The organism is Microcoleus sp. PH2017_28_MFU_U_A, assembly GCF_020738035.1.
GTDB lineage: Bacteria > Cyanobacteriota > Cyanobacteriia > Cyanobacteriales > Microcoleaceae > Microcoleus.
This window is the reverse complement of the sequence record NZ_JAEQCX010000046.1, coordinates 1-56,776: the sequence shown is the minus strand read 5'-3', so window position 1 is coordinate 56,776 and position 56,776 is coordinate 1. Positions and strand designations below refer to the sequence as shown.

Here is a 56,776-nt window from a genome sequence, read left to right as displayed (position 1 = left end):
AACATCCTGCGTCGTTTGGCGAGTTACGGCTGTCGGGTAATTGTTGTACCCGCCGACACGTCAGCCGAGGCAATTCTCAAGTACAACCCGGATGGCATTTTTCTGTCCAACGGGCCTGGAGATCCTTCGGCGGTAACGGAAGGGATCGCGACGGCGAAAGCTTTGTTGAAGTCGGACAAACCTGTGTTCGGCATTTGCATGGGACACCAGATTCTGGGCATTTCCTTGGGTGCGGAAACTTTTAAACTGAAGTTCGGGCACCGGGGATTGAATCATCCAGCAGGTTTAACTCAGCAGGTAGAAATTACTAGCCAAAATCACGGTTTTGCGATCGACCCTGATTCCCTAGTCCCGGAAGTAGAAATTACTCACCTCAACTTGAACGATCGCACCGTAGCCGGATTGAAGCACAAAACCTTACCCCTGTTCTCAGTCCAGTACCACCCAGAAGCCAGTCCGGGCCCCCACGACGCTGACTATTTGTTCGATCGATTCGTCCAGTCAATGCGAGACAATCAGAAAGTACCAGCTTAGTCATTGGTCAATAGTCAATAGTCATTAGTCATTAGGAAACATGACCGATTACCAATGACTGATGACCTGTTTGGCCAATGACCTGTTTGGCCAATGACCTGTTTGGCCAATGCCCCATGCCCCATGCCCCATGCCCCATGCCCCATGCCCCATGCCCAATGACCCATAACTAAAAAACTGTAGACAAAATACCAAAAAACTCCTATAATGAAGCCTCGACTTTAAGCCATACCTAGCTAGGAGGGTGTCATTCCTGAGTCATTGACCCTGACCGTTAGCCTCAGAGGCACTCGCGAAGTCAAGAATAACCATCAGTTATTTCGCTTGACTGGCCTGCTGGACGCTTTTTCTGAGGCCACTTTTCGGAAGGTACTAAGCAAATGTATTGACGAGGGCCCAAAACACGTAATTTTGGACTTGTCTCAGATAGATTTTGTGGATAGTTCAGGCTTGGGCGCACTTGTGCAACTTGTCAAGAAAGCCCAAACCATGGAAGGGACATTGCAAATTGTCTCAAATCCCCGCGTAACTCAGACTGTTAAACTGGTTCGCTTAGAGAAATTTTTGTCTTTGCAGCCTTCGGTTGATGAGGCGGTAAAAAACGTCAAGGATGCTTGACGCTACAGTGGGTTTAATTCGCTATCCGGCGATCGATGCTGGATAGCAAATTCTTATGGTTGTGCCGCGAGTTTTCAGCTCGCTTGTCTGTAGAAGATCTCAGTTTCTCACAGAGCACACTCCTGTGAAAGCTATAATTATCTGAAGTGACAAAAGACGAAATAAGTAAGTGTAGAAAAGCCAAGCTGTGCCGAAGTTTTATTTAAAAAAGTATGTCGCCGATCGCCGATGACAACCCAAAGCTGAGTCTGACAGATCTCGGTTTAGATCGAATCCATCCTCCGAGGGCGACACCCGCAGAAATAGAAAGAATTTCGCCCGCAGCATGGGCATATTTGGGGGATGCAGTTTACGAACTCTACATTCGGAGTTCGTATTTAATGCCACCGAGAAGATTGCAAGCTTATCACGAATTGGTGGTGGGGCAAGTACGAGCAGAAACTCAAGCGCGTCACTTGCGATCGATCTCTCCTTACTTGAACAGTACAGAATTAGCAATTGTCAAGCGCGGCCGCAATGCCGTATCGGGCCGTTCTAAGCGAGCAGATCCAGAAATATACCAACAAGCCACCAGCTTAGAAACGTTGGTTGGATATTTGTACCTGACAGACCCCGAAAGATTGACCGAAATTTTGGGATTTTTAGAACTTGATACTGAAAGTATTTAGCCGAAATTTGGGAAGAGTGAGGAATTAATTGATAATTCTGGCACGGTTAGCCTAAAACAGCAAAAAGCTCGCGAAGACAAACAAGATTGATATGTCGATCCTTAGCAAGTTAAGCAGCAGTAAAATCCTTGCTCCCTCAATCTAACATCTAAAATCTCAAAGCCCTAAGATTGCTCCCTCAATCCTAAATCCCAAATCTAAAATCTAAAATCGTGTTGACCACAACAAACAAATGAGAAAATTTACTAGACCAAACTCCTCGCGATCGAATTCCGACAGCAAGCCCTGGAGCAGCGAAGGCCGCCGTCAGGACTCACAACCGTCCTCTGCCAGATTTGAACGCAAGCCCCGTCCCGACACTCGCCCAACAGACGCCCCTCAAAAGCGATCGACCTTTTCGCCCCAATCCCGAGAAATGCCCGTGCGAGCAATTTTCAAACGGAGAGTCGATTCCGACAGCCAACCCACCGGCAGAAATAATTTCCCCGACAGAGACAGAGACGGAGACGGATACAGCAGCCCGCGGCCAGCCCGCAACAATTTCCGAGACAGAGACAGCAGCCCGCAGCCAGCCCGCAACAATTTCCGAGACAGAGACGGCAGCCCACAGCCAGCCCGCAACAATTTCCGAGACAGAGACGGCAGCCCGCAGCCAGCCCGCAACAATTTCCGAGACAGAGACGGCAGCCCACAGCCAGCCCGCAACAATTTCCGAGACAGAAACAGAGACAGCAGCCCGCAGGAATCCCGGGGCAATTATTACAAAGACAGAGACAAAAACAGAGACAGAGATAGTAGCCCGCCGGAATTCCGCGGCAACCATTTCCGAGACAGAGACAAAGACAGAGACACTCGCCCGGTAGACACGAACTCAAATACAGTCGTGCAGCCAGACGCAGACACAGATGACATGATTTACGGCCGCCATGCAGTGCAAGCAGCCTTAGAAAGCAACCAAGTCCTGAACCGAATTTGGGTTGTCCCGCACCTGCGCTACGATCCCCGCTTTCACAGCTTGCTAACCGAAGCCAAGGCCAACGGCAGCATTATCGACGAAGTTGACGATTTGCGCCTCGACTACATCACGCGCAAGGCAAACCACCAAGGCGTAGCCGCCCAAGTATCAGCTTACGAATACCTGGATTTGAGTGAACTGATCGCACAGGCTAAGGCTGCTTGTGCAGATCCCGTAATTGTGGTAGCCGAAGGACTCAACGACCCCCACAATCTAGGGGCGATTATTCGCACCGCAGAAGCATTGGGAGCTCAGGGGATGGTGATTCCGCAGCGACGGGCAGTTGGGATTACCTCGGCAGTGAGAAAAGTGTCAGCCGGCGCATTGGAAAGCCTGCCAGTGGCAAGGGTTGTGAATCTTAACCGGGCCTTGGAAGAATTGAAAGAGGCTGGATTCTGGATTTACGGCACAGCAGCAGGCGTGGGTGACTCATTAGAGACAATCAACTTCTCCGGGCCGACTGTTTTAGTTGTGGGCGGTGAAGCCGACGGTTTGAGCCTTTTGATACAGCGCGGATGTGATGGATTAGTTTCAATTCCTTTAAGGGGAAAGACTCCTAGCCTGAATGTCTCGGTAGCAACGGGAATGGCTTTATACGAAATTTACCGCCAGCGCGGGCCGAAAAAATTTCACGTCCACGGATAGTCAAATTGGTTGAAAAAAACAGCACAACAGAGTAATTTATGTAAGTAGCTAAAGCCTGGTTATCGGTGTCTCTAGCTACTGAGACCTCACTACCAAAATATCGAGTAGAATGTCACCTGAGAAAACACCTAATATGTACTCAAATTAGAGCCCAACTGCATAACAAACAGATAACTCTGAGGATAAAGCACTTTGGTTATTCCCAATAGGTAAGCAACTACGGTGATGCAAAAATATGCGAATGCCGCCAAAACATTGAGCGGTAGTACCCTCCGAACAAGTAATAATACATCGGCCGCCGTTACGGACAGGCGAAAGTAGAAGGGGCCTTCTCCCTACTTTCCAACAGGAAATCGACACCAATCTATTTAGATATTGACTTTAAATAGGTTTGGATTGTTTCTTTGTAGCATTAAAGCCGCGTAAATAACAAAAGCGCAGGCGTTGCCCGCAGCACCCTGAAAACACCGTTAAATACATTAGAAGAAAAGCAGATGAAAGAACTCTTGATTAGCTTGCTCAACTTTTTCGGATTGGCTTGGTGGGTTGAAGTGAAAACTTCAGCGCCGCGGTGTATTTACTATTTTGGCCCCTTCTTGACGGCTCAAGAGGCGGAATCTGCAAAAGCAGGATATATAGAAGACATAGAAAATGAAGGTGCAGAAGGTCTGAGTGTTTCCATTCAGCGCTGCAAACCTATTGCTTTGACGGTTGCAGATGATTTGGGAAAGTTTGGTGAGGGAGGGTTGTTGCCTGTTTTGAGCAGCCAGTAGCAGCAGGAATTTTGAGTTTTGAGTTTTGAGTTGTCAATTTAAATCCGGCAATATCGGAATTATACCCTGCAAGGGAACCCCGATCGCCATTTGGGACGATCGCACTGTTTAACTCGGATGCCAACGCCAACGATATAGCTTCAAAACTCTAGACGGTTGGATGATTGATTGCTTCTAAAAATTCAAAACTCAAGACTCGGAATTGCCAACTGCTTGGGGGTGACTCTCAATCCACCGATCGATATCTGTGACTACCCGATCGGGAATTTCCCAAGGAAATAAGTGGGCTGTATTGGGATAGCACTGCCACTGACTGTCCTGAAGGTGGCGGGCTGTTTCTAAACTGGATGCTGAGGTGATATGTCGATCGCCCTCTCCGGCCAACACCAAGCACGGACATTGAATCTCGCCGAGTTGTGGTAAGCGATCGTATCCGGCTCTGAGAGCGGTATTTAACGCCTTTGTAGCCTTGTGGGAAGTCTGGAGGTAGGCGGGAGTACCTGCTGCGGCTAAGTAGCGGTAAGGGGTGGCTGTATGCTGCTGGATCAAGTAGCGAAAGAGCGATCGCCTGCCAAAAGTATCAATATTCCACTGCCAACCGGGTACCACCCAGTTGATAATTCCGGCTAAACCGGTGTAAAGATTATCTTGCCAAGAAATGGGCGGGTGACTTCCGCGCGGTTTGGCGGCGGATGCGAGGAGAATCAAACCGGTGACTCGCTGGGGATATTTCATGGCTAATTCCAGGGCTAAAATGCCTCCCAAAGACCAGCCGATGACTAAAGTGCGATCGACCCCTAATCGGTCTAGAAGTGCTTCTAAATCAAGCAAGTGGTCGGTCATTTCAAAGGAATTTGAGGTGCGACTGTTGCCATATCCGCGCAAGTCTGGGGCGATCGTCCGAAACCGCTGTGATAGGTGTTCTGTGAAGACAGACATACAATCGCCGGAACCTGGATGGCCGTGCAAGCAAAGGATCGGAAATCCTTCGCCTTTGACGGAAACGTTGAGTTTTGTGTGGGACATTTTCTGATTTGGCGATTATATAAATCTACGTTATTAAGGTACGTAGTTGCGCTTGGGCGCTCTTGTCTATATGAAAGAGCGCCCAAGCGCAACAACATACCTAATGATATTAATCGCACTTTAAACCTGCCGCAGCCGCTGTCGGATACTTGACGGGAACAAAAGCAAGGCCTAACTGCTTTCCGACAAAGAGTTCTTCATTGAGCGGAGTTCCTTCGATGTATTCTTGAATTAAGTAAAAATTTCCATTTTCTGGAAAGCGATGAACCTAGGAGTGCACTCGCACTTATAGAGTTCCTCCAGGGCTTTAGCTTCTTTTTCAAATAGTGCTTTTGCTCCTTGCAAAACTTGCGAATCTTTAGATTGAGGAGGCAAAATTTCCTTGACTACACAAGGAGAATTTTCTAGTTGCTTTAAATCCTTAGCTGTATAGGTAATCGCAAACCCTCCCCGCCCCAATTTTTCGATAATTTCGTAGCGATCGCACAGAATATCTCCTGGATTCAGGCACATAAATTTTTAACAACTTTTCACATTTTTAAAAGCTGGGATTATTACTAATATAATCGGCAATTTTAGCAATAGACTGGCGGATTTGTAGATCGCCACTGGTGCGGCTGTCTATCACAGTCATCACGTAGGCTTCGCCATCAATGTTCATCGCTAAAGTTGTGCCTAGCACCAGGGAATTCTCCCCGGTTTTTTCGCCCAACCACTGAGCTTTAGTTCCTTTCAAGGCGGCAAATCCCAAAGCGCGATCGTACTGCTGGTTGAGAGTTTCCACTAACAGTTTAGCGCCCGGTGTTTCGCCGTTGTAAATTTGCACCATCATTTCGGTGAGTTCGTTAGCAGTTACGCGGTTGGGCCCGGAACCGGGGTTGGCGGGCATAGTTTTTTCCCCCATTAATTTGAAGTTCACGCGGGTGACTTGGTAGCCGCGATTTTCTAAGAATTGATTGATGTAATCGGAACCCAAATAATCGATCAGTTGATTGGTGGCGATGTTGCTGCTGCGATCGATCATTTCTTCTAACAGTAGTTGTACCGGGTAATTGCGATCGGACAAAATCTTTGTCGATGAGTCTTCGGTGAAATTGCCCGGATCGACGAATACTTCATGGTTCAGACTGATTTTTTCTTTGTCGAGTTTTTGCATCAGGGCGACAGCTATCGGCACTTTAATTAAGCTGGCCGGGCTGATAGGAGGCACATCGCCCCGGAGGTTGACGCACTCTCTAGAAAGGTGGCAAATCCCGATCGACGCTTCATTCGACAAACCGCTTGAACGGGCAACCTCTGCCAAAAAATCGGATTTTGCTTGCTGGACTTGAGAGGTTGCTACGGTTAAATTTTCCCGGTATTCTTGAGCTTTGGAGGCTGTGAGGGGAGCTAAAAATGAATTTTGGGGAACTTCTTGTAAGTTGTTTAGGGCCTGGTGCCACAAAAATTGAGTTTGCTGCGAAGATTCGATCGACTGATTTGACTTCCCTCCCGTTTCTACGGCTCGGTTGGCTAAACGGACTGCTTGCTGTAAGTTGTCGTTAGATCTCTGTTCTACTAATATTTGAACTTCCACCTCTTGCAACTGCTGTACCAATTTTTCTTGAGAATTGCCGGCGAAGGGAACTAAGCCAGAGAGCAGGGTTGGTTCTGGGGAGGGTGAGGCGGGTTGTTCTAGTTGGGTGACGAGCCGATCGCGAATTTTGTAGAGTTCGTCTAGGGAACGCGGATTAGATGATTGAGCAAGTGAACTGGCGATGGTTAACACCTGAACCAGTCCGATGCTGGCTGCTACTGCCGCCATCTTGTTTGCGATCGACAAAAAACGGCTGAACCCTGGCATACTCGACATCCTCAACACAACCAAATTCAATCTAATCAGCTATTATTGCACGATTCAAACGATTTTAGATTTTAGATTTTAGCCGTAGCCGTAGGGTGCGGATACATCGACAATCCTCCACAAAGAGCGACAATCGATCGAGCGACGCACTTTTTCTTTTCAGGAACTCCAGGCAACAACCCTCCGTTTCACTCCGCCCAACATTTTTGTGGTAGCAAGCTTGTTGATAAATACTATCAGGTGCGTCGCCACAAAATTGTGGATTTAATTTAGGGATTTTTCATGGATCCACACCCTACGAATACTGACAACTGACAACTGACAACTGCCAACTGCCAACTGACAACTAACAACTGCCAAAATAAAGGGAGCGATCGCACCCAATGGCGATCGACCCCTTTAAAATATTGCGAACTATCTACTTTCTGCGGCGGCGCCGCCAATCAACACCCAACCGCTTGAGATAATCCCAGCCGCGTTGGGGCCAAACATGAGCGCTACCAGTCTTTTCAGCAATCCAGCGAGCTACTTTGGGGCCTGTCCAGTCTCCGCCGTCGGGGGCGGGGCCTTGGAGGGCTTGTCGCAGTTCTTCTTGCTGTTCGGGGCTCAGCAAGGATTTGGCAGGAGGGGGCTGGCGGTCTCCGCTGCGGTTTCTCACAGAGTTAGGCCCTTCTCGGTTGTAGCGCTGGACAATTTCTTTGGCGTAGTCGTAGTTAATCCCTACGACTTGGGCTGCTTGTTTGATAGTCCAATTTCGGGAAACTAAGAGTAGCAAGTGCCAGCGGCGCGACTCTGTGGTGTTTTGTGCCTGCCGGTAGCGAATTTTGAGTTCCTCTGCCGTCAGGTGAGATTCTAAGTGAGCTTTAGGTGGCATTCCTCCAACGGGGCATCGGGAACTTCTTACCATATATCTTTGGTTTTGGGGAGAATTCCGGATGAAATTGTCTTCTTGGGGATCGTCGCGGCAAATACGTAGCTTTTTTTACCGCAGATGCAAGCATAGAGACGCAGTTGAAGAAGGGCTGTAAGTGCGTGCAATTGCCAGCTATATTGGCTAAGTGGCTGAAAGTAGAAATGATAAAGGTACGAGCATGGCATCCATCCGCGAGTTGCACCGACAACTGGTCAATAAAGAACGCTCTGCTGTGGAAATTACTCAAGAAGCATTAGACCGAATTACCCAGCTAGAGCCGAAATTGAAAAGCTTTCTGTGCGTGACAGCAGACAGCGCATTGGCGCAGGCCCACAAAGTGGATGCCCAAATCGCAGCAGGCGAGGAAATTGGGCTGTTGGCCGGAATTCCGATCGCCGTTAAAGACAATATGTGCACCGAGGGCATTCCCACAACCTGCGCCTCTCGGATTTTGGAAAATTTTGTCCCTCCCTACGATGCAACCGTTGTCTCCAAACTCAAAGCAGCCGGTGCCGTCATTCTGGGCAAGGCGAATATGGACGAGTTTGCCATGGGGAGCTCGACGGAAACTTCGGCCTATCAAGTTACCGCGAATCCTTGGGACTTGGAGCGCGTGCCCGGAGGTTCTTCTGGCGGTTCTGCCGCAGCGGTAGCCGGCGGAGAATGCGTCGTTAGCTTGGGTTCGGATACTGGAGGTTCGATCCGCCAACCTGCTGCTTTTTGCGGTTTGGTGGGGCTGAAACCGACCTATGGGTTGGTTTCTCGTTACGGTTTGGTGGCCTACGCTTCTTCTCTCGATCAAATCGGGCCCTTTGGCCGGACTGTTGAGGATACGGCGATTTTGTTGGGGGCTGTCGCTGGTTATGACAGTAAAGATTCGACGAGTCTCAATGTCCCAATTCCTGACTACGCCCAAGCTTTGAGACCCAGTTTGCGACCGAAGGGTCAGATTAGAATTGGTGTAATTAAAGAAACTTTTGGCGTCGGGTTGGACTCTGGTGTTAAAGACGCCGTGACAAAGGCGATCGAGCAATTTCAACAATTGGGCGCAGAAATTCAAGTCGTTTCTTGTCCCCGGTTCCGCTACGGTTTGCCCACTTACTACATTATTGCTCCCTCGGAAGCTTCGGCGAATTTGGCGAGATATGATGGAGTAAAGTATGGTTTCCGATCGCCCGATCCCGAAAATCTTTTGGATATGTATGCCAAAACTCGCGCTCAAGGGTTCGGTGCAGAAGTTAAACGCCGGATTGCGATCGGCACTTACGTGTTGTCCGCTGGATATTACGACGCCTATTATCTCAAAGCTCAAAAAGTTCGGACTTTGATTAAAGAAGACTTTGAAAAAGCTTTTTCTCAAGTTGATGTTTTGGTCTGTCCCACTGCTCCGACTACGGCTTTTAAGGCAGGCGAAAAATTCAACGACCCCCTGAGTATGTATTTGTCAGATTTGATGACTATTCCGGTGAATCTTGCTGGTTTGCCAGCTTTGAGTTTGCCCTGCGGATTTGATGATAAAGGACTGCCGGTGGGTATACAACTGATTGGTAATGTTTTGCAAGAATCTCGGCTGTTTCAAGTGGCTCATGCTTACGAACAATCCACTAATTGGCACTTGCGTCACCCGGAATTGAATTAATTTTTGAAATTCGGCGGAACGCTGCTGCGGAAGTTAGTAATCGATCTAAAGCTAATCATATGAATTAATCATTTGTCATTAGTTTTTGACCGATTTCTAATCTCCCGCGTGTCTTATTTTCTATGAACAAGTTACTGGTATTTGTTTTGTCTAAATCCCTCATAACTTTTGGGATAGTTTTGGCGATCGCTTATTCTGCTGCTTGTGTATTGCTATTTGTAGCGCAAGGTAAGTTTATATTTTTTCCGGCGCGGGCGATCGAAACTACGCCAGATGATTTTAAGTTGAAATATCAAGATGTTTGGCTGCAAATTCCAGCTAAAACAGCGGCGCTGGAAATGGAAAGCGTACATGGGTGGTGGATTCCTGCCTCGGAAAACCCCCGCAAATTTCGGGGGGAAGTAAGAGAGGTGGTTCCACTTCAACCATCCCAAACCCCCCCCAGCCCCCCCTTGTTAAGGGGGGGAGCAAGAGAGGCTGTTCCTGTCCCCCCCCTTAACAAGGGGGGGTTAGGGGGGGTTCCGGTTCCCCCACTTCACAAGGGGAACTTAGGGCGGGTAGTTTTGTACCTGCACGGTAATGGTTCAAATGTGGGAGCAAATGTCGAACACGCTAATCGATTTCATGGCTTAGGTTTGTCAGTATTTCTGATCGATTATCGCGGTTATGGAAAAAGTCAGGGCGATTTTCCGAGCGAATCTCGGGTTTATGAGGATGTTGAACAGGCCTGGGATTATTTGGTGAAACAGCGGGGGATTAACCCAAATCAAATTTATATTTACGGTCATTCTTTGGGAGGGGCAATTGCGATCGATCTAGCAGTGCGGCACCCGGAGGCTGCGGGGTTAATTGTGGAGGGTTCTTTTACTTCGGTAAGGGCAATGGTAGACTTCCAAAAACCGCTATTTAGGGCGTTTCCGATAGATTTGTTGCTGGCGCAGCGGTTTGATTCTCTGTCAAAAGTCGATCGCCTGCAAATGCCGGTACTATTTATTCACGGGACTGCTGACACTGTAGTTCCAGCCGAAATGAGCAAAAAAATGTTTGATGCAGCACCCGAACCCAAACAGCTTTACATGGTTCCCAATGGAGGACACAATAATGCGGCACAAATCGGCGGTGCAGAATATCTGCGGGTAGTGAGCAAATTTTTATTGTAGGGTGCGTCAGCTCATAGTGCGATCGTAAAAAAAGATAAAAAAGGGTACGTAGTTGCGCTTCAGCGCTCTTATCTTATATATATGAAAGAGCGCTGAAGCGCAACTACGTACCTAAAGATCGACACCTATAAACGGCTTACCAATTAATTCAACCTTAAAATATCTAACCACCAGTCATTGACGGCACGGCAGTAATTGCAGTAATTGTTCGAGCTAATCGGTTGTTGTTTTTTAACATCACAACCTCGCCGAGATATTTTGCGGTTCGGCATCCGGGCGCCGCATAAATTAGCATCTGTAAAATTAGCTTTGTTCAATCTCGCATCGCTCAAATCTGCCCCTCTGAGGTCAGCACCGCTGAGATTTGCACCGCTTAAATCAGCTTCTTTGAGGTCAGCACCGCTGAGGTTTGCCCCAGAAAAATCGGCATTTCTCAGGTCACTTCGACTTAGTTTAGCTGCGCTCAAATTACTGCATTTTAAGTTGGCCAACTGAAGAGATGCGTCGAGCAGAGAACTTTCGCTGAGATTGGCATTTTCTAAGTTGGCTCCCCTGATGTCCGCCCTGCTCATGTCGGCTTTGCTGAGGTCGGCATCGATTAAAAAGGCATTTCTCATGTTGGCGTTATTTAAATTAGCTTCCATTAAATCCGCCGCAGTCAAATCCGCATCTACTAAGTCGGCCCTGCTGAGAGTGGCGCGACTCAAGGAAGCGCCAAACAAATCTGCACGGCTCAAGGAAGCGCCAAATAAGTCGCATCCGGGACATCCTCTTGTTGCTAGCAGCCGCTTGATTAGAGGCAGATTTTGAGCTTGTAAGGGAACTGCTGCGCCAAATGGGAGTAGCAGAATCACTGCTGCCAGAATTGTCAGTTTAATTTTTGTCATCAGGTGTTGCGCGTTTAAATTGTATATGTCAATTACCTATTACCTAGTTGTCAAATCATCTCCTCATCAGACTTTCTCCCTCGATCTCTCCCCTCTGCCGGAATCTCCTCGAACATAACAGACTATGTAGATGCAAGCAAAGCTTAGTCCGGGTAATTCATCTAACTGCGTTTTATCGCCTAGTTTTCTCCTGGAATAACGCGCGCGGGGCTAAAAACAGGGTTTATCAAGCGAATTTCGACCTGTGGTACCCGCCACGTGATTTATCCGTGGAATCAATCCCAAATCGAAAATCGAAAATCCTCTCTTCCCCCGAATTTATCCGTAGGGTCGCCTCTAAAATCTAAAATCTAAAATCTAAAATCTAAAATCGATTGACGTGGCACGCCGGTGTGAGGTTGGCGGACGATCGCCTTTGCGGATATTACTTACTCCTTTAGGATGAGAGCGATTACCTCAAATCGGCTTTGCAGGCTACCGGCGAGCCACCGTTGGCAGTGGCTCAATGCCTTGTATTTTGTAGCTGGCGACGGCTGGGGTAAATGAGCTCCGGCAGTGATTCGGTAATTTCTGGTGGATGCAGGCGGATTGTGCTACGGGGGCGATCCCTCTCCGTACAGGCGATCGGTAAATAAGCCAATTGGCTTAGACTCTTAAGACATATTGCTGATGCGATGCCTTCTACAAAAAAGATAGCATTTTGGTATGAACGCCGAAATTATACTGAATAAGCAAGTATAAAAAACGACAAGGTGTGTCGGGGGGTGTGAAAAATGGGTACAACTAATACTTTCAGACGAGGAAAATCAATGTCGAACAGCATAGATCAACTGGCAGAAGGCGGCAGAGGCATCAAACTCATGTGGCAGATTGCAGACGAGCTGAGTTACACCCGGACTCTTGACGGTCGAAATTGTTTGTCGCTGAGCAAAAGTTACGAAGTAGAAAGTCGCTCGCGATCGCAAAATATAAAAAAGGCTAGCGTTTTAGATGGGTTAATGAATTTGTTAAAGAAGTGGGATTGGCAAGATGACATTGAGCAGGAAGCAGAACTGAATGAAAGTTCTTTGAAAAACATCAGCCTGCAAGTCAACACAGATATGAATGCTTTAACTAAAGTTTTGGACTGGTTGGAGCAGTTGCAAGATGTATCGATCCCCAATGAGGTTTGGTTCCAATTACAGCTAGCTTTAGCTGAAGGTTTTACTAATGCAGTTCGTCACGCTCACAAAAATCTGCCCGCAGAAACTCCTATTCAACTGCAAATTACGGTATGTAGCGGACACTGGCAATTCAAACTTTGGGATTGTGGGCCGCGTTTTGATTTTGATGCTAAGCTCGAAGAAATTATCGCAACAGATAGAAAACGCTTTGCTGATTTAGAGGTTTTGAGCGATACTTGCTTGATACCTAGCAGACCGACAACTTTGGAAATGTCTCAGTTTCGGATTGCTGGGTAAAGTAACAATTAACAGACTGGCACGGTTGAAAATGTGTTATACTAATAACGGTGTTAGGGGAAGAGTTACGGGTTGTGTCTCCGCGCGGGTCAGGGGTTTTTAATACTAGCGACCTGCTGCGGAGAAGGTTAAAAGCTATGGGCTTGGGTGAGTCTCTAGCAGTTCGACAAAAATGGGTTCCTTTGTTAAATTAGACATGAAAAATTCACCACAAAAAGTTAAAATTTATTCACATTAATTTTTAATTTTTTAATCTATGATGGTATCTGGTCGCTCACCAAATACTAATGATTTCCAAAGAAAGTTTATTTGTGCTGTCTCTATTTCCCTACTTGGGTTTTCTCTGGTTTTTGACGAAATCTGGAAAAACTCCTCGTTTAGCTCTGATGGGATTTTACGGCACTCTCGTGTTTGTGGCTGTGACTATTCCCGCAGCAATTTATGCAAAAGTTGCCTACAATGAGTCGCTAGCAAATGTCGATTGGCTCCACGGTTCTGCGGAACTATTCTTGACACTTGCCAATATTTTAGTAGTTTTAGGCTTTCGGGAAGCGGTGATTAAAGCCAAAGCATCCTCACAGAATGGTGGCGAAAAGCAAGAATCTCTTGCAGACGGGGGAATTGATTAAGACTTTGAGCGGCCATTCTGACGCGGTGATTTCGGTGGCTATCAGTCCCGATCGCGAAACTATGGCTAGCGGCAGTCGAGATGGTACTGTTAAAGTCTGGAACTTGCAAACAGGCGAATGTTTGTGCAGCCTAGTTGGGTGCAATCCGGTGGCTTTTAGTCCTGACGGTCAAACTTTAGTCACCGGTGGGGATGGGGCCCAAATGTTAGTTTGGCAGGCGTTTGTTTAGTTGGGCGAGATAGCTGAGATACTGGGAAATGCGATCGACATCTGCGTCAAGCAAGCGATTGGCCCAAGAATATATCTTAAGTTGCGATCGCATTTCCCGAAATATTGCAGCATCCCCGCGACTGTCGAGAGGGAAAACCGAAGCATCAAATCCCGCCGACTTGAGACGGCTAACAGCGCCATCGCCATCTTGTACCCACAATTGACGCTTGATGCGAAGAGGTTGACAGCAATATTCACCGACAACGATTCCCCCCACCGAAACGCTAGCATCCTCTCCACGATTGGAAAGTTCTTGCAAAATAGCTTTCAGAGAATTGAGGTTTTTGACATCTTGCACCTGCGGCGGTGTAAACTTGACAATCACCATTTCTGTAACTTCCACTGGTTTAGTCGATCGTCCAAAGTTGACCGGTTGATTCGCCCAAGAATTTTGTATTTCCGATGGCGCCACCCAAGAATTTTGCGTTTCCGATGGCGCCACCCAAGAATTTTGTATTTCCGATGGCGCCGCCCAAGAATTTTGTGTTTCCGATGGCGCCGCCCAAGAATTTTGTGTTTCCGGTAGTGGGATCTCGATTTCCTCTGTAACCTCTGGTGTTTCTACAGGCTTTGCAGTATCTACAATTATCTGAATTTCCTCACCATCCTTCTCAATTTTCCCGCTAATCAGTAATACAGCATTCTCTATAATATGCGGTTTTAATTGTTCGTAAGCCTTCGGAAACACAACAGCTTTGATTTGATGTGTCAAATCTTCTAATTGCAAAATTGCCATCGCATCGCCTTTTTTCGTCACTACCAGTTTGATAGCGTTGAGCATGACAATAACCGATACTTTACCCTTTTTCTCGGCTAACTGTGCGAGAGTCACAACATCTGGATCTTGATTAGATTGAAGCAGAAACTTGAGGGGATGATCTGATACATAAAAACCCAGCAATTCTTTTTCTAAACGCAATTTTTCCTGTGTGTCAAAATCTTTCACAGTTTTTGATTTTGGCGCAGATTCATACTTATTCGCCGACTTCCCAAAGCTAGTATCTCCTAACAAGTCAAAGAGATTACCTTGACCAGTTTCTCGGTCTTTTTTGCGGTCTTGCGCCCATTTCATAACCCCTTCCAAGTCGTTTACTAATTGCTGGCGGTTGGGTGCGATTTTGTCAAAAGCACCACAGTGAATCAAGGCTTCTAGGGCGCGGCGGTTGACAGAATGTAGATTTACGCGATCGCACAAATCTGGTAAAGAATTAAAATCACCCCCTGACCTGCGCGCCTCCAAAATATTTTCAATAGCCCCCTCACCAACATTTTTAACCGCCGAAATTCCAAACAAAATTTTATGTTTTTCCGCCTTTGTCATCTCCATCGGCAATGGCGTAAAAGTAAGTTCAGAACCATTAATATCAGGTGGTTCAACATCAATCTTCAGCTTGATACAATTAGCAATATATCTCTGTACCTTCTCCTGGTCGCCTCTGTTAGCAGTCAGCAGTGCAGCCATGTATTCAACAGGAAAATTTGCTTTTAAATAAGCAGTTTGATAAGTGATATAGGCATAGGCCATTGAATGGGATTTATTAAAGCAATTAGATGCCACCAGACTATTTTCTAGTGTAAAATTATGATCTCTTTCAACGCCAATGTCATATACTTCTTGAGTTCCTAGTGATTTTCTACTAATGATTTTAACCATGTTTGTAACTCCTGAGAATATCTTCAATTTTAGTCTTTTTTCGTTGTAAACCTAATCTGGGATACTGATACACAAAATCATAGAATGCTTGTATATTTTTCCGACTAAATATTCTCCAATAATAAACTTTTTTAAATTGATGCTCTTGTACAGAACCCATGCCTAAGTGCCTTGTTAGTTCGCAGGGAAATTTAAAGGAACTAACAATGCAGACTAAACCGCCACTCCTACCTTTGTTTGCATAAGCACAACCGTCACCATCAAAGTACCCTAACACATAAGACGCTAAATATTTGGAGTTAGGAAAATAGGTAACTTCTGAAAAAGTCCTTCCTGTTATGATGCCGTAGCCCTGTAAAGAGCTTGCCAGTTTTTCAGAAGAAAAATTTATTCGGTAGTGAGGAGCATAATTTTGAGGCTGAACAATTCTAATTTCACCAGAGTATTGTAGCTCTATGCTGAGCATTTCTGTGAGTTCTTTGTCAATTTATTCAAAAGCTACATAATTAGTTTGAGTAACGCAGCCATCAGCAGCTAGCAATCCTAACAAATAGGCTTTAGCTTGAGAGTCAATTATATCAAAATAGCTTTCATTTAAAGTATAGCGGTTTCGTCGCTTAGTATTAATGTCAGCTTCTTTTAAAACTCTTGAAACTGCTCTCTCGCTTACCCCAAGGTAGTTAGGGATTTCTCGACACTCCATGCCTTGGTTAAAAGCTAAAATGATTTGTTCCTTGTGTTCTGATTTTAGTTTCCTATAGTCTATATACATTTTATAGATGTGAGCTAGAGTTGATTTGTTTTAAGTCTAATCCTTTTTCAAAGATTTCGTCAATAGGTAGCATTTGACCGTCAAAAGTCATAAACTTGTGATCTTTTGTCGCGCGAATTATCGAGCCATCTTCCAGACAATACTCAAAGACCTCCTGCTGACCTCGGCGATGCCACTGTGCAATTGGTTGTGTATAAATATGGCCATTATTATCAACACTGTAAACGGTACATTCAATTTCTTCCTCGACAATTTTACCAATAGCCATCGGCCCATATTCCATAGTCAATATCTTCGTGTCATAGCTCAAACAATATTCCGCGAATTGAAGCATCTGTCCGAACAACTCTTCGGCAACTCTTTGAGCGACACCATTCTTAGTTGCGCCATCAATAAATGTTTCCTTTTGCTTCTGCATTTCATCAGCCTTCTTCTTGCCCATTGCGCGGCGCAGCAAGTCAGCTTGACCTAAAGAATAGCCCGCCAAATCTTGAGCCATCCGCATAATTTGCTCTTGGAAACAAAGCGTTCCATAAGTCTCTTTTAAAATCGGTTCTAACAGCGGATGGTCGTATTTAACGACTTCTCTACCATGTTTGCGATCGATAAATTGTGGAATCAAACCAGCATCCAGCGGGCCGGGACGATAAAGCGCCAGAATAGAAGAAATATCATCCAGACAAGAAGGTTTAATTTTTTTTACTACATCCAGCATCCCAGAAGATTCTAGCTGAAAAATACCTTCTAAATCTCCTTTTTCTAATAGTTGATAAGTCTTTGCTACATCACCGGGTAACTTGTTGTTCCTAGTAAATGTCTCTTGAGCTCTGCGTTCTATGTCAGAAGGTAAGCCTTCAGCATTGATAGTTATATCTTGAGTTTGCTTAACATAATCAACAGTTTTTTGGAGAGTCGTTAAATTTTTGAGTCCCAGAAAGTCCATTTTGAGTAACCCCAAAAATTCCAAGTCTTCCATAAAATATTGGGTGATTACAGCACCATTTTCATTTTTTTGCAGGGGCACAATTTCATCAAGGGGGATGGAAGAAATCACCACACCGGCGGCATGAACACCATAGGTTTTGTTAGTTCCTTCAATGCGAATTGCCATGTCAATCCACTGACGCACTGGGACTTCGGTGCCAGTTTCGGCATTAGTACAAATAGTATTTTCGTAGTTGGTTTTAAATTCCTGTGCCGGTGTTGCATCGGAAATCATTACTTTGAGTTTTTCCGGTTTCCCCCGCGATACTGGAATCATTTTCGCCATCTCATCGGCTTTTTTGTAGGGAATACCTAAAACTCTGGCAACATCTTTCAAAACAGCTTTTGATGTCATCCTGTTGAAGGTAATAATTTGCGCTACGCGGTCTGTACCATATTTGTCTGTAACATATTTAATCATATCGTCCCGTCTTTCGATGCAGAAATCGCTATCAATATCTGGCATCGATTTGCGTTCGGGATTGAGAAATCTCTCGAATAGCAATCCGTGGTGTACCGGGTCTATGTTGGTAATATTGAGGACATAAGCAACTAAAGAACCTGCCGCAGAACCACGTCCTGGCCCGACGGGAATATTGTTGTCTCTAGCATATTTCATGTAGTCCCAAACCACTAAAAAATATTCAGAGAAACCCATCTGCTGAATCATTTTTAGCTCATATTCTAGTCTTTGTTTGTAGACTGGGGGGATTTCATTTCTGGTACGGGCTTTGAGTCTTTCTAATAATCCTAGCCAAGATATTTCTTCTACATAGGTATCGGCGGTATGTTCTGGGGGAATTGGGATTGTGGGAATCCGAGCTTCTCCTGTTAGATCGTATCTTGATACTTTGTTTGCTACTTCTAGGGTGGTTTCGATCGCCTCTTCGATCGTTTCATCATCCAAATGGTCTCGAAATAGTTGCGCCATCTCCATAGCAGACTTCAGATATTCTGTGCCGCTGTAGCGCATCCGCTTTTCTTCTTCAATCAGTTTGTTGGTGTTGATGCACAACAAAGCATCGTGAGCTTCTACGTCGTTGCAGGAAATATAGTGAGAATCATTGGTGGCAATTATTTTAATATTGAATTCGCGGGCAATTTTGACGATTTCAACATTAACCATGCGGTCTTCTTGGGAACCGTGGTCTTGAATTTCTATATAATAGTCTTCTCCAAATACTTCTTTATACCATTTGGCAACTTCGCGGGCAGTATCTAGCTTGTTTTGCAGAATCATTTGGGGAACTTCGCCACCCAAACAAGCGCTGGTAACAATGAGACCTTCGGAGTATTGTTTGAGGAGTTCTTTGTTGATGCAAGGACGGGCAAAAATACCTCTTTCGGGCATTCCTTTTAAATGGGAAATTGTGGTAAGTTTTACTAAGTTTTTATAACCTTGCGTATTTTTAGCTAAGACAACTTGATGGTATTTTCTTCTACCTCGAACTTTGACTTCGATGTCGCCGTTGACGACGTACATTTCATTGCCAATGATGGGCTTGATATTTTTATTTCGACAAACTTTGATTAGCTCGATCGCACCATACATCACGCCGTGGTCTGTAAGGGCGATCGCGGGCATCCCCAATTCCACCGCCCGTTCAGCTAGCTGCTGTAGCTGAGATGCCCCGTCTAGCAGGCTGTAATCGCTGTGAATGTGCAAACCAACGAAAGACATAGCGATTTTATATTGTAGATTTTAGATTTTAAATCTTACACCATTGGCGTGTCAAAGGATAAAATAAAAAACAAAGCTTATTATCACTTTTAAGATAATTTAGGGTGGGGGGTATGACACCATAATACATCAGTTTGCTGTGGTATGGATGATAGAATGGGTAAGTTGTTGTCGATCGCGATGGCTACGCCCTGGCTTACGCCTACGCACTTTTACAAACTTGCTTGTTCCAAATAACCCTCCAAATCTTTAATACGTTCTTTTGTGACTCTGGCTCTGCAATAACCGTAGATAGAAGGAGCCACGCTACCACCCTCAAAGTAACCTGCTTCATAATCGCAAGATTCATCTCTAAACTTGAGCCAACTTCGCTGTGCGACTATCAATCTCTGCTTTTGTTTGCTGTTGAGTTTTGGTTGAAGTTGCTGATATACTTGATTGAGTTTTTTGTCTGCTGCCTGAAACTCTTGGCTGGAACACACATTCTGATCCAGTGTCGTTTGAGGACTTTTACAGTTAGGTTGTTGGGCGAGTATTAAGGATGTATTACTAGCTTGACTGGGAAGTAAAGATGTGGCTGTCAATAACAGTGAACTAGCTGCCAATGTTGTCCAAACAATGCTATTTTTCAAGGATTTTTCTCCTTAGTTTGTTAGTAATGACTGATTTCCTATCAACTATCAACTGTCAACTGTCAACTGTCAACTGACTGCTGAGCCGATCGCCAAATCCACCAAGCAGCCGCCCACAGAGTAAAATTACCGATGACAGTCATCGCAGCTTGCAGGGTAACAATCCATTCTAGGGCTGGGGAGTTGTCGAAAAAGTGCCACGTACAGGCGCACATAGCGCTGACAAGGGCGGGCAGCATTCCGACAGAAAGGCCCCACCAAGCTCGGTTTTTAGTGACTTCGCCGTAAGTCCAAATTAACCAGATGGCGGCAATCCACTCGACGACACTAGAGACATGAATAATCCAGGTTGGAATTGACAAAGCGTGCATTTTTTGTATTGTGAAATAAGTTGAAAGATGTATTTAGTTGTTTCAGGCAGTTAACTGTTGACTGTTAACTGTTGACTGTTAAAATAATTTATGGATCGCAACAATTCAGATATTGTAATATTTATATTCCCATCATAAACCAAGAAAAGAGTAGAAATGCGAGCAATTTTGTGCGGCTATTATGGTAAAGGCAACGGTGGCGACGAGGCGCTGTTGGCTTCGCTACTGCAAATGTTACCAGATGGGGTGACGCCGATCGTCCTTTCTGGCAATCCCGTCGAGACAAATCAGCGGTACGGAGTAGCTGCGCGCGATCGCATGAATGCGTTTGGTGTCCTCGATACACTCCGCAGCGCTGACGCCCTAATCTGGGGTGGCGGTAGTTTAATCCAAGACAGTACCAGCCTTGTCAGCCCTTTTTACTATGGTGGCTTGATGGGATTAGCGCAGCAGATGGGCTTAAAAACTGTTGCTTGGGCCCAGGGAATTGGCCCTTTAAATCGTGAGATTACTCGTAAATTATCTCAGCGGTGTTTTGGTGGATGCACAGCCGTCAGCGTGCGCGATAAAGGCTCAGCTACCATACTTGCAGATTGGCAAATTCCCTTTACATTAGCGCCCGATCCAGTGTGGGCTTTGGAAAATTCCCCCGTCTCCGGTTTGTGGGATTTGCCGTCGCCGAGAGTTGCGGTTTGTTTGCGATCGCACTCTACACTAACACCCGCCCGTTTGTCAATCCTAACTCAAGCTTTAGTTGACTTTCAAAAAGCCACTCGCACCTTAATTTTGCTGCTGCCTTTCCAAGCTTCCCACGACTTAGAAATTGCCAAACATTTGCACGAAGCGCTGCCGAAAAGGAGCCGCATCCTTAGTTTAGACGATCCGAGAAAGTTGAAAGGAGTGTTCCGGGGAGTCGAAATGGCGATCGGGATGCGCTACCACAGTTTAATTATGGCAGCATCCGAAGAATGTCGCTGTTTTGCCCTCAGCTACGATCCCAAAGTTAGCCAATTGATGGACGAGTTAGAAATGCCGGGATACTTATTATCAGAATTGCCCGAAGATCCCTATTTAATCAGCAAAACCTGGATGGATCACTATGCCAACGGCGCCGCACTATCGCCAGACAGGATAAAATTTATTGTAGGGCGATCGCTCTTTCATAAGGAAGTATTGCAAACCGCACTCCAGCAGTCTCAGTAAACAGTTGATAGTTGACAGTTGACAGTTGACAGTTTACCTGGAACAGCACAGTTTTGATGGCGGGGAGGCTGAATCTATTTTTTGCTAAGAGGTAAAATATTATGACAGTAAGTACAGCCGACATAAAAATTACCTGGGAAAAATTGCCAGACGATTTCATCTTAGACGAGGAACCAGTGGAAAATATCGACCAACCATTACTCGCCGCCGCCCTGCGCGAAATCCTAGAAATTGCCGGACTATTGTTAGAGGGAATCTTAGTTGCGCCGAATATGTGTGTGTGCGCGACATTAAACGACAAGCTAGTTACCAAAGCGCCAGATTGGTTTTATGCCCGCAACGTACAACCGCTTGCTGCCCCCGAAATTCGCCGCAGTTACACCCCAAACTTAGAAGGAGAAATCCCGGATATCGCGCTGGAGTTTTTATCAGCTAATCAGTACGACGAATATTCAAGTAAACCAACTTTTCCCCCGGGAAAATGGTTTTTTTACGAGCAAATGCTGCGAGTACCAATCTATGGTATTTTTGAGCCTGCGGCAGGATTGCTAGAAGTGTATCGGTTGAATTCATCAGGAAGATATGAAGCACAGCAGCCGGATGCAAACAATCATTATTGGATAGAAGGAGTTGGGTTATTTCTAGGCGTTTGGCAGGGAACAAAGGCTGAAAGAACCGGATATTGGTTGCGCTGGTGGGATGAAAGCGGACAGATGTTATTGTGGGGTGCAGAGATGGTGGAAAGGGAAAGACAGCGAGCCGATCGACTAGCCGCACAATTAAGAGCAGCAGGCATTGAACCAGAAGCTTGATACAATAATTAGAAATGAAAAATCCTAAGACAGCGATTTTTCATTTCTAAAAATATCTGCGTTAATCAACGTTAATCTGCCCGCATCAGCGGTTAAAAATTACATTCAGGAGACAGCAAAATTGGCAAGAGTTAGAGTTCGGGAACACGTAAATCCCCTATCGATGAGATATCAAACATCCGCCAGTCCCCCAGATTGGACGAAAATATATAGCGACTTAAATTTGCCACTGCATTTAGATATCGGCTGCGCCAGAGGCAGGTTTTTGTGGCATATGGCGCAAGCACAAGCTGATTGGAATTTTCTCGGATTAGAAATTCGGGAACCTCTGGTAGACGAGGCAAATCTTTGGCGGGACGAAAAAGGCTTGACAAATCTGCACTATTTGTTTTGTAATGCGAATAGTTCTCTCAAGCCTATTTTAGAAACACTTCCCGCTGGTACTTTGCAGCGAGTTAGCATTCAATTTCCCGATCCGTGGTTCAAGAAAAAGCACCACAAGCGGCGGGTGGTACAGCAGGAATTAGTCGGCGAGTTGGCGACTTATCTGGCTGTTGGCGGCGAAGTGTTTATTCAATCGGATATTGAGGAAGTAGAAGTCGAAATGTGCGATCGCTTTTCATCTCATCCTAGCTTTAAACGCACAAATAACGGTGAATGGTTAGCAGAAAATCCCATGCCTGTAGCCACTGAAAGAGAAATTGCTACTCTCAAACGCGGGGAACCAGTTTATCGCGCAGTGTTTCAAACATAAAACGTATTGTTTCACCAATAAAGCCCGCCGAATTAATTGCGATGTTTCACAAATAAAGCCCGCCGAATAGAATTCGGGGCTACACAAACAATGTCCGCGGAGGTGGACTGAAGATAAGAGTATCAATAAAAGCTGATTTGGTGTTTGAGATCGTATCAAATTCATTAAAAATTACATTAAACCTCTTGCAAAAATCCTTTTAACCAAATTTTGGGACGGGCTAGAAGCCCATCCCACAAGAAAAAAGATTGTTGTGGGATGGCTTTGAGCATCGTCCTAACTATTTTTGCAAGAGGTCTATTTTATACTATTTCTTTAAATTGGCATTTATCTCTTTTATTGAGTCCGTGGAGGCGGACATTGTTTGTATAGGCGCGAATTCTATTCGCCCGGATTATTCTGTTTATTTTAACCCGGAATTTGGGGAGGTTCGGGGTTTGTTGGTTTCGACTTGTTTGTCGATCGCACTTCTGTAACTATCCACCACATGATTCGGCATCACATCCCCATTAGGCGCCAAAAAAGCCCACTCCTCACCCACGTGTACATATTCAGTCTTAAAGAACACCGTAAAAGGCACCAGCGTAATTGCATCCGCCAAATTTACCACACGATAGCTGTTCGGTACAACTCGATTGTGCTCCCTCGCAAACACCGGATCGCCCACCCTCGGACTGCCATAAGTATACAACTGCACCTGCTTTTTCAACCGAGGAACATTCACCGCAATGTCGATCGCAGCCAAAGTCGCGATCGCAGCACCCAAACTGTGGCCCGATAGATAGCAAGGAACCGACGGATTTAGCTTTTTGGCAATGTCCAGCGTTTGAGTGGCAATATTGCTGTAGATGGTTGAAAAACCGGGATGAATTGTACCGTAGGACTTACTGAAAACCTTACTTTCTTTTGTAGCGTAGGCGGGTAATTTTTGCTGCAATATACTTGGTCATACACTAACTCTAAATATCAATATAGCGGTTCTCAAAAAAGTCAGGTACGTTGTTGGGCTTTAGCCCTCTTATGTGTATAATATAGTAACCGAAGTCGCATGAAAAAATTCATTTATAGTCATACCTCATCTTTCGCTCGAAAGGCTATATCAAAAAACGGGTTTTTTACCTAATCTGCTGGCTGCAATCTAATGATTTTAATAAAAAACCCAGTTTCTCACCTCGTCCTTAATTGCTACTTTCCCACTGTCAACAAAGGTTTCCCTCATAATTGAGGTTCAATTCCAGCCGATCGCAATTGAGCGCGCAATTGCTCTAATTCTTCTTGAGCGCGATCGGCCCTTTGCCGTTCTTGTTCAGCCCTTTGCCGTTCTTGTTCAGCCCTTTGCCGTTCTTGTTCAGCCCTTTGCCGTTCTTCTTCAACTCTTTCAAAGCCCGTTAACAGCAAATTCCCTTCACTATCCCACCAGCGCAGCCAAGGTAACTCAACATTTTGATACCTTCCCTGCCAAATTCCCAATTCCACTCCTAACGGTGGAATTGGATAATGACCGCGATCGTTTGCCGGAAGTAAATGATAGCTACGGCCTACTAAATGGTAAACTTCGACACTCGCCTTAGTCACCTCATAAATCCCGTAAAATTCCGGACGGATGACATTTTCGTAAATCCAGAATTTGCCAGGTTTAGTTTCCTGTTGACCAGTTCGCAACAAAGGCGTTCTATCTCGTTCTTCTGCACCATTTCCCGACACAAATTCTAACACAATTAATGGTGCTAAAAACTCTTGCCACATCACATAAGAACGACGCACTTGACCGTCAAATGTTGGCGGGACATTTGGCACGTAAAACCAATCCGGTGCTTCCGCACCACGCTCTAGTGGCTCAGTCAATCGCCAATAAATCCCGCTATCTTGACCGATACAGTAATCAGCATCTGGATGAATGCTTTGGAGGATCGGAGTAATAGAATCAGTTAACAGAATGCTTTGGGGATGTTCTTGAAAGTTTTTCACAAAAGTGCCGTCGGATTCTGGTAGCTGAGTGTGATCCGGCCAACCTGCGGGGTTGTTTTCTACATCGAGGGAGAATTTCATGGTTTTATGTGAGTAACAGGTCTTAATCAAGAATGTCTTTAATTTTTTTCTCAAACTCCTCTTGACTTATATTACCATTTATCAAGTCATCAGTGAGAGATTTAATCGGATTTTCTGTTACTTGAGGTGGAGAGGCGATCGCCCCAATATTCGCCTCAAACAAAGCCGCCCCTTCCGGTTGAGAACTATCGAAAACTTCCTTGAGTTCCGCTGCATTCATTTGGCGGCCGCTAGCATAATAAAGGTGAGTCGCCTTTCCCACCCTCCAAGTCAGTGCAAACAGCGACGAAGCCACCGCAAAACCGCCCACAAACGGCACAAACAAACCCAAACCATACATCGATATCCAAGCCATAAACGCTACCCAAAAAGAACCAAAACCCCCGAACAGATTGCCTCCGATCGCCAGCGCATCTTGACCTTTTGGATAGCCCCATTTTGCCCCAATATCCCGCATCATTTTTAATAGCAACACGCTCGCCACCAGTAGCGTCACCGTCATACTTCCCGGCAGCGGGTTGAGTCCCAAAATAGCAGATCCAATGGCATAATCTATAATCAAGTCGCGGATTTCTTTGTTGATTTCGACAAGGTTTGGTGCGCGGGCGATCGCTTCCATTTCCGCTGAGGTTTTTGGAGAGTTTTTAGACATAAGATTTAGTCTTTATGAAAATCTATAAAAACTCTTGTGGGGCAGGCAAGATGCCTGCCCTATACAGGCTTTTATGGAGAGATATATTCTAATCTAAACCCAAGACGGAAGCCACATCCTAATTTTCCATTCTATTTGTGACAAAGGCAATCCCAAATAGAGAGGCATCCAGAAAATAAAAGCACCCAAAACCATAAAAATTATTGTTACCCCCATCCCTCGGAGGCGGGTTTGTGGGCTGTGCAGCCACCTGTCAGTCCACCAAGCAAGTGCTAAAGCTGCAAACACAGAACAGCCCATATAATGGTACAAAAATACGCAGCGAGTCACCTTCACCCAAGGCAGCAAATTAGCCACCCAATTAACTATTAAATACAGCGCCATCCACATTTCAGTAGTCGGCGGAAACAAAATCGGCCGCTGCTGTTCGATCGCCTCAACCGAAGCCACCCGGCGCGTTTCCCTCCACACTAAAACCCGGTGAACCAAAACTCCTATTACTAGCAGTAAAGCTAAAGTTGACAGCCACCAAAGCAAAGGATTTCCCATCGCGTGAACATCAAGAATTACCGGGTTTACACCGCTGGGTAAAGGCGGCAAAACTGGATCTGATGGTGCGTTGCTGCTAATACTTTTGTAGAAGTAGACTATCGGGCGCAGCATCAAAGGCCAACTGTACCACGCCGAACAGTAAGGATGCACGTCAGGCCCGCTTTTAATCCGCTGGTGATAAGTCAAAATTTCCGTTTGCATCTGCCAAAAGTTGGGAGTTGGATTGAGATGCAGGTGAGGAATCCAGGAGATGCTGTAAACTAAAACAGGAATCACAGCTAGACTCAAAATTACTTCTAAGAATTTGAGTTGAGTCAGTCTTTGTACGGGACTTTCGGGCGGCAGGAGAGCAGGATTTACCTCGGCACTCTGTTCTTCATCTCCTCGGTTTCCTTGGATTAAACGCACTACCCAAGCGCAGATTAAAATTAGATACGTACCGAATAGAAACCACAGCCCATTCCATTTGATAGCAGCAGAAGCACCGAAACCTATTCCTGCTAGCACCAGCCAAAGCCACCGCTTTTTGCCTTCTGATTCTACGGATTTTAAAATAAATAGTTGTCCTAAGATTCCGAACAAAACTAGATAAATGTTGTTGAGCGCGTAGCGAGATTCAACTAAAAATAAACCGTCGCAGGCGATAAAGAAAGCAGCCAGAAAAGCAAAGGTGCGGCGGCGCACTAGCTGATAAGCCAGGGCTCCGACAACTAGGGGAATAAAGGAGCCTGTGAGAGCATTTAGCCAGCGGTAATCCCAAGGGGAAAGCGTTGAGCCGGCTAGACCGTTGACGGCTGTTTTGCCGAAGGGGAGGTGAGTGCCGATCGCAATGCCGATCGCAATTATGTACTGACTCAGCGGCGGGTGAGCATTGAAAAAAGGTGTTTTAGTCAGATAATCGTTGGCAAACTTCGCGTAATAAACCTCGTCAAATACGAAAGCGTTAAATCGCTCCAGTTCCCAAAAGCGCAGAATCCAAGAAAATAGGAACACACCGAGCATTCCTAGACCAAAAACAAGAGTGGATCTGTTGAATTGTTTTTTGTTGAGTTGCATAAAATAACCGAAAATAGTAGATGCTAGATTTGGGGGCGATCGCTAATTTTAAAATAATCAGTTGAAAAGAGCGTAAAAATTACTATTATGACTTTTAACCTTCGCTGCTACAAACCCGATGCAGGCAATAATGCTTGTCACGTGGGGCGATCGGCGGTAGCGACTATTGTTTCACAATATGCTGCCTATGTAATTGGCACCCAGGCAGGAAAAACGCATATGACAATGTGCGATCGACTATGATACCGGTTAACAAGGTCTTGTTTAAGGCGGGTGTTTATGAATCTCAAGCTGTGGGTTTGGGGGATAGCTGTAGGTGCAAGTATCCTCCTAGGAGTTCCAGCGGTGGCGGCACCCAGTGCGATGCAAATTAGTCAAGGGGTATCGCAGCAGGGAGGCGGAAACCAGGCGGCGGCTGAAAAATCCTTGAAAGAAGGGCTCCAACTGTACCAGCAAGGGACGGCGGAATCTTTAAAAGGTGCGATCGCCAAGTTTGAAGAAGCATTAAAACTGTATCGAGAAGCGGGCGATCGCGGTGGAGAAGCTGTCACCCTCAACAACATCGGCAAAGTCTACTCAGATTTGGGAGAGAAACAGAAAGCGCTAGAGTATTACAGCCAGTCCCTTCCGCTGAGTCGGGCCGTAGGCGATCGCTCTCTAGAAGCTACGACCCTCAACAACATTGGCTTAGTCTACGATGATTTGGGAGAAAAACAAAAAGCACTAGAATATTTAAGCCAGTCCCTTCCCCTGAGTTGGGCAGTAGGCGATCGCGGTGGGGAAGCTACCACCCTCAACAACATCGGCGGTGTCTACTCAGATTTGGGAGAGAAGCAGAAAGCCCTAGAGTATTTGAGCCAGTCCCTTCCGCTGAGACGGGCAGTGGGCGATCGCAGTGGGGAAGCTGTCACCCTTTACAACATTGCTTATGCCAAACGCGATCAAAGCAATCTCACTGAAGCCCTCACTAATATTGAAACCTCCCTCAAAATTATTGAAAGCCTCCGCACCAAAGTTGCTGGCCCAGAACTCCGCACCTCATACTTTGCCACCGTACAAAACTATTACCAGTTCTACATTGACCTGTTAATGCAACTGCACAAAACCCAACCCAAATCTGGTTATGATACCAAAGCCTTTGAAGCCAGCGAACGTTCCCGCGCCCGCAGCCTCCTCGAACTTTTGCAAGAAGCAAACGCCGATATTCGTCAAGGTGTCGCCCCAGAATTATTGCAGCGAGAACGCAGTTTACAACAGCAACTCGATGCCCTTGAAAAACGACGAATCGAAGTTCTAAATCGCCCCAAGCACACTCCCGCCCAAGAAGCAGAATTAGAACAACAGCGGCAAACTTTAATCACACAATATCAGGACATTCAAACCCAAATCCGCACCACCAGCCCCCGGTACGCCGCCCTCACCCAACCGCAACCCCTAACTCTTTCACAGATTCAACAACAAATCCTCGACGAGAATACAATTTTACTCCAGTATTCTTTAGGAAAAGACCGCAGCTATCTCTGGGCTGTGACGAAAACCAGCATTACCAGTTATGAATTACCAAAAGCTGCCGAAATCGAGACAACTGCCAAAAACTTTCGTGCTGCTGTCACTGATCCGCGCTACCGAGACATCCCCAATCGAGTCGCTGAAGCTAACAACGCCCTCAGTCAAATTATTTTACAGCCCGTTGCTGCCCAACTCGGTCAAAAACGCCTGCTGATTGTTGGCGATGGTGTTTTGAATTATCTTCCCTTTGCCGCCCTTTCGCTCCCCGGAAAATCCGGTGAAAATGGGAATCCGCCTTTAATAGTAGACCATGAAATTGTGCTGTTGCCTTCCGCTTCCACCTTGGGAATCTTAAGACAAAACTATAGCGACAGACAACCCCCTACTCGGACTTTAGCAATTCTCGCCGATCCAGTTTTTAGCGGTAACGACGAACGAATTAAAAATTCTTCTTCTGCCACCACTGAGCAAGCGGTAGAATCAGCAAATCCCGGTTTAAGTCGCTCCCGAGGCAACAATAACGTACAGTTTGACCGTTTAAAATTCACTCGCCAAGAAGCTCAAATCATTCAAGCCTTAGTTCCTGCCAATTCTCGCACCGAATCTTTGGATTTTGCAGCCAGTCGCGCCACAGCCACCAGCCCGAATTTAAGCCAATATAAAATCATTCATTTTGCCACCCACGGTTTCGCGAATAGCACTAACCCGGAATTATCAGGAATCATCTTGTCGCTAGTAGATGAAAAGGGAAATCCCTTAAATGGATTCCTGCGGCTTACGGATATTTTCAATCTCAAATTAGCAGCAGAATTAGTAGTTTTAAGTGCCTGTCAAACCGGATTGGGGCAGAACATTCAAGGCGAGGGAATGGTAGGATTGACGAGAGGATTTATGTATGCTGGGGCGAAGCGAGTGGTGGTGAGTTTGTGGAGTGTGGATGATGAAGGAACGGCTACGTTAATGTCGAGTTTCTATCAGGGAATGCTGAAAAAAGGGTTGACGCCAGCAGCAGCTTTAAGGGCGGCGCAATTGGAAATGTTGCAGCAGAAACAGTGGCAGTCTCCCTATTATTGGGCTGCGTTTACGCTTCAGGGTGAATGGCGGTAAACAGTTGACAGTTGACAGTTGACAGTTGACAGTTGGGTTTTAAAACCCTGAATTTTGATAAAGTTGATGAAAAATCAGCATCAATTTAGTACGAAAAACCAGAGACGTAGGGTGCGTCGCCACTAATAATTCTCGCCCTCAACCAGGATGCCAGTGAGCGACGCACCCTACAATTTATAACCGGGATTAATAACGACGTAGAGTGCGTCGCCACGAATAATTCTCGCCCTCAACCAGGCTGCCAGTGAGCGACGCACCCTACAATTTATAACTGTCATCAAAGTTATCCAGTTGTGTGCATCTGCTTTGTAGTCTACAAAAGAGTTGCGTCTTCCCGATCGCATATTACCAGAAAGAATTGGTTGAAAGCCGGAACCCCTTGAGGGAGAAATTAAAATCAGACTATTCATTACTCCAATCCTCTTCCTTCTAGGTAGAGGTGGCTCTCAAACTGTCAACTGTCAACTGTCAACTGTCAACTGTTGAATCACCCTTCATCTCAAAATTAACTCCTTGGTAAAGTTCGCTCAATTGAATTTGAAATTCGCTCGCACTTAATGTCATAACTTCATCAGCCGTTGTATATTCTGTTAATACCCATTTATTTTCTGAATTTTTAGCAAATTGTTCGATATAACATTTATATTGGTCGATCGTAATATATTCTCGAAGACTGGGGATAGATCGATAATACTGAAATTTATCGCCTCGATCGTAATTTTTGGTTGAATTTGACAAAACCTCAACAACCAGCACCGGATTAGTTACCGTAGTCGTACCGCTGCCCTCATAAGCAGGCTCTCCAGAAATCACCATGACATCGGGATAAGTGTAAAGGCGATATTGCGATATCCACAAACGCACGTCACCCATATACACGCGATAGTTCGGCCTTCCCAAAGTCAATTTAAAGCGGGCATAAAAATTACCTGCGATTTCATTGTGATTCGTTGTTCCACCTGTCATTGGCACTATTTCTCCATCACGGTATTCACTTTTAAACTCCGCAGCTTCTTCTAATTGCAGATATTCTTCGGGAGTGCAGTAGCGTTTTTCTGTTTGTACAACCATAATATCCTCAGAGCGACGCGCATCAAAATGAGACTAACATTATACCAAAAAAAAGCGGCTCTGCCATCGCAGAACCGCCGTAACAGAGGATGAAAAATCAAAACTTAACGGACTGCACCCTCAACAGAAGGCGATTCAATCGTCTTCATGAAGTACAGTTTCACCAACTGCCAACCGTTGGACAAATACAAAGGCAATTTTTGGAACAATTGCAAAACTTTGGGAGTTTTAGACTCAACAATCGCGGTTAATTGCTGATTGTTTTTGAGGCAAACATCCAACCGTTCATAAAATTCTGGATTGTTTACATCGAGCATGACGGGGAAAACGCGGCCTGCTGTTTCGTTGGTTTTTTTGATCACTTCAATGTCGTATTCGCGAGCATCGAGTCCGAGCGATCGATAAAAACCACCGCGCTGGATATCATTGAGATACATTGTCGCAAATACCGACAGCAAGAAGAAACGGCACCACAGCTTAGCGCGCCAATCATTCAACATCTGAGGCTGAGCTCTCATCACCGCATCGAAGAAATCTCCGTGGCGGTTTTCATCCTGACACCAATTTTCAAAGAATCGGAAAATCGGATAAATCTGATCTTCAGGATGCGCTTTCAAGTGCTGATAAATCGTGATGTAGCGCCAATAACCGATTTTTTCGGATAAGTAAGTGGCGTAGAAAATAAACTTCGGCTTGAAGAATGTGTAACTACGGCTCTTTGTCAAGAAACCCAAATCTAGGGACAAACCAAAGTCCGACAGCGCTTTATTCAGGAATCCGGCGTGCCGCGCTTCATCGCGGGACATGAGCAAGAAACCTTCGGCGAGTACCGGATTTTTGTCCTTGAGTTTGCGTGCCAATTCTTTGTATAGCAAGAATCCGGAAAACTCAGCGGTACAAGAGCGTTCGAGGAATTCAATAAACAACTTGCGCTTTTCGCCGTCGATGTGTTCCCAGGATTGATCGAACTCGGCATCCCGCACGAAGTGGGTTTTGTTGTAGTCAACGCGGAACTCTTTGATAATTGCTTCGAGTTCGGCTTCGTTTACCGAGATGTCCATTTTGGCCATCTCGTCAAAGTCTGTTGTGTAAAATCTCGGTGTGAGAATAGTTTCTTTGGCTGGGGTTTTCGCTTCTTGCTGCTCGGCAAAAGCGGGTTTTTTGAGGGAATCTACCATATGTTTATTGGATTTTTTGCTTATAATTGCTCGCTTGTTTGAGATTTCGGGTACTGCGGGCGATCGCCCTTGTATCTCCGACCAGCGCTGTGCGGCGCACTTTGGCGCTCTCTGTGGAATTCAGGTCAAAGCTGCTGAAATTTCCACGCCCTCCAGTTTACCAAGCTCTCGACCCGGAAAGATGTTGCTGGCGTTAAGAATTGCTACGCACAATTACTTATGGGCTTTGAAACAGAAGGGATTCGGGAACAAAATTCTGCCTGTTGTCAATTTATAGGATACAGCATAAATAAATTCCCGTGTCAAGCTTTTGAAACACCCGATCGCCAACCACAAAATATATATTGAGGGAGCGCAATAGTTAAATAACCAGGCAGGACGGGCATAAAATGAGCAATTTAGGTGTTAGTTACCTTTTATGGGCAGCTTGTTTTTTCGGCCCATTCGGACTCCACCGCCTCTACAACGGCAAGATTGGCACGGGTTTGCTGTGGCTGTGTACCTTTGGGTTATTTGGGTTCGGGCAATTGTTTGACTTGCTACTTCTGCCGCAGATGGTGGACGAGCACAATGCCACTATCAGGGGCAAACTCGGGGTATCTCCCCAAGGTATACCGCTATCTTCCACCAGTGGGGCGATCGCCTCGACATACCAAAAGCCAACCCCCGAACAGTTAGGGATTAAACTCCTGAAGGCAGCTTATACCAAAAATGCAAGATTATCTGTCACTCAAGGGGTGATGGCAACCGGCGCTACTTTTGCCGAAGTGGAAGAGGCTTTCACGGCAATGCTCAAAACGGGTTATGTCAGCATCGAGAACGACCCAGTTAGTGGCGTCGTGATGTACTATTTTCACGAGCTTTAAGGAATGAGAATTAAATAACTTACAATTTTAATGATTGTGGGATGGGCGTCCCGCCCGTCCCTTATAGACGGGCGGGACGCCCATCCCACTTTTAAGAGTCTAAGTTATTAAATTTTCGTTCCTAAGCTGGAGTGGGTGCGTCAGTTGGGGGATTTGGCGTGTTGTTGGAGAAGCTAATCGCTGACGCACCCTACTACTTGTCACAGAGAAATGTAGGGTGCGTCAGTTGGCGGATTTTATGTGTTGTTCGACAAGCTAGTCGCTGACGCACCCTACTACTGGATATTGCTTGTTGTGGTTTGTCGAGCCAGCGAGGCAAAATCGGCTAGAATGTTTGTTTGTCTATACAACCAGAAAGTATTTAGCGTCATGGCAGTCCCTAAGAAGAAAACCTCCAAATCCAAGAAGAATATGCGTAAAGCCACATGGAAGCGCAAAGCTGTAGTGGCAGCTCAGAAAGCTTTGTCTCTCGGCAAATCTGTTCTGACTGGGCGTTCCAACAGCTTCGTGTATCCCGGCAATGAAGAAGAGGAGGAAGAGTAAAGCGATTAAAAATTAAAAATTGGCATTTCTGATATTTTGCACCATTCTCGGTTAACAGGCTTTGCTGGCTGTTGGGCAACACATATATTTTCTTGTGGGTGGCCACTTCTGGCCGCCCTAAAGGAAACCTTGAGAATGGTGCCAGATATGAGTTAATCGTTCTTTGCCATCGGTAAAATGATCGTGGCATCGCCAAAAGAATAAAATCGGTACTGATTCTCGATCGCCTCTCGGTACAAATCCAACAGCCGAGGCCTTCCAATCATCGCGCTTACCATCATCATCAAAGTAGAGCGCGGCAAATGAAAATTGGTAATTATCCCGTCTACAACCCGCCACTTGTAACCGGGATAAATAAACAAATTTGTCTGGCCGCAAAAAGGCTGCAACGAAAAATCGTCGCTCGCCGCCGCAGCTCCCTCTAAAGCTCGCACTGCTGTCGTACCCACAGCAAAGATCCGCCCGCCTCGGGCTTGAGTTTCGCGGATTTTCTCGACGGTGGTGGCGGGTACTTCCACCCATTCGCCGTGCATTTTGTGAGTCGTCACGTCTGCAACCTCCACCGGGCGAAACGTTCCTACTCCCACATGGAGGGTGACAAAAGTTTTTTCGATTCCCCGCTCTTCCAAGCGGCTGAACAATTCTTCGGTGAAGTGCAACCCTGCTGTCGGAGCCGCCACCGCCCCAAGCTTTTCGGCATAAACAGTCTGGTACTGTTCCGGCGCAGCTTGGGAATTTTCGATGTAGGGGGGCAGAGGTACGTGGCCGTATTCATCCAAAAACTTCGTCAGAGTCGCATCTCTAGGGATGTCAAACTCTAACAGCCGTCCCCCAGTTTGCTCGTCCCTGTCTATAACTGTCGCAGTCAATCGACGATCGACTGCCACAGCCTGGGGAAGGCAACAGCAAGGCCCTTCCGCAGAGTCATCACAGGAGGCGGGCTCAAACTCAATTTTGGCTCCCAACTTTAAGCGTTTCCCCGGTTTCACCAAAGCCAGCCAGCAGTTGTGCTGGCGTTCTTCCATCAACAATATCTCCACAGCCGGGCCGTTAGGTTTGTGCCCGTAGAGCCTCGCTGGCAGAACACGGGTGTTGTTCAGTATCAGCAAGTCTCCGGGTTCGAGCAAATCCGGCAAATCGTGGAAAATCCGGTGTTGGTGGCTGCTGGCAGAATCTACCACCAGCAACCGAGAACTGTCCCTCGGCACTACCGGATTTTGGGCAATGCACGAGGGCGGAAGTTCGTAGTCATAAGCGTCCAAAGACCAGTCAATCTCTGTCATCGGGTGAATTCCTGTCAAAAATCTGTCAACTCGGTAACAAATTGGGTAAAAACCCCCATCCCAAGTCGGGTGCTTTTCCCCTTGTGGTGGCGGGTATAGCCCGCGACGATAGAGGTGTAGCATCAGCTTTGCTCGAAGGATAGTTATGGAATACCTCTACTACATCGCTAATACTAGCCTCACTCTGAGAGTCGTGGATTACCTACGCACGGCTAGTCATCTTCCTTTGCAATTTATCACTGTTATTCACCAAATTGACGGCTGGGTCGTGAAGGTGAAAATGAGCCAATATTTGACTCCAGAAATGCACGGGGATTTTCGGGCTTTTATGAACGAAGTCGGGATTCCTTACGATCCTGAAATTCGCTTGCAAATGGCACTGTGGAGCTTGGAAACGGGACAGTCGCCGCTGAGCGTGATGCGCCGCTACCAGGTGGCCGTGGTTTGTCACGGAAGCCCAGACCGCAAAGAAATTGAAGCGTTTCGCCAGCAGTTTGTCAAGGGTCTGGGATATTGCCCGGAAACTTTGGCCTAGACTGGGAAGCAGATAAATTGCCTGCGATCGCAGAGTCCGAGCGGGAGAAGGCAAGAGGGGCAGAGGAGTTAACGCTTTTTCCATGTCCGTTAAAGATGAAGAAACCAATGGGCCACAGTCAAGGCAAGTTAACAATTAAAAATTACCAAGCGGTATTACTTTTTAATTTTAGCCTGTAATTTTTAATTTGACATTTCTAATCACTAAAAGCCGATCGAATGTATTCTTGCAGGGTAAGCCGGTAGTTTCCGGCAAGGGCGGATTGAGAGTTCGCTGTCGTTGGTGGTAATATTTGCTTGGTCTTTTGCCGCGAAGGCTCGCACCTGACTAAGGCGACATCGAACCGACAAGAATTATTTGCTAAATCTGGACGAGTGCTTAAAAATATTTCGGCGGTTTGCCAAAGTTTGGCTTGTTTTGCTGCACTAACAGCCAAGATTCCCCCAGCATCCCAATTTCCACGACGGCGAGTTTTCACCTCTACAAAGGCTAATGTTGGGAATTGGCGATCGCGAATTCCTGGGTTTTTTTCGCCCTCTTCATCTCTTCCGAGGGCGATGATGTCAATCTCTCCCCAGCGACAGTGGTACTGACGGTGCAGGATTTCCCAACCTTGCTGCTGTAACCACTGGGCGACTAAGTTTTCTCCCAACGTGCCGAGATCCCGAGAGTTTGTCGGTTGGGGAGAGTTGGAGGCGGCGGGAACCACCGAAGAGGAGCGCTTTCTGGTAGAATTCAATTCTGAACTGTCATTGCTGCCCATTAGCTTTAACTTATGAATTCTGGAATTCGCCAACATCGCAAAAATATTTATAATTTCTTGCTGAGTTTTGTTATTTTAGCAGTAATTGCCGCTGGGGCGATCGCGATTAATCCCGCACCTGCTTTCGCCTTGGATCGCGACAAAGAAATCCTAGTTGGCGCTGATTTTAGCGGACAAGTTTTGACTAACGACAGTTTTAATAAAGCCAATCTTCGCAACAGCAATTTTACCAATGCAGATTTAGGAGGCGTAAGTCTGTTTGGCGCCAATATGGAAGAGGCAAATTTTGAAGGCGCTAATTTAAGGGGTGCGACTTTGGATTTGGCTCGCATGATGAAAGCTAATTTAACTAATGCTATCCTTGAGGGTGCTTTTGCTTACAATACCAGACTGGAAGGAGCTGTGATTGACGGTGCTGATTTTACTGAGACTCTCCTCCGAGACGATATGATCGAAAAGCTTTGTAAGGTTGCCAAAGGTACTAATCCGGTGACTGGTAGAGAGACTCGCGAAACTCTGTTTTGTGATTATTAAAAGATATAGCGGTTCTCAGAAAGATGAGGTATGTTGTTGGGCTTCAGCCCTCTTGGTTTCAGTGGTTATATAACCTGTCAGTCATACCTCACCTTTTTGAGAAAGGCTATAAGACGGCGGTTGAAACCGCCGTGTCTTCTAAAATCTTATTAGCCCCAAGGTACAGAGGTTAAATCGTAAAAATTAACTTGACGCAGCCGCTCTAATTCCTCTATCCATTCTTGTTCGGCGCACAGTTGTTGGTAATATTCTATAGCAGCATCGGTTTTTTTCCACATATCGAGGGCAATCCGGCGCCGCTTGATGCTGATGATTTGCTCGATACAGGCGATCGCCGATCGAATTACTAAAGGCGCGCGATACACATTTTTTTCCGAAAACTCGTTTAAATGAAATAAATGCGAGATTTGATTGAGTTGAGTCGGATATTCAATAAAGCTATCTTGTAATTTTAATATTAACTCAGAAGGCGCTGCTTGTAAATAGATGTTGTGCAGTATTTCTGCATTCAAAATTAGGTGCCACAAAAATCTGTGATGGGATAAGCTAAACTGCACGTCTCTAGCTTCTATGGCTTCTCTGACTTCTTGGCGGTATTCGGGACAGTGCAAGTAAATCTGCAATAATTGCGCTTCTGCTTCTTCTAACAGACTGCGGGCTGCTACTGAAAAGCCTGTTTTTGAACTTTTGCTGTCGCTGCTTGCACGCTGCTTTTTATATTGTTTGCTCGGCTTTAGTTTGTTTCTAATCAACAGTGGCATTGTCAATGCTTCGTCTTGATTCAGCCGCTTTTCCCAATCGCTGACTACTTGATTGAGCAAGTTTTCTGCTATCATTTTTGTGAGGCGAAAATCTCCTTTACTGAGGATTTCGGCACTTTTTTGCAGATAGTGTGATAACTGATTGTCGTCACTAATATTGGTTAATAATTTAATAATTTTTTTGGTGATTTGCTGGGAAGTATCCGCTTGCTTCAAATCTTGATTGACGAGCATTTGTTGGATTTGCCAATCGAGCCACAATGGGCAATTGTCTAGCAATTCTCGATATTGTTCTGGGGAGTAGGTTTTGAGGTATTCGTCGGCATCTTTGCCGTCGGGAATGTTGAGTACCCGCAGTTGTACTTCTCCTTGATAGGCGAGTTGTTCTATTTCTCCAATGGCTCGCTCTGCTGCTTTGGTTCCTGCTTTGTCGGCGTCGAAGTTGAGGATAATTTGTTTGGAGTCAGTATACCGCAATAACTGCCGCACTTGGTTTAAACTCAGGGCTGTGCCGAGTGATGCTACGGCGTTGGAGATGCCCGCTGCTTGAAGTGCGATCGCATCAAAGTACCCCTCTACGACGATCGCGCGATCGGCTTTGCTAATGGCTGTTTTGGCTGTATCTAAGCCATATAAAGTCTTGCCTTTGTCGAATAGTTCTGTTTCGGGAGAATTGAGATATTTCGGTTGTTCGTCGCCGAGAGCTCTGCCGCCGAAACCGATGACTCTACCTTGGGTATCGCGAATGGGAATCATGATGCGATTGCGGAAGCGATCGTAATAGCCACTTCCGCCTGATTTGCGCGGTACAATTAATCCTGCTTGCTCTACTAATTGCGCCGGATAGTTTTTTTGTTCTACTAAATAACTGTAAAGTGCTTCCCAACCTTGGGGTGCATAACCTAGTTGAAATTGTTGGATAGTTTCTTCGCTGAGCTTGCGTTCTGATTTGAGATATGCTAAGGGTTCTTCTCCTTGAGATTGCCGTAAAGCGTGTTCGTAAAATTTGGCGGTTAGTGCTGAGATTTCATAGAGTTGTTCCCGCAAAGAAATTTGGCGCTGCAATTCTTGTCGGTGTTCAGGTTCGACTGTTTTGATGGGGACTTGGTAATTTTTAGCTAATTCTAATACGACTTCGCTGAAGGAGCGTTTCTCCAATTCCATGAGAAATTTAAAGGCATTGCCACCTGCACCGCAGCCGAAACAATAGTACATTTGTTTAGCTTGGTTGACGGTGAAACTGGGAGACTTTTCGTCGTGGAATGGACACAAGCCGACGAATTCTTTGCCGCGTTTTTTTAAGATGACTCTACCGGAAATAACATCTACTATGTCGGCTCGTTGTTTGACTTCTTCGATTGTTTCTGGGTGCAGCCTAGGAACTTGCATAGGACTATGTTAGGTGAGTTAAAATTATGTTTGTTTTGATCGATCGCACAATTGGAGTTTTTCTGTACGTAGAAACCGGGTTTTTTACGAAAATACAGAGGTTTCCGCCCGGATATTCGGTTTAAAAACCCGGTTTCTTTAAGCTTGATGCGATCGTGAAGTGTTGGCAAAGCAAGATAAGCTGTTACTACTAATTTAAACTGTATTATTCGGGACGGGCTAGAAGCCCATCCCACTCATGGTTTGATTGTTTTTTGACATACAATTTAAATGCTGCAACAGCTTACTCGCTTTATTGTAAGATGTTGACACTAACTTTAAGGAGCATGGGCAATAATGCGAATTTTAATGATGGGCGGTACTAGGTTTATTGGGGTTTATCTTACTAAGATTTTAGCAGCACAAGGGCATGAAGTGGTGTTGTTTAACCGGGGCAATAAGCCTGTGCCGGTTGCGGGGGTGAAACAGATTTTGGGCGATCGCACAAATGTTGCACAATTGCAAGAACAGTTATCGGCGGTTGAGTTTGACGCGGTTTTTGACAACAACGGTCGGGAATTGAGCGATACAAAGCCTTTAGCTGAGATATTTAAGGGGCGGGTGCAGCACTTTGTTTATATGAGTTCTGCGGGGGTTTATTTGAAATCCGACCAAATGCCTCATATCGAAGGAGACGCTACGGATCCGAAAAGCCGACATTTGGGTAAGTGCGACACGGAAAATTATTTGGCAGAGTCCGGTTTGCCTTGGACTTCGATCCGCCCGACTTACATCTACGGCCCTCAAAATTATAACGATTTGGAGGCTTGGTTTTTCGATCGCATTGCGCGCGATCGCCCGATTCCGATTCCTGGTAACGGGATGCACTTCACGCAGTTGGGGCACTGTCAGGATTTGGCGATGGCGATGGCGGGGGTTTTGGGTAACGAAAGGGCGATCGGGCAAATTTACAACGTTTCGGGCGATCGATTTGTCACCTTTGATGGTTTAGCGCGCGCCTGCATTCAAGCCGCAGGCAAATCACCCGATGCTATTAAGATTGTACACTACGATCCGAAACAATTTGACTTTGGTAAAAAGAAAGCTTTCCCCATGAGATTGCAGCACTTTTTCGCCTCAGTTAATAAAGCTGTCACCGAACTTAACTGGAAACCGGAGTTTGACTTAGTTTCGGGATTGAAAGATTCATTTCAGAATGATTATGTAGTTTCGGGAAGGGACAAAGCTGAGATAGATTTTTCCGTTGACGATCAGATTTTGAAAGCCCTTTAAACTAAAATTAGACTGAGGTACCTGCGACTTCAGAAACCCGGTTTCTTCGTAGATTTATCCTGATTGTTGGCAAAAATCGTAGAAACCGGGTTTCTAGCCCATGCGTCTAAACCATGTTAAATCAAAGTAAAGTGCACAGCCTGCACTCTAACTATCTGAGGTGAAAAGAATAACATGAGATTCATCAATCCCAAAATTGACTTTGCCTTCAAGAGAATATTTGGCTCGAATCAAAATACAGATATTCTGATTAGTTTCTTAAATGCCCTGCTTTATGACGGGGAAGCCATCGTTGAAAGTTTAGAAATCATCGATCCTTCTTTAGTCCCTCCGATAGTCGGACTTAAAAACAGCTACTTAGATGTCAAAGCCAGACTAAACGACGGCACATTTGTAATTATCGAAATGCAAGTTTTGAACGTGCAGGCATTTAGCAAGCGAGTTTTGTACAATGCTGCCAAAACTTATGCACTGCAACTAACAATGGGAGAACTTTACCGACAATTGCGGCCCGTGATTGCTTTGACTATCACAGATTTTAAAATGTTTGATGATTCTCAAGATGTGATTTCGCATTTTATTTTCAAAGAAAGAACTCGCCTGTCTGATTATCCCGATAATCAGATGGAGTTAGTATTCGTAGAGTTGCCAAAATTCCAGAAAGAATTGGAGGAATTAAAAACAATCGCCGACAAGTGGATTTACTTTATTAAAACTACTGGAAGTTTGAATGAAGTACCTCAAGCAATGGCTACAGTTCCGCAAATTCAGAGAGCTTTTGAAATTGCGAATCAAGTTAGTTTGACACGAGAGGAATTTGATATGTTGCAAGAGCAAGAGTTTTTGATTCAAGATCAGGAGGGTTCTGTGGCTCTAAGCAGGGAAGAAGGCAGGGAAGAAGGCAAGAAACAAGGACAAATAGAGTTAACTATGCGTTTGCTGAATCGCCGTTTAGGTCAACTAAACCCGGATGTTCAAACCCAGATCGGCGAATTGTCGATCGACAAATTGGATGATTTAACAGAAGCCCTGTTAGATTTCTCCAACGCGGAAGATTTGACTGCTTGGTTGGAGGTTAATTCTCAATAAACTAACCACTCTTTTTTGAAGTAAAACTGTCAGAGCAAAGATGATTCGCTGACTATTTTACCACTTGTCGGCAGAATCATCTTGTAAGTTTACAGACTTTCTGCTGTAAAGCCGATCGCAAATTAGTTAAACTGAATCAGATACAAAACCTCTCCCCAAACCCCTGTTTTACTCCGAAAGGGGAGAAAAACTCGGAAATATCAGGTAAATTTCATGCTTGGAATCACACTCGGCACTCGCTACAGCATTATCCGTCACTTGGGAGGCGGCGGATTTGCTCAAACTTATTTAGCTGAAGATAAGCAGCTACCAGGTAATCACCTGTGCGTCGTCAAGCAGCTTAAACCTCAAGCAACCGATCCCGAAACTTTACAGATAGCAAGACGTTTGTTTGATACGGAAGCACAAGTTTTGTATAAGTTGGGAAATCACGATCGCATTCCGCAACTTTTTGCTTACTTTGAAGAAAATCAAGAGTTTTATCTCGTTCAAGAATTTATCGAAGGCCACGATTTAAGTCAAGAAATTACACCCCCCCAAACCCCCCCTTACCAAGGGGGGGCTGGAGTTGCCTCCCCCCCTTACCAAGGGGGGGCTGGAGTTGGCTCCCCCCCTTACCAAGGGGGGGCTGGGGGGGGTTCTCCTGGAAATTCGGGCGGAATGAAAGAAGATGAAGTGATTGGAATTTTGCAGGAACTTCTAGAAATTTTAGATTTTGTACACCAGCAAAATGTGATTCACCGCGATGTCAATCCGCGCAATATCCTGCGCCGAGATCGAGATGGTAAGTTAGTGTTAATTGACTTCGGCGCAGTCAAGGAAATTACTACTCAAATTACTAATTCTCAGCCCAAGAATAGCTTGAGTGTGAGCATCGGAACTCCCGGTTATATGCCCAGCGAACAAGCTCACGGTAATCCGAAACTCAGCAGCGATATTTATGCAGCAGGTGCGATCGCAATTCAGTTTCTCACGGGCATCAATCCCCACCAAATGCCAAAAAATCCTGATACAGAGGAAATTATTTGGCAAGATAAAGTATCGGTTAGTCCTGAATTTGCCAAGATTTTAGATCGGATGGTAAAGTACGATTTTCGGCAGCGTTATTCGAGTGCTGGCGAAACTCTGCAAGCTATTAAAGAGTTGCAAAATTCTTTCAGCGGTACTGTTCCGATATTACCTCCGGTTGTTGCTGCAAAAAAGCTGCCTAAACCGCGCCAAAAACTATATTTTAAAATTGGGGCAATCGCCGGTTTTATTGGTATCACTATTATAGCATCAATTTATGGTGTCAATACTTTTAATTCTGCCAATGCAACTGACTTGCACAATCGAGGGATTACTCTTTACAATTTAAGCCGATTTGAAGAAGCTCTAGCAGCTTACGATCGAGCCATAACTCTCCGCCCGGATTATGCGGAAGTTTGGCAGGAAAAAGCTAAAACTTTATATGAGTTGAAAAAATACAAGGAATCACAGTCAGCTTACGATAAGGCAATAGAATTAAAGCCGGAATATTTGGAAGCTTGGACGGGACGCGGTTATGCTTTGGATAAGTTAGAACAGTCAAAGGAGGCGATCGCATCTTTTGACAACGCTTTGAAAATCCAACCAGACTATCCCGCAGCGTGGGAAGGTAGAGGCGATGCTTTGTTAGACTCGCAGCGGTATGAAGAGGCGATCGCATCCTACGAAAAAGCCGTACATTTTCAGCCAAATTTGTACCTTGCGTGGTACAATCGCGGCCAAGCTCACCAAAATTTAAAACAGTACGATCGCGCTGTAGAATCCTATCAAAAAGCAGTTGAAATTAAATTCGACAATTCTGATGCTTGGTACAATTTAGGCAATGTTTTCCTAGAATTGAACAAAAACCAAGAAGCTTTTGAAGCTTATGAAAAAGCCGTGCGGTTTCAGCCTAATTTTTATCAAGCTTGGTATAGTAAAGGCATAGCTTTGCTGAAAATGCGCCGACATGAAGAAGCGGTAGAAGCTTACGAAAAAGCTGTTAAATTAAAACCGGATTATCATCAAGCATGGTATAATTTAGGTTGGTCTTACCACGAATTACGCAAGTACGAATCAGCTATTGAGTGTTACAGTAAAGCCTTGGATTTAAATCCGAAAGAATCTCAAGGCTGGTACAATAGAGGTAATGCTCAGTACAATTTAAAGCGGTACGAAGATGCGATCGCCTCTTACAACGAAGCTGTCTATGTCAAACCGGACTATTCGGAAGCCTGGTACAGCCGCGGTAACGCCCTTGTAGCGGTGAAAAGATTCGGAGATGCGATCGCCTCTTACGACAAAGCAATTCGCTACAAGCCGGATTATGGAGCGGCTGTGGAGGCAAAAAAACGGGCCGAAAGTCAGTTAGGAAACAATCCGCAACAGCTTCAACGACAATAACAGGACTTATATCATATTAGGAATCTGCCAACCCCATGATGTAGTATTAATTTATCTCTCTTTCTTTGCAAATATTTCATGCGACGAGATTCAATCTTCTACAAAATGTTCGGGCAAGCGCCAACTTTACTGTTCGATCTACTGGCTACAACTCCAGCAAATGCTGCCAATTATCGCTTTGACTCGGTTGCAGTCAAAGAACCTAAATTTGAAATTGATGGCGTATTTTTGCCACCAGAATCTGAAGGTGCAGGCATCGTCTATTTTTGTGAAGTTCAGTTTCAAAAAGATGAACAACTTTACGAAAGGTTGTTTGGCGAATCATTTTTATATTTTTACCGCAATCGCAGTCGTTATAGCGATTGGCAAGCTGTGGTGATTTATCCATCTCGTAGCATTGAACAAAGCGATGTTTATCCTTATCGAGCTCTGCTCAACAGCAATCAAGTGCATCGGGTGTGCTTAGATGAGTTGGGGGATATTCGGGCCTTGCCTTTGGGAATTGCGCTGATGGTGTTGACGACTGTCGAAGAGGCTCAAGCACCAGCAGAAGCAAGATATTTGCTGAGCCGAATGGAGCAAGAAGTTGCCCCAGAAGCCAGCCGTGACATAATAGAACTATTGACGACTATTATGTCATACAAATTTACACAGTTAAGTCGAGCGGAGGTGGAATCGATGTTGGGAATTACACTACAGGAAACGAGGTTCTATCAAGAAGCTAAAGCGGAAGGATTGCAGCAAGGATTGCAGCAAGGATTACAGCAAGGACGACAAGCAGAAGCCTGTGCGCTGATTGTCCGACAATTGACTCGTCGGTTACAGCAGGAAATGTCTGAGGAAATGCGATCGCGCCTTGCTAATCTTCCCTTGCCGATACTCGAAGATTTGAGTGAGGCGCTGTTGGATTTTGCTACTGGGGCGGATTTGCAGGCTTGGCTGGAGGCGCAGCAGTCGGAAATATAAGAATTTTGCGAACTTGTCCGTGCGATCGCAACATTTGAATCGAGATCCACATCCAACTCAAGCAGGTATCGAAGGCATCTTGCAAAATTTTAAATACGACGATCGCTCATTTCTATTTAACGGGCGATCGTCACTTTTGTCAAGCTATATATTGTGCTGGCGTAAGTCCTGTTTTACCTAACAGCAGGACTAATTACCGTAACACGGCGGCTGTCTACCAACATCGGCCAAAAACCGCGATCGCTCAATGCTTTTACCGCCGCAGTAGCAGCGTTTTGATCCGTTGTATAAGCAACGAATAAAAAGGGACGTTGGCCGTAGGAAGCTAAGCCTACTTGCGTACCCAATGCTTGCTTGACTTGGCCGGCTAATTCCGGTTGATTGAAGTAATCTACTAACACGGCGTAACCGGGGCCGAGGGCTTGGGGATTGAACCCACTATTCCCAGTCTGGGGATTGGCGATTGGTTCTGAACCTGCTGCTGGCTGGGGGTTGTAGACAGGCAGGTTTTGGGGAAGTGCTGCTGCGGGCGATCGAACTACGTAAGCCTGCAATCCGACAACATCTTTGATGTATTTAACCCAATCGATCGCAATTTGCGAGTTACGAAACCCACCAACCCTCGTCACAGTATCGTTAATGTACCGACAAACTGTATTGTCATTATTTCCGGGAAAAGAGCGTTTTGCTTTTTCTTGCTGTTCCGGTGTTCGGGTGACAATTAACAGTAGATATTCGTCGGACTTCGGTGGTTCGCAGCTTGACTGAGCTTTAGCAGAACTCGCCAAAATTGTCAATGTCAAAATTGCGATCCAAGTAGCAGAAAATAGGGGAATAGACACAATAAAATTGTACAATTCTTCCCTAAATTTTCCTAACTTCGCTGTGGATTTTTGTGCTTGTTTATTCATGCTGTCTGTAGGGATGCGAGGGCATCGGGAATAGTTGCTGACGGTGCTTGAAATTCACCTGTCAGTACATATTCTAATCGCAGTTTTAACCAAGTAATGAACACTGGATCTGTGGAAACAATAGCTGCTGCTGGTTGAGGGCATTTTGCTTTAATGGCTGCCATTGCGGGTGCTTCTAGGAAAGCGGGTTGTTTGACCAACCAGAAGTCTATTTGTTTTTCTTGTTCATGGTAGTTGCGAGTTCTTTCTTTAAACACTTCATCAAGGGCTTCTTCTTCTAGCAAAAAGCGTTGGCTGGCTAAAACGTAGTAGTAGGTTTGCATTTTTGTCGGTTGTTAGGGGTTGGTAGTTGGTGGTGAATGTCGCCTGTATCTGTGAGTTTTGTCGATTAAGGGTGAATGTGCCGAGTTGTGGCAGTTCGAGAACCTTAGACTATTGTGCCGTTTACTTTACCCTATTTGTTGTCATTTTGGGTAGGTGCAGCGCCAGTTATGTCTGAAAAATGATTGGTTTGAGGGGAGTTGGGGGAGTTGGGGATTATTTTTCTGAGGGTTGATTTTTGTGGAAAATTTAGGTGACAATAGTAAATTAGATAGAGTTGTACGTTGAAGAATTACAAATTATTAAGGCAATCTTGGGCTGTCATACCGGATGAGGAGTGGTTTGCATATGGACAGTATTGCGATCGGTATTGCTTGGTGTGTCGCGTGGGGCGATCGACGGAAACCTCAATTTGATCTAAGCGTGTTGCAGGAAATGCGACGGGCGTTGACTTCTGGGGAGGAAGTGCCGGTCCAGGTGAGGGAAATTGTCGATCGAGTCAGGGCACTAGAGAAACTTGAGTTTCCTCAAACTCTCGAAAAACTAACCGAGCTGACAGAGACACATTCGGTATTGTGGGAATCTAAAATTGGTTTAGTTTACGGCGGCGCAACCAAAATCAAGCAATATGTATTTGAAGCGGCAAAACTACCGGATATTCGTGGCGCGTCAGCTTTACTAGACAGAATTAATTTAGTCGATATTCCTGCTTTCTTTGGCGAACCCCAAAAATCTGTTTCAGTTTCCCAATGGCTAAAGGAAAACTTTCCCACTTTAGAAGCAGCTTTAGTTAAAGAATTACTTGTTTATTACAAAGGCGGCAATATCCTCGCTTTTTGTCCGGCTGCATTTGTGGACGATCTAGCTAATGCCATTGAAAAACGCTATACTTACGAGACTTTGACGGCGAATTCCTGTGCTGTTGGAGAGAAATTTAAGCTGTTAGAAATTCGCTTAGGATTGTTGCCAGATAATATTCAAGATACTTTCTGGTTAGAAAAATACCGTCAGGCAAATTCTGAATCCGATCGCGTTAAAAGAGAATTGGTCAAAGCTTGTTTTGGTTATCCCAAAAATGATTCTGAAGAAGTTGATTTTTTTCAGAATCGGAAAAGTTTTAACGAATTAACTACTAGGTTGGCGATTTTATTCAATCAGCGCCGGAGTGGAAATGATTTTCCTAATCGCCCCAGTCGTCGTTATCCGCCAATGTTTGAAACGCATCCTTATTTAAGGAGAGATGAGAGCGATCGACGATCGGCTATCGCCAGAATTAGCGATCTTCCGGGCAATCCATCACTATCTGAATCATTAGTTCGCAAGCGGATTGTAGGTCAAATAGCTAAACGAGAGGTATTTCAGGAAAATTTACCGACTTGGTTTACAAATCTAGGTCTTGATTGGCAGCCGACTGGCATTAGAATTAAAAGTTGGGTAGCAGAATTTGAGGATTACTTAAATAAGCCAGAAAATAGTCAACTAGCTAGCGACTATTATACCATCGATCCTCAGCCTGAAGAAGCCAGATCTCTCAGAGAAATTGGCAATGCTTCTCAAGGTTTTGTCGCCTATATTTATGCAGATGGCAATAATATGGGCGGCTACATTCAGCAAATTCAAACTCCACAAGAGTACAAGAAATTCAGTGAAGATATTTTCCAAGCAACTGAACAATCTGTTTATAAAGCATTAGCAGAGCATCTCAGACCTCATCTACTGAACAATTTAACCGATCCAGATAACGAAGACCGCAACGATCGCTGGATTCATCCTTTTGAGATTTTGGCGATCGGCGGCGATGATGTGATGTTGATTGTGCCAGCCGATCGAGCTTTGGCGATCGCTAAAACCATCGGCGAAGAATTTGAAAATATATTGCTACAAACAGGTGGTTATAGACTAGATAATAGCCGTCCTAGTTACGCAGCACACCGCTATTCACCAGAAAAAGCAACTCCTTCTCATTGCAAGTTAAGTATGTCAGCAGGAGTCTTAATTACAGCAGAGGATACCCCAATTTATTACGCTCAGAAGCTGACAAATCAGCTCCTCAAATCAGCTAAAAAATCTGGCAAAACATTGAAAGATGCTGGATATTTGGGAGGAACCATAGATTTTTTAGTAATGAAATCTGTCACCATGATTGCATCGAGTATTGAAGATTTTCGTAAAGAAGGTTTAACGATGAATCGAGGAGCCAAACTGAAGCTATATGCTGCACCTTATACCTTACATGAAATAGGTGGATTAATTCAATCTGTCAAAGCTTTGCAAAAAGCTGAATTTCCCAAATCGCAACTCTATCAAATTCGCAGTTTTCTAGAACGAGGAAAACAAACGACAATCCTCAATTACCGCTATTTCCGAACCAGACTGAAACAAGGCAAGGCAGAATTAAGAGCAGAATTTGAGGATGCTTGGTGCAAACCAAAAGACAAAGAAAATAAGGGAAATTTAGCTCCTTGGATGTTCGATTTAAAAGAGGGAGTTTATGAAACCATCTGGCGAGAACTTGTGGATATTTACGATTTCATTGAAGAAGATTCCGAACCAATTTCCGAAGAATTAGCAAATATGGAGGTAGACTCATGATTGTTCTCAATGAACTTTCAAATTTAGTTGAAACTTATACACTTACAGCAGTAATTGATACGGCTTTGTGCGTAGGTGCCGGCGGTTCCTCCGGTTCCCTAGCAGATAAGCCGATCGTCCGCAATTCAGAAGACAACTTGTTAATTCCCGGTTCTCAAATCAAAGGCCGCCTCCGTCACGAATGCGAGAAAATTGCGAGAGGTTTGGGGTGGGAAATTTGCGAATCTCCGAATGCCGGTAAAATGGTTGTCCGCAGAGAGAATGCACCGAATAAATTTAAGCGCAACGAATACGAAGTATTAGGATATAATGATACTTATCACTGTTTAATTAGTCAAATTTTCGGCGATCCAGTTTTGCCGTCGCGCATAATTATTGACGACTTAATTTGCACAGAAGACCCGGAAAATTTAGCTGAATTTATACGTCCGGGAGTCACAATTAATCGCCGCCGTCGCACCGCTGAAGAAAACAAACTTTACTTTTTAGAGACTTCTCCGCCGAATGTTTCACTGAAGTTTAAAGGTCAAATTCATCTGTTACCAAATTGTCCCAGTTATGCGAAACCTCTGATGTTGGCTGGTTTCAAGCACATTCACGCATTAGGTGGAAGTAAATCGGCAGGTTTGGGATGGCTGAGTTGGGAAACTTTACCGAATTTTGAAGTTACTGATGCAGATTGGGATTGTCTAGCGAAGGGAGGGGAAAATGCAGCGAATTGAACTGGAAATTAAGGTTTTGTCTCCTTTGGCGATCGCGCGCCAGAAACCGGGAGGTTCGATTAGCGAAGCTGTAGACTATATCCCCGGTACGGTGATTCGGGGTGCTGTGGCTGCTCAGATTTTGGATCTATCAAATGGGCGATCGACTGATTTGACCAAAAATGGCGGCGATTTTCAAGCTTTATTCTTGAGTGAACATCCCGCAATTTTTCAAAATGCTTATCCAGCACTGATATTTGATGGCGATCTAGTCTCTAAAGATACATTTGAAGAATATGGAGTTTTACCTGCAACAGCACTCAGTTCTAAAAATAAGCCTGGTTTCAAAGAGGAAGAGGACGATCCAGAAAGAAATGGCGTTTTTGACACTTTAATCGATCGCTTTTGTGCTGAAGGTTATGGACATCCCTACGATCCAAATTGCCCAAAAGATGGAGGGAGAGTCGATTCTGCTGGAATTACTTTTTATGGTAAATTCGACGATATGTATCACAGTCTTAAGGTCAACAAACGCCTACTAACGCGAGTTGGGATTAATCGTCGCAGGGCTACATCGGAGGAAGAAATACTTTACAGCCTGGAAGTTTTGAATGAATCTCAGGAAACCAAACAAAATCCTGTTTACTATCTAGGTGCGATTTTAGTGGAAGACGATTTAGCAGAATCTCTGCGAAATTTCATTCAGGATCGCCATCAAAATTTTCGGTTGGGCGGTTCGACTTCCAGAGGATTGGGGAAAGTTGAAATTCAGACAAAAAATCCTGTTGATGCTAAGATAGATGTGAGCGATCGCATCGATGAATTCAATCAAAGGCTAAAAGAGCGTTGGGACAAATGGGTAGTTTTTGGCAGTCCTATTAAAGAGTCACCAACAAAGCTAACTTACTTCACCCTGGACTTGCAATCTGATGCTATACTGACTGAAAACTGGCGACGTACAACTGTAATATCTGAAAAGATGTTGCACCAGTTTGCAGGGGTTGAAGCTCAAGATAAATCTTTGCGTTTGGAGGCGGCTTACAGCAGTTATGATTTTCTGTCTGGTTGGAATGCGGGCTGGGGGTTGATGAAAGATGTAGAGCTGATTACCACGAAAGGAGCGGTTTATTTGTTCAGTACAACTCAACCAGAGCTTTGGATTCAGAGATTGGGAGAGTTGGAAATGAGGGGATTGGGCGATCGAACTTCTGAAGGCTTCGGTCAAATTCAAATTTGCAACGATTTTCACCTTATATTTAGAGACAAGCCAGTATGAGTATAAGCACAGAGCAAAAAATAGAGTTAGAAGTACAAAGATCTATTCGCCAAGTAGAAGACGATCTAGTCATTTGGATTCAGGATGCTTTAGATACTTGTCAATATGGCAAGTCGGGAAAAGAAGAACTAGAGGAATCACAGTTCCGCAACTTAGTCCGCGTTGCTGACACAACTGATAGTGCAGAAGTTATTAAAAACTTTGTGCGATATCAAGTAGGAAGAGATAGAAAATGGGGAAGGGGGGAAGAATCTTTAGCGACAAGGCTGATTCAAGATATTGATGGTAACATTAAAAATAGTGCTGGAATAATTGCAGAATGTTCTCAAACTGACTTTAAACCTATTTGGCTGGAACTAATTCGCCGTTATTTAGGTTATGGCTCTCGACATCTCAAGTATTTGAAAGATGGACAAAATCTCTAACTATCTATAACAGTCTTCCATAAATTAATAGGAGATTTTGAAATGATTAAGACAGTTATATGCTCCGTGGGTATCAGCGCTGCCAGAAAAATTTCAGGAGTTAAACCGCGGGAGCTAACTAATTGGGTTAGACAGCAACAAAGTATGGAATGTGCTGCTGAAACAATATTTTCTACTTTCCGTGATATCCGTCCAGAAGGAGAAAGCTTGAAGAACGACTTATCCGCGGAAATTCATTCTCTTGTTCGGATTGGGATTACCAATCAAGATAGAATAATTTTGCTTGCTTCAAGTACGGACGACGGATATTGCTGCGCTCTTGCGGTTGAGAAATATCTAAAACATCATTGGGAGGGTATATATGCCAAAGCAGAATCAGTTCCGGGGCTTCAAGTTATAGATCCCGATCTTTTCCGAACAACAGGAGTAGTTGAATTTGTACAGCGCATTATTAAAGAAGTTAATAGCTATGAGGCAAGTAATATTATTCTGAATCCGACTGGAGGATATAAAGCACTGGTTCCTTACACAGTTTTACTGGGGATGTTGAAAGGAGTTAAGTGTGATTATATTTTTGAACAGTCAACTACAGTTATAGAATTACCTCCACTTCCTGTAGAATTTAAGCGATCGCAATTTGAAGCTTATAAAGATTTACTAGAAAAGATTGAGCGTGAGACAGCAATTACTCAAGCAGAATGGGAAAATAATGTCCCTTATTCTGAAAGAGAAGCGTTTAAGCCACTAATTGAGTTTTCCGAGGAAGGAGTAACTATTTCTGGTGTAGGTTTCTTGTTTCTTGAGGAAATGCGTAAACCTTCAGTTTTAGTCCCCTTTCTTTCTCAAAAAGCTATTAGAGATTGTTTTGATAATCTGGCACAACTAAGACAGTGTGATCCATTTGCTTTTTTGTTGAAGGCTGCTAGTTCCAAAGATGGTTTTCAACAATATGAACATATTAACGTTGGGAATGGGTTGCGCTGGCTCAAGCCTGGTAGAACAACCGATCGCTATTTAGTATCTGTGGAAGATTGGCGTATGCTGGTGTGGAGAGCAATCCGCGAAGATCAGGAGGGTCCAAAATATGCAAGTAAGGTTACAGTCGATCCTACAACTGAACGGCGATCGTATGCTCCTTTCATGCGTATGGAATTTGTGAAATAATTGATGTGTTCAGTTGGTTAAGTCTGAATTAACTTAATTACGTAGGTAAGTTTATGTTTGATACATTCAAAAATCGACTGGAAATCACAGGAACACTTACAACAGTAACGGCATTACGCATTAGTGCCGGACGTTCCACTGAGCCCATCGGCTCCGATTTACCAGTAATCAAAGATGCTTTGGGTAGACCTTTAATTCCCGGTTCAAGCTTTAAAGGTGCTCTGCGATCGCGCTTAGAGAGCTTCCTTCGAGGTATTGACCCAAATTTAGCAGAAGATCCGGCTAACTACACAACTTCAACTAGAAACAATCAAGTCAAAGCTTTCAAAGAAAAGTACAAAAATAATGACTTAAATTTAACACAAGAACTCATCGGTATAACCGACGATATTGGTAGTTTATTTGGCACTCCTTGGATGGCTAGTAAATTCCAAGTTCGCGACTTAACCGTACAACCCGATGCGTGGTTTGGACAATATCAAGAACGAGATGGTGTAGCCATTGACAGAGACACAGAAACCGCCGCAGATGGCAAACTTTACGACTACCAAGTTGTCCCCGCCGCAACACCGTTTGATTTTAAAGCAGTAGTTGAAAATGCTCACGATTGGGAATTGGGTTTATTGATGATTGGTTTGCACCAATTTGAGACAGAACAAATACCTCTCGGAGGCGGACGATCGCGCGGCTTAGGTGTGGTTAAACTAGAAATTGACAAAATGCGCTGGATTGATGTCGAAGACCATCCCGAATTTTTGTTAGAATACTTACAAAAGTTAGTCATGGGAGATGAAACGGCTTATGAAGATGCGGCCGATTATAAAGATGAGTGGGTACAAAAGCTGATCGATCGACTGACTCCTAAACAAACCAAATCATCTGAAACTATAACTCAGACACAGTGAGGTAAATATGGCGTTCAGCAATTATCAAGAACTCGGCGAAGTTCTTCAAAATTTTCAGATTTACTACACAGAAGTCAATTTTATAGGCGAAACTGAGTTTGATATTCCTAGCTGCTTTCTAAAAGATTTGGAAATTGTCATTCAGGATGGATTACCTGATGATTCAGAATTTACAATTTGTGAGAACTTAATTTATCCAGTTGTCAAAGAAGTTTGGAAACATTATCGTACTAAGTTTGTTTTGTGGAGTCATAAATATCTCACGGATTGTGAAAACCCTGACAGGTTTCCTGAATATATTTTGGCTAAACGCTCTCATTTGGGAAAAGTCGTTTTTGATAAACCTTATTTGGTATTAGTCGATGCTAAGCAAGATAGATTTCATGAAGGGTGGGTTCAATGTCTTCTTGAAATGATTGTTGCACAGCAGACTGGCGATCGAACAAATAACGCTATCTTTGGAATTGTTTCCCACGGTAGACTTTGGGAATTTGGCAAACTTGAAGGGGATAAATTTATATGCAATAGAAAATCCTATACAATTCAGGAAATCGATCTACTCTTTGCTGCCGTTAACTATGTTTTTCAGCAATGCGAAATTCAGCTAAATGAGTTAGTAGCTGCTTAATTCTAAATCATCTCTCGACCTACTAAACTATGCACAAACGATTTGTCAATCATTGTACCATTGACTTAACTCTCATTCCTGACGGGCCGATTCTGATAAAATCCGGTAAAGAAGGAGCCGATCCGACTAAACCGGATATGGAATTTGTCGAGACTTACCACGCAGGAGGCAAGTCAATTTATCTACCGGGAAGCAGTTTAAAAGGTGCTATTCGCGCTCATGCTGAGAGAATTGTCAGAACCATAGGAACAGATAGTAATCCTAATAATCCAGACATTCTCTGGGCTAACGATCCATTGAATGACAATTACGATTACTTACAGAAGAAATCATCCAGCGATATTTACAAGTTATCTTCATTTACCAATCGCATTTTCGGCAACACTTCAATTGCTAGCAGACTTAGAATAGAAGATGCTCACCCAATTGATAAGAAACAGCTTAAAATTCAAGAACGAAATGGAGTCGCGATCGATCGCGTTTTCGGTTCCGTAGCAGTCGGCCCCTTTAACTATCAAGTCTGCACCGCTGGAGAATTTCGCACCAAAATACATCTCAAAAACTTTTCGTTAGCACAATTAGGCTTAATTGGCTTAGTTTTGCGAGACTTAAATGATGGCTGGTTTGGGATTGGTTTTGCTAAATCTCGCGGTTTGGGCACAGTCATAGTTAAATATAACTCGGCTGTGGTTCAGTATCCCGGTTGTATATTAGATAAAGATAATCGCCAAATTAAACAAATAGTAAAATCCGGTCGATGGGGACACGCTTTCTTGCTGGGTGCAGGAGAGTTTTTAGAGGCTGATGAAGCCGGAAATTACGGCTTTTCTCAACCCGATCGCGAACAAACTCCAATTGCTGCTGAACCAATGGATTTAGGTTTTGGAGTGCAGCTAAAATGGCAAGGTGATGGTGAGACTGGTGTACCCAATTTATTTAAATGTGCAGTTTCTGCTTGGAGTAAGCTTTTAACAGGTGCTGTAGCATGAATACAGGTTTTGTATATGTTCGATCGCGTTTATCACCGGATGAAGCCAAAAAGTTGCTAGAAGAGTTAGCAACTGAGGAAAGTTACTATTTTGTGCGATCGCCCCACGCAGTCAGTGGCATTTGCAGGAAATTGCCCGATGAGTTGTCTCTCGGCTTTGAAGGGCAGATGTTTAATAGCGATCGCGAATTGCGCTGGAAAAAGCAGGGAAGTACATATGAAGCGTTAATCCTGAGTAGGGTTCCAGCCGATTTAGAGGGATTTGAGGCGATCGGCGAAAATTGGGAATGCTGCGATCGCGCTGCTTACTTTCACAGCCTTGACGAACCCAAATTTCCTAAAACTTTTATCTATAAAGGAGAAAATGACGAAAAAATTGACTCTAAGAATATTACCATAGGTCAGCGATACTTTAAAGACCAAAGAACTGCCACCGTTCATTTTATCGCCCTCACCGTCAGGAGTAAAAAATGACTAATAATCCCGTACCTAAACTCCGAGGTTCTACACCGCCACCAATCCGCCCAGTTTCTAATAACTATGCTGGCGAAATGGGAGTAGATAAACCTTATAAATTAATTAGTTTTCCCAATGAACACCCGCCGAAAAAAGCTCCTGCCGGACATCACAAATATTTGGTCGATCGCCTGCACGGAACTTTGTTTATCACTTTGAAAGTTCAGACTACTTTGCACGTCTCTACAGGCGTAGTTGTCATGGGTAGCGACATAGGCAGCCGCGTCCCTTTAATCAAAACAATGGTTCAAAATATTGACCAAAAACTATCAATTCAAGGTAGTTCTCTCAAAGGCTGCATCCGATCGGCATACGAAGCCATTACTAATAGCACTTTAGCAGTAATTACATCAAGATACAAAGATAAAATTCCGTCCGATCGCCTGCCTTGTAAAAATAAACAAGAACTCTGTCCGGCAAGTCAAGTATTCGGTGCTTTAGATTGGCAAGGGCTAATTGAATTCAGCGATGCTAAATGCGAAAAAACAGGTTTTGCTACTGGATTTATGCCATCTTTATATCGTCCCCGTCCTGACCAAAGAAGAGCATATTTTAACCAAAGAGGTAATGTAGCTGGACGCAAGTTTTATTATCACACAATTAGAGCGATCGACAAAGGTCAAAATCAAGGCATTACTGTTCAGCAAGCTGCTAAAGAGTATACTTTTAAAACACAGATACAATTCAAAAATTTAACGCCAGCAGAGTTGGGAACGCTTTTGATTGTGCTGGGCCAAGATCCAAAATATGCGATCGCACTTAAGGTAGGTGGCGGAAAGCCGATCGGCATGGGAACGATGACTGTGGAGGTAACAGCAGCAAAGGTGTTGCAGAATCAGGGAGATTTGCGCGATCGCTATTCCTCCTACAATCCTCCAGAATCTGAGAGCATAACGGGCACAAAATTGCAACAGTTCATGCAGAAAAATATTCAAGCTGCTCATTCTAGCTTAGTGCAAGCAACTCAACTGCAACAACTAGCTGAAGTGTTAAAATATCCGACCGATCGCGAACCTCCAACAGGAATGTATTAAAGATGTCTACACCTGAATTAATGACAGAATCTTTGACTGAAAGAGAATGGGAAATTGCCCATGCGATCGCTCAAACTCTAGTCAAAGATCAGACAGATGTGAATGAGTTCGGAAAGGCGATCGCCTATCTTCGCAATGCAGTTAATCTAAATCAAACTAATGCTAATTCCAGGTTTTTTAAGTATCTTAAAACCCTTGTCGGTAACGGTAGACAAATCGGACATAGTGGCAAAACCACAGATTATTATCGCAGTATAGACAAAGCTTGTAGCGATTGTCTCAAAGGATTTCAAGGGGATGCTAGCACTTTGCTGCAAATTTTAGGTTGGGCATATCGTTTGATGCGTTACTACAAAGAAGCCGGACCGATCGGAGAAGTTGTGGCCCCTGTTTTAGAGTCAGTGAGACAAGTTGAAATTGCTAAGGCGATCGGCAGTCATCAGTTTGTAGTTAGTCAAATTGTCGAAGCCAAAGTTACTGCTGTCAAAGGGAACAAGGTGACATATGAAATTTTGGGAACTATCAGGCTAACTGAAAAAGAACCGAAAAAAGCACAATCTCTTTCTGAAGGACAAGTGGTGAAAGTTGAAATTTTAGATATTAAGGAGGATGGGAGTCCCAAGAAAGTGAAGTGTGCTGGCTAGAAACAATATTTGCCGATACCGAGAGTGTTCTGAGTGTAATATAGTGTAAGAGGCCTCCACAAAAAGAATGATCCAATAGCTATGTGGGTTTAGCGAAAATTTCCACAAACCATTTGTGAAGATTGGGCAGACGATTTATCTGGG

58 protein-coding genes (1 of these 58 cut by a window edge) are annotated in these 56,776 nt (G+C 44.6%); 35 read left to right on the top strand and 23 right to left on the bottom strand.

The genetic code is table 11. From position 1 onward, the window contains the following. From carA to JGK14_RS11480, 5 genes are all read left to right on the top strand, one after another. On the top strand, window positions 1-534 hold the 3' end of the coding sequence (gene carA, locus JGK14_RS11500) for a glutamine-hydrolyzing carbamoyl-phosphate synthase small subunit (protein WP_293225558.1). Its footprint begins 618 nt before the window's first position; the window shows 534 of its 1,152 coding nt (coding positions 619-1,152); its start codon lies off the left edge, out of view; the stop codon is at window positions 532-534. Window positions 535-795: 261 nt separating this feature from the next. Continuing rightward, window positions 796-1,152, top strand: a complete 357-nt coding sequence (locus JGK14_RS11495) for an STAS domain-containing protein (RefSeq protein ID WP_293155451.1) — start codon at window positions 796-798, stop codon at window positions 1,150-1,152. A 212-nt stretch (window positions 1,153-1,364) separates the two neighbouring features. Next, complete coding sequence (locus JGK14_RS11490) at window positions 1,365-1,820, top strand: Mini-ribonuclease 3 (RefSeq protein WP_293174896.1); 456 nt, start codon at window positions 1,365-1,367, stop codon at window positions 1,818-1,820. Window positions 1,821-2,052: 232 nt separating this feature from the next. Continuing rightward, window positions 2,053-3,480, top strand: coding sequence for a 23S rRNA (guanosine(2251)-2'-O)-methyltransferase RlmB (gene rlmB, locus JGK14_RS11485; protein ID WP_293225556.1), 1,428 nt, complete (start codon window positions 2,053-2,055; stop codon window positions 3,478-3,480). 494 nt (window positions 3,481-3,974) lie between these two features. Beyond that, window positions 3,975-4,253, top strand: coding sequence for a DUF1816 domain-containing protein (locus tag JGK14_RS11480; protein WP_293174890.1), 279 nt, complete (start codon window positions 3,975-3,977; stop codon window positions 4,251-4,253). A gap of 189 nt (window positions 4,254-4,442) precedes the next feature. Here JGK14_RS11480 and JGK14_RS11475 read toward each other — a convergent pair whose 3' ends face one another. The 4 genes from JGK14_RS11475 to JGK14_RS11460 all read right to left on the bottom strand — a co-directional run bounded on the left by JGK14_RS11475 (window position 4,443) and on the right by JGK14_RS11460 (window position 7,996). Beyond that, the gene (locus tag JGK14_RS11475; RefSeq protein WP_293174887.1) at window positions 4,443-5,279 is read right to left on the bottom strand and encodes an alpha/beta fold hydrolase; all 837 of its coding nucleotides are present in this window, start codon (window positions 5,277-5,279) and stop codon (window positions 4,443-4,445) included. Window positions 5,280-5,510: 231 nt separating this feature from the next. Continuing rightward, window positions 5,511-5,792, bottom strand: coding sequence for a hypothetical protein (locus JGK14_RS11470; protein WP_293174884.1), 282 nt, complete (start codon window positions 5,790-5,792; stop codon window positions 5,511-5,513). 25 nt (window positions 5,793-5,817) lie between these two features. Beyond that, window positions 5,818-7,122, bottom strand: coding sequence for a serine hydrolase (locus JGK14_RS11465; RefSeq protein WP_325315073.1), 1,305 nt, complete (start codon window positions 7,120-7,122; stop codon window positions 5,818-5,820). 418 nt (window positions 7,123-7,540) lie between these two features. Then, on the bottom strand, window positions 7,541-7,996 hold the full coding sequence (locus JGK14_RS11460; protein ID WP_293175010.1) for a helix-turn-helix domain-containing protein: 456 nt from the start codon (window positions 7,994-7,996) through the stop codon (window positions 7,541-7,543). Between the two features lie 217 nt (window positions 7,997-8,213). On the opposite strand from JGK14_RS11460, the gene gatA reads away from it, so the two are divergent. Then, window positions 8,214-9,674, top strand: coding sequence for an Asp-tRNA(Asn)/Glu-tRNA(Gln) amidotransferase subunit GatA (gene gatA, locus JGK14_RS11455; RefSeq protein WP_325315078.1), 1,461 nt, complete (start codon window positions 8,214-8,216; stop codon window positions 9,672-9,674). A gap of 122 nt (window positions 9,675-9,796) precedes the next feature. After that, window positions 9,797-10,834, top strand: coding sequence for an alpha/beta hydrolase (locus JGK14_RS11450; RefSeq protein WP_293174879.1), 1,038 nt, complete (start codon window positions 9,797-9,799; stop codon window positions 10,832-10,834). Window positions 10,835-10,977: 143 nt separating this feature from the next. Here the strand turns inward: JGK14_RS11450 and JGK14_RS11445 are convergent, their stop codons facing one another. After that, the gene (locus JGK14_RS11445) at window positions 10,978-11,721 is read right to left on the bottom strand and encodes a pentapeptide repeat-containing protein (protein WP_325315072.1); all 744 of its coding nucleotides are present in this window, start codon (window positions 11,719-11,721) and stop codon (window positions 10,978-10,980) included. An 809-nt stretch (window positions 11,722-12,530) separates the two neighbouring features. On the opposite strand from JGK14_RS11445, the gene JGK14_RS11440 reads away from it, so the two are divergent. The 3 genes from JGK14_RS11440 to JGK14_RS11430 all read left to right on the top strand — a co-directional run bounded on the left by JGK14_RS11440 (window position 12,531) and on the right by JGK14_RS11430 (window position 14,039). Beyond that, window positions 12,531-13,181: an ATP-binding protein gene (locus JGK14_RS11440; protein ID WP_293174873.1), complete on the top strand. Its 651-nt coding sequence runs from the start codon at window positions 12,531-12,533 to the stop codon at window positions 13,179-13,181. 287 nt (window positions 13,182-13,468) lie between these two features. Further along, complete coding sequence (locus JGK14_RS11435) at window positions 13,469-13,810, top strand: DUF3593 domain-containing protein (RefSeq protein WP_293324746.1); 342 nt, start codon at window positions 13,469-13,471, stop codon at window positions 13,808-13,810. Continuing rightward, window positions 13,803-14,039 carry a WD40 repeat domain-containing protein gene (locus JGK14_RS11430; RefSeq protein WP_293174868.1) on the top strand — a complete coding sequence of 79 codons (237 nt, stop codon included), beginning with the start codon at window positions 13,803-13,805 and terminating at the stop codon, window positions 14,037-14,039. The genes JGK14_RS11435 and JGK14_RS11430 overlap by 8 nt, the downstream gene beginning before the upstream one ends. Here JGK14_RS11430 and JGK14_RS11425 read toward each other — a convergent pair. The 6 genes from JGK14_RS11425 to JGK14_RS11400 form a co-directional block, all read right to left on the bottom strand. Continuing rightward, on the bottom strand, window positions 14,016-15,734 hold the full coding sequence (locus JGK14_RS11425) for a helix-hairpin-helix domain-containing protein (RefSeq protein WP_325315071.1): 1,719 nt from the start codon (window positions 15,732-15,734) through the stop codon (window positions 14,016-14,018). The two genes, JGK14_RS11430 and JGK14_RS11425, sit on opposite strands and share 24 nt — an antisense overlap. Continuing rightward, window positions 15,727-16,200, bottom strand: a complete 474-nt coding sequence (locus JGK14_RS11420; protein ID WP_325315070.1) for an LAGLIDADG family homing endonuclease — start codon at window positions 16,198-16,200, stop codon at window positions 15,727-15,729. The genes JGK14_RS11425 and JGK14_RS11420 overlap by 8 nt, the downstream gene beginning before the upstream one ends. A gap of 21 nt (window positions 16,201-16,221) precedes the next feature. Then, on the bottom strand, window positions 16,222-16,506 hold the full coding sequence (locus tag JGK14_RS11415; protein ID WP_325315069.1) for a hypothetical protein: 285 nt from the start codon (window positions 16,504-16,506) through the stop codon (window positions 16,222-16,224). A gap of 1 nt (window position 16,507) precedes the next feature. Beyond that, entirely contained in the window at window positions 16,508-19,171 is a 2,664-nt protein-coding gene (locus tag JGK14_RS11410) for a DNA polymerase III subunit alpha (protein ID WP_293174859.1), read from the bottom strand. A gap of 212 nt (window positions 19,172-19,383) precedes the next feature. Then, on the bottom strand, window positions 19,384-19,803 hold the full coding sequence (locus JGK14_RS11405; protein WP_293174856.1) for a lysozyme inhibitor LprI family protein: 420 nt from the start codon (window positions 19,801-19,803) through the stop codon (window positions 19,384-19,386). A gap of 62 nt (window positions 19,804-19,865) precedes the next feature. Next, a complete protein-coding gene (locus tag JGK14_RS11400) occupies window positions 19,866-20,174 on the bottom strand; it encodes a DUF2499 domain-containing protein (RefSeq protein ID WP_293174853.1) in 309 nt (102 codons plus the stop codon). A 156-nt stretch (window positions 20,175-20,330) separates the two neighbouring features. On the opposite strand from JGK14_RS11400, the gene csaB reads away from it, so the two are divergent. The 3 genes from csaB (at window position 20,331) to trmB (ending at window position 22,943) form a co-directional block, all read left to right on the top strand. Further along, window positions 20,331-21,377 (top strand): polysaccharide pyruvyl transferase CsaB, encoded by a 1,047-nt coding sequence (csaB, locus tag JGK14_RS11395; protein ID WP_293174850.1) that lies wholly within the window; start codon window positions 20,331-20,333, stop codon window positions 21,375-21,377. Window positions 21,378-21,478: 101 nt separating this feature from the next. Further along, window positions 21,479-22,189, top strand: a complete 711-nt coding sequence (locus JGK14_RS11390; protein WP_293174847.1) for a Uma2 family endonuclease — start codon at window positions 21,479-21,481, stop codon at window positions 22,187-22,189. A 121-nt stretch (window positions 22,190-22,310) separates the two neighbouring features. Next, complete coding sequence (gene trmB, locus JGK14_RS11385; protein WP_293174844.1) at window positions 22,311-22,943, top strand: tRNA (guanosine(46)-N7)-methyltransferase TrmB; 633 nt, start codon at window positions 22,311-22,313, stop codon at window positions 22,941-22,943. Window positions 22,944-23,346: 403 nt separating this feature from the next. Here trmB and JGK14_RS11380 read toward each other — a convergent pair whose 3' ends face one another. From JGK14_RS11380 to JGK14_RS11365, 4 genes are all read right to left on the bottom strand, one after another. Further along, window positions 23,347-23,880 (bottom strand): lipase family protein, encoded by a 534-nt coding sequence (locus tag JGK14_RS11380; protein ID WP_325315068.1) that lies wholly within the window; start codon window positions 23,878-23,880, stop codon window positions 23,347-23,349. 278 nt (window positions 23,881-24,158) lie between these two features. Next, a complete protein-coding gene (locus JGK14_RS11375) occupies window positions 24,159-24,992 on the bottom strand; it encodes a Uma2 family endonuclease (protein WP_293216323.1) in 834 nt (277 codons plus the stop codon). A gap of 22 nt (window positions 24,993-25,014) precedes the next feature. After that, window positions 25,015-25,644 carry a hypothetical protein gene (locus tag JGK14_RS11370; RefSeq protein ID WP_325315067.1) on the bottom strand — a complete coding sequence of 210 codons (630 nt, stop codon included), beginning with the start codon at window positions 25,642-25,644 and terminating at the stop codon, window positions 25,015-25,017. A 93-nt stretch (window positions 25,645-25,737) separates the two neighbouring features. After that, on the bottom strand, window positions 25,738-27,198 hold the full coding sequence (locus JGK14_RS11365; RefSeq protein ID WP_442921447.1) for a dolichyl-phosphate-mannose--protein mannosyltransferase: 1,461 nt from the start codon (window positions 27,196-27,198) through the stop codon (window positions 25,738-25,740). Window positions 27,199-27,339: 141 nt separating this feature from the next. Between JGK14_RS11365 and JGK14_RS11360 the strand changes: the two genes are divergently transcribed. Both JGK14_RS11360 and JGK14_RS11355 read left to right on the top strand, forming a co-directional pair. Then, on the top strand, window positions 27,340-27,495 hold the full coding sequence (locus JGK14_RS11360) for a hypothetical protein (RefSeq protein ID WP_293174832.1): 156 nt from the start codon (window positions 27,340-27,342) through the stop codon (window positions 27,493-27,495). Window positions 27,496-27,531: 36 nt separating this feature from the next. After that, a complete protein-coding gene (locus JGK14_RS11355; protein WP_325315065.1) occupies window positions 27,532-29,868 on the top strand; it encodes a CHAT domain-containing protein in 2,337 nt (778 codons plus the stop codon). A 167-nt stretch (window positions 29,869-30,035) separates the two neighbouring features. Here JGK14_RS11355 and JGK14_RS11350 read toward each other — a convergent pair whose 3' ends face one another. The 3 genes from JGK14_RS11350 to acsF all read right to left on the bottom strand — a co-directional run bounded on the left by JGK14_RS11350 (window position 30,036) and on the right by acsF (window position 32,117). Further along, entirely contained in the window at window positions 30,036-30,278 is a 243-nt protein-coding gene (locus JGK14_RS11350) for a hypothetical protein (protein ID WP_293174826.1), read from the bottom strand. Window positions 30,279-30,336: 58 nt separating this feature from the next. After that, window positions 30,337-30,939: a Uma2 family endonuclease gene (locus JGK14_RS11345; RefSeq protein WP_293276871.1), complete on the bottom strand. Its 603-nt coding sequence runs from the start codon at window positions 30,937-30,939 to the stop codon at window positions 30,337-30,339. Window positions 30,940-31,043: 104 nt separating this feature from the next. After that, a complete protein-coding gene (gene acsF, locus JGK14_RS11340; RefSeq protein WP_293174820.1) occupies window positions 31,044-32,117 on the bottom strand; it encodes a magnesium-protoporphyrin IX monomethyl ester (oxidative) cyclase in 1,074 nt (357 codons plus the stop codon). Between the two features lie 7 nt (window positions 32,118-32,124). Here acsF and JGK14_RS11335 point away from each other — a divergent pair, with 7 nt between their 5' ends. The 3 genes from JGK14_RS11335 (at window position 32,125) to rpmF (ending at window position 33,526) form a co-directional block, all read left to right on the top strand. Continuing rightward, window positions 32,125-32,394 carry a hypothetical protein gene (locus tag JGK14_RS11335; protein ID WP_293200746.1) on the top strand — a complete coding sequence of 90 codons (270 nt, stop codon included), beginning with the start codon at window positions 32,125-32,127 and terminating at the stop codon, window positions 32,392-32,394. Window positions 32,395-32,506: 112 nt separating this feature from the next. Further along, window positions 32,507-32,983, top strand: a complete 477-nt coding sequence (locus JGK14_RS11330) for a TM2 domain-containing protein (protein WP_293174814.1) — start codon at window positions 32,507-32,509, stop codon at window positions 32,981-32,983. Window positions 32,984-33,352: 369 nt separating this feature from the next. Then, on the top strand, window positions 33,353-33,526 hold the full coding sequence (gene rpmF / locus JGK14_RS11325) for a 50S ribosomal protein L32 (RefSeq protein ID WP_006632406.1): 174 nt from the start codon (window positions 33,353-33,355) through the stop codon (window positions 33,524-33,526). Between the two features lie 152 nt (window positions 33,527-33,678). Here rpmF and queA read toward each other — a convergent pair whose 3' ends face one another. Next, complete coding sequence (queA, locus tag JGK14_RS11320) at window positions 33,679-34,809, bottom strand: tRNA preQ1(34) S-adenosylmethionine ribosyltransferase-isomerase QueA (RefSeq protein ID WP_325315077.1); 1,131 nt, start codon at window positions 34,807-34,809, stop codon at window positions 33,679-33,681. 145 nt (window positions 34,810-34,954) lie between these two features. On the opposite strand from queA, the gene JGK14_RS11315 reads away from it, so the two are divergent. After that, window positions 34,955-35,344 (top strand): hypothetical protein, encoded by a 390-nt coding sequence (locus JGK14_RS11315; RefSeq protein ID WP_293154581.1) that lies wholly within the window; start codon window positions 34,955-34,957, stop codon window positions 35,342-35,344. A 196-nt stretch (window positions 35,345-35,540) separates the two neighbouring features. On the opposite strand, the gene JGK14_RS11310 is transcribed toward JGK14_RS11315, so the two are convergent. Further along, a complete protein-coding gene (locus JGK14_RS11310; RefSeq protein WP_293225544.1) occupies window positions 35,541-36,107 on the bottom strand; it encodes a YraN family protein in 567 nt (188 codons plus the stop codon). A 12-nt stretch (window positions 36,108-36,119) separates the two neighbouring features. On the opposite strand from JGK14_RS11310, the gene JGK14_RS11305 reads away from it, so the two are divergent. Further along, window positions 36,120-36,641 (top strand): pentapeptide repeat-containing protein, encoded by a 522-nt coding sequence (locus JGK14_RS11305; protein WP_293189655.1) that lies wholly within the window; start codon window positions 36,120-36,122, stop codon window positions 36,639-36,641. 149 nt (window positions 36,642-36,790) lie between these two features. On the opposite strand, the gene dnaG is transcribed toward JGK14_RS11305, so the two are convergent. Then, complete coding sequence (gene dnaG / locus JGK14_RS11300; protein ID WP_293174805.1) at window positions 36,791-38,791, bottom strand: DNA primase; 2,001 nt, start codon at window positions 38,789-38,791, stop codon at window positions 36,791-36,793. A gap of 336 nt (window positions 38,792-39,127) precedes the next feature. Here dnaG and JGK14_RS11295 point away from each other — a divergent pair, with 336 nt between their 5' ends. The 4 genes from JGK14_RS11295 to JGK14_RS11280 all read left to right on the top strand — a co-directional run bounded on the left by JGK14_RS11295 (window position 39,128) and on the right by JGK14_RS11280 (window position 44,527). Then, window positions 39,128-40,063 carry an NAD-dependent epimerase/dehydratase family protein gene (locus JGK14_RS11295; RefSeq protein WP_293189659.1) on the top strand — a complete coding sequence of 312 codons (936 nt, stop codon included), beginning with the start codon at window positions 39,128-39,130 and terminating at the stop codon, window positions 40,061-40,063. 174 nt (window positions 40,064-40,237) lie between these two features. Beyond that, window positions 40,238-41,152, top strand: coding sequence for an Rpn family recombination-promoting nuclease/putative transposase (locus JGK14_RS11290; RefSeq protein ID WP_293189661.1), 915 nt, complete (start codon window positions 40,238-40,240; stop codon window positions 41,150-41,152). 213 nt (window positions 41,153-41,365) lie between these two features. Then, complete coding sequence (locus JGK14_RS11285) at window positions 41,366-43,561, top strand: tetratricopeptide repeat protein (protein ID WP_293324741.1); 2,196 nt, start codon at window positions 41,366-41,368, stop codon at window positions 43,559-43,561. Between the two features lie 78 nt (window positions 43,562-43,639). Beyond that, window positions 43,640-44,527 carry an Rpn family recombination-promoting nuclease/putative transposase gene (locus tag JGK14_RS11280; RefSeq protein ID WP_293206124.1) on the top strand — a complete coding sequence of 296 codons (888 nt, stop codon included), beginning with the start codon at window positions 43,640-43,642 and terminating at the stop codon, window positions 44,525-44,527. A 173-nt stretch (window positions 44,528-44,700) separates the two neighbouring features. Here the strand turns inward: JGK14_RS11280 and JGK14_RS11275 are convergent, their stop codons facing one another. Together JGK14_RS11275 and JGK14_RS11270 are read right to left on the bottom strand one after the other, a co-directional pair. Next, window positions 44,701-45,438 (bottom strand): hypothetical protein, encoded by a 738-nt coding sequence (locus JGK14_RS11275; protein ID WP_293232242.1) that lies wholly within the window; start codon window positions 45,436-45,438, stop codon window positions 44,701-44,703. Continuing rightward, window positions 45,435-45,761: an MgPME-cyclase complex family protein gene (locus JGK14_RS11270; protein WP_293174790.1), complete on the bottom strand. Its 327-nt coding sequence runs from the start codon at window positions 45,759-45,761 to the stop codon at window positions 45,435-45,437. The genes JGK14_RS11275 and JGK14_RS11270 overlap by 4 nt, the downstream gene beginning before the upstream one ends. A gap of 346 nt (window positions 45,762-46,107) precedes the next feature. On the opposite strand from JGK14_RS11270, the gene cas10 reads away from it, so the two are divergent. Genes cas10 through JGK14_RS11215 form a run of 11 tightly spaced genes read left to right on the top strand, consistent with a single transcriptional unit; the run spans window position 46,108 to window position 56,632 of the window. Beyond that, entirely contained in the window at window positions 46,108-48,351 is a 2,244-nt protein-coding gene (gene cas10, locus JGK14_RS11265; RefSeq protein WP_293312497.1) for a type III-B CRISPR-associated protein Cas10/Cmr2, read from the top strand. Beyond that, window positions 48,348-49,073: an RAMP superfamily CRISPR-associated protein gene (locus JGK14_RS11260; protein WP_293206131.1), complete on the top strand. Its 726-nt coding sequence runs from the start codon at window positions 48,348-48,350 to the stop codon at window positions 49,071-49,073. The genes cas10 and JGK14_RS11260 overlap by 4 nt, the downstream gene beginning before the upstream one ends. Beyond that, window positions 49,060-50,328, top strand: coding sequence for a type III-D CRISPR-associated RAMP protein Csx10 (gene csx10 / locus JGK14_RS11255; RefSeq protein ID WP_293174781.1), 1,269 nt, complete (start codon window positions 49,060-49,062; stop codon window positions 50,326-50,328). The genes JGK14_RS11260 and csx10 overlap by 14 nt, the downstream gene beginning before the upstream one ends. Beyond that, a complete protein-coding gene (locus tag JGK14_RS11250) occupies window positions 50,325-50,753 on the top strand; it encodes a hypothetical protein (protein WP_293174778.1) in 429 nt (142 codons plus the stop codon). The genes csx10 and JGK14_RS11250 overlap by 4 nt, the downstream gene beginning before the upstream one ends. Before the next feature lie 42 nt (window positions 50,754-50,795). Beyond that, complete coding sequence (locus JGK14_RS11245; protein ID WP_293174775.1) at window positions 50,796-51,917, top strand: putative CRISPR-associated protein; 1,122 nt, start codon at window positions 50,796-50,798, stop codon at window positions 51,915-51,917. Between the two features lie 53 nt (window positions 51,918-51,970). Then, entirely contained in the window at window positions 51,971-52,822 is an 852-nt protein-coding gene (gene csx7 / locus JGK14_RS11240; protein WP_293174772.1) for a type III CRISPR-associated RAMP protein Csx7, read from the top strand. Window positions 52,823-52,829: 7 nt separating this feature from the next. After that, complete coding sequence (locus JGK14_RS11235; RefSeq protein ID WP_293174769.1) at window positions 52,830-53,450, top strand: hypothetical protein; 621 nt, start codon at window positions 52,830-52,832, stop codon at window positions 53,448-53,450. A 29-nt stretch (window positions 53,451-53,479) separates the two neighbouring features. Next, complete coding sequence (locus JGK14_RS11230; protein ID WP_325315064.1) at window positions 53,480-54,439, top strand: RAMP superfamily CRISPR-associated protein; 960 nt, start codon at window positions 53,480-53,482, stop codon at window positions 54,437-54,439. Further along, window positions 54,436-54,912, top strand: a complete 477-nt coding sequence (locus JGK14_RS11225; RefSeq protein WP_293174764.1) for a hypothetical protein — start codon at window positions 54,436-54,438, stop codon at window positions 54,910-54,912. Before JGK14_RS11230 ends, JGK14_RS11225 begins: the two co-directional genes overlap by 4 nt. Then, window positions 54,909-55,988 carry an RAMP superfamily CRISPR-associated protein gene (locus JGK14_RS11220; RefSeq protein WP_293206136.1) on the top strand — a complete coding sequence of 360 codons (1,080 nt, stop codon included), beginning with the start codon at window positions 54,909-54,911 and terminating at the stop codon, window positions 55,986-55,988. Before JGK14_RS11225 ends, JGK14_RS11220 begins: the two co-directional genes overlap by 4 nt. 2 nt (window positions 55,989-55,990) lie before the next feature. Further along, window positions 55,991-56,632: a hypothetical protein gene (locus tag JGK14_RS11215; protein ID WP_293206139.1), complete on the top strand. Its 642-nt coding sequence runs from the start codon at window positions 55,991-55,993 to the stop codon at window positions 56,630-56,632. The last annotated feature ends 144 nt before the right edge of the window (window positions 56,633-56,776 follow it).

Bases quoted from the DNA above. Each gene is read 5' to 3' on its own strand.
- JGK14_RS11490 (WP_293174896.1), top strand. From the start codon at position 1,365: ATGTCGCCGATCGCCGATGACAACCCAAAGCTGAGTCTGACAGATCTC.
- rlmB (WP_293225556.1), top strand. From the start codon at position 2,053: ATGAGAAAATTTACTAGACCAAACTCCTCGCGATCGAATTCCGACAGC.
- JGK14_RS11480 (WP_293174890.1), top strand. From the start codon at position 3,975: ATGAAAGAACTCTTGATTAGCTTGCTCAACTTTTTCGGATTGGCTTGG.
- JGK14_RS11475 (WP_293174887.1), bottom strand. From the start codon at position 5,279: ATGTCCCACACAAAACTCAACGTTTCCGTCAAAGGCGAAGGATTTCCG.
- JGK14_RS11470 (WP_293174884.1), bottom strand. From the start codon at position 5,792: ATGTGCCTGAATCCAGGAGATATTCTGTGCGATCGCTACGAAATTATC.
- JGK14_RS11465 (WP_325315073.1), bottom strand. From the start codon at position 7,122: ATGCCAGGGTTCAGCCGTTTTTTGTCGATCGCAAACAAGATGGCGGCA.
- JGK14_RS11460 (WP_293175010.1), bottom strand. From the start codon at position 7,996: ATGCCACCTAAAGCTCACTTAGAATCTCACCTGACGGCAGAGGAACTC.
- gatA (WP_325315078.1), top strand. From the start codon at position 8,214: ATGGCATCCATCCGCGAGTTGCACCGACAACTGGTCAATAAAGAACGC.
- JGK14_RS11450 (WP_293174879.1), top strand. From the start codon at position 9,797: ATGAACAAGTTACTGGTATTTGTTTTGTCTAAATCCCTCATAACTTTT.
- JGK14_RS11445 (WP_325315072.1), bottom strand. From the start codon at position 11,721: ATGACAAAAATTAAACTGACAATTCTGGCAGCAGTGATTCTGCTACTC.
- JGK14_RS11440 (WP_293174873.1), top strand. From the start codon at position 12,531: ATGTCGAACAGCATAGATCAACTGGCAGAAGGCGGCAGAGGCATCAAA.
- JGK14_RS11435 (WP_293324746.1), top strand. From the start codon at position 13,469: ATGATTTCCAAAGAAAGTTTATTTGTGCTGTCTCTATTTCCCTACTTG.
- JGK14_RS11425 (WP_325315071.1), bottom strand. From the start codon at position 15,734: ATGGTTAAAATCATTAGTAGAAAATCACTAGGAACTCAAGAAGTATAT.
- JGK14_RS11420 (WP_325315070.1), bottom strand. From the start codon at position 16,200: ATGCTCAGCATAGAGCTACAATACTCTGGTGAAATTAGAATTGTTCAG.
- JGK14_RS11415 (WP_325315069.1), bottom strand. From the start codon at position 16,506: ATGTATATAGACTATAGGAAACTAAAATCAGAACACAAGGAACAAATC.
- JGK14_RS11410 (WP_293174859.1), bottom strand. From the start codon at position 19,171: ATGTCTTTCGTTGGTTTGCACATTCACAGCGATTACAGCCTGCTAGAC.
- JGK14_RS11400 (WP_293174853.1), bottom strand. From the start codon at position 20,174: ATGCACGCTTTGTCAATTCCAACCTGGATTATTCATGTCTCTAGTGTC.
- csaB (WP_293174850.1), top strand. From the start codon at position 20,331: ATGCGAGCAATTTTGTGCGGCTATTATGGTAAAGGCAACGGTGGCGAC.
- JGK14_RS11390 (WP_293174847.1), top strand. From the start codon at position 21,479: ATGACAGTAAGTACAGCCGACATAAAAATTACCTGGGAAAAATTGCCA.
- JGK14_RS11375 (WP_293216323.1), bottom strand. From the start codon at position 24,992: ATGAAATTCTCCCTCGATGTAGAAAACAACCCCGCAGGTTGGCCGGAT.
- JGK14_RS11370 (WP_325315067.1), bottom strand. From the start codon at position 25,644: ATGTCTAAAAACTCTCCAAAAACCTCAGCGGAAATGGAAGCGATCGCC.
- JGK14_RS11365 (WP_442921447.1), bottom strand. From the start codon at position 27,198: ATGCTCGGTGTGTTCCTATTTTCTTGGATTCTGCGCTTTTGGGAACTG.
- JGK14_RS11360 (WP_293174832.1), top strand. From the start codon at position 27,340: ATGACTTTTAACCTTCGCTGCTACAAACCCGATGCAGGCAATAATGCT.
- JGK14_RS11355 (WP_325315065.1), top strand. From the start codon at position 27,532: ATGAATCTCAAGCTGTGGGTTTGGGGGATAGCTGTAGGTGCAAGTATC.
- JGK14_RS11350 (WP_293174826.1), bottom strand. From the start codon at position 30,278: ATGAATAGTCTGATTTTAATTTCTCCCTCAAGGGGTTCCGGCTTTCAA.
- JGK14_RS11345 (WP_293276871.1), bottom strand. From the start codon at position 30,939: ATGGTTGTACAAACAGAAAAACGCTACTGCACTCCCGAAGAATATCTG.
- acsF (WP_293174820.1), bottom strand. From the start codon at position 32,117: ATGGTAGATTCCCTCAAAAAACCCGCTTTTGCCGAGCAGCAAGAAGCG.
- JGK14_RS11330 (WP_293174814.1), top strand. From the start codon at position 32,507: ATGAGCAATTTAGGTGTTAGTTACCTTTTATGGGCAGCTTGTTTTTTC.
- rpmF (WP_006632406.1), top strand. From the start codon at position 33,353: ATGGCAGTCCCTAAGAAGAAAACCTCCAAATCCAAGAAGAATATGCGT.
- queA (WP_325315077.1), bottom strand. From the start codon at position 34,809: ATGACAGAGATTGACTGGTCTTTGGACGCTTATGACTACGAACTTCCG.
- JGK14_RS11315 (WP_293154581.1), top strand. From the start codon at position 34,955: ATGGAATACCTCTACTACATCGCTAATACTAGCCTCACTCTGAGAGTC.
- JGK14_RS11310 (WP_293225544.1), bottom strand. From the start codon at position 36,107: ATGGGCAGCAATGACAGTTCAGAATTGAATTCTACCAGAAAGCGCTCC.
- JGK14_RS11305 (WP_293189655.1), top strand. From the start codon at position 36,120: ATGAATTCTGGAATTCGCCAACATCGCAAAAATATTTATAATTTCTTG.
- dnaG (WP_293174805.1), bottom strand. From the start codon at position 38,791: ATGCAAGTTCCTAGGCTGCACCCAGAAACAATCGAAGAAGTCAAACAA.
- JGK14_RS11295 (WP_293189659.1), top strand. From the start codon at position 39,128: ATGCGAATTTTAATGATGGGCGGTACTAGGTTTATTGGGGTTTATCTT.
- JGK14_RS11290 (WP_293189661.1), top strand. From the start codon at position 40,238: ATGAGATTCATCAATCCCAAAATTGACTTTGCCTTCAAGAGAATATTT.
- JGK14_RS11285 (WP_293324741.1), top strand. From the start codon at position 41,366: ATGCTTGGAATCACACTCGGCACTCGCTACAGCATTATCCGTCACTTG.
- JGK14_RS11280 (WP_293206124.1), top strand. From the start codon at position 43,640: ATGCGACGAGATTCAATCTTCTACAAAATGTTCGGGCAAGCGCCAACT.
- JGK14_RS11275 (WP_293232242.1), bottom strand. From the start codon at position 45,438: ATGAATAAACAAGCACAAAAATCCACAGCGAAGTTAGGAAAATTTAGG.
- JGK14_RS11270 (WP_293174790.1), bottom strand. From the start codon at position 45,761: ATGCAAACCTACTACTACGTTTTAGCCAGCCAACGCTTTTTGCTAGAA.
- cas10 (WP_293312497.1), top strand. From the start codon at position 46,108: ATGGACAGTATTGCGATCGGTATTGCTTGGTGTGTCGCGTGGGGCGAT.
- JGK14_RS11260 (WP_293206131.1), top strand. From the start codon at position 48,348: ATGATTGTTCTCAATGAACTTTCAAATTTAGTTGAAACTTATACACTT.
- csx10 (WP_293174781.1), top strand. From the start codon at position 49,060: ATGCAGCGAATTGAACTGGAAATTAAGGTTTTGTCTCCTTTGGCGATC.
- JGK14_RS11250 (WP_293174778.1), top strand. From the start codon at position 50,325: ATGAGTATAAGCACAGAGCAAAAAATAGAGTTAGAAGTACAAAGATCT.
- JGK14_RS11245 (WP_293174775.1), top strand. From the start codon at position 50,796: ATGATTAAGACAGTTATATGCTCCGTGGGTATCAGCGCTGCCAGAAAA.
- csx7 (WP_293174772.1), top strand. From the start codon at position 51,971: ATGTTTGATACATTCAAAAATCGACTGGAAATCACAGGAACACTTACA.
- JGK14_RS11235 (WP_293174769.1), top strand. From the start codon at position 52,830: ATGGCGTTCAGCAATTATCAAGAACTCGGCGAAGTTCTTCAAAATTTT.
- JGK14_RS11230 (WP_325315064.1), top strand. From the start codon at position 53,480: ATGCACAAACGATTTGTCAATCATTGTACCATTGACTTAACTCTCATT.
- JGK14_RS11225 (WP_293174764.1), top strand. From the start codon at position 54,436: ATGAATACAGGTTTTGTATATGTTCGATCGCGTTTATCACCGGATGAA.
- JGK14_RS11220 (WP_293206136.1), top strand. From the start codon at position 54,909: ATGACTAATAATCCCGTACCTAAACTCCGAGGTTCTACACCGCCACCA.
- JGK14_RS11215 (WP_293206139.1), top strand. From the start codon at position 55,991: ATGTCTACACCTGAATTAATGACAGAATCTTTGACTGAAAGAGAATGG.